This is a genomic window from Rhodanobacter sp. FW101-FHT13A11 (assembly GCF_058790335.1).
The window spans coordinates 57672-115342 of sequence record NZ_JBYTCN010000011.1 but is presented as its reverse complement, the minus strand read 5'-3'; the positions used below and the strand labels follow the sequence as shown (position 1 = coordinate 115342).

40 protein-coding genes and 1 tRNA gene (2 of these 41 cut by a window edge) are annotated in these 57671 nt (G+C 68.5%); 19 read left to right on the top strand and 22 right to left on the bottom strand.

Annotated elements, in window-relative coordinates:
• The 5 genes from AC3WRN_RS13310 to AC3WRN_RS13290 all read right to left on the bottom strand — a co-directional run.
• On the bottom strand, nt 1-2814 hold the 5' portion of the coding sequence (locus AC3WRN_RS13310) for an Eco57I restriction-modification methylase domain-containing protein (RefSeq protein WP_492623340.1). Its footprint begins 1575 nt before the window's first position; the window shows 2814 of its 4389 coding nt (coding positions 1-2814); its start codon is at nt 2812-2814; the stop codon falls past the left edge of the window.
• Nucleotides 2811-5615, bottom strand: a complete 2805-nt coding sequence (locus AC3WRN_RS13305; protein ID WP_492623339.1) for a DUF8741 domain-containing protein — start codon at nt 5613-5615, stop codon at nt 2811-2813. Before AC3WRN_RS13305 ends, AC3WRN_RS13310 begins: the two co-directional genes overlap by 4 nt.
• An 11-nt stretch (nt 5616-5626) precedes the next feature.
• Entirely contained in the window at nt 5627-10894 is a 5268-nt protein-coding gene (locus AC3WRN_RS13300) for a DEAD/DEAH box helicase (protein WP_492623338.1), read from the bottom strand.
• 494 nt (nt 10895-11388) lie between these two features.
• A tRNA-Arg gene (locus AC3WRN_RS13295) sits at nt 11389-11465 on the bottom strand.
• A gap of 167 nt (nt 11466-11632) precedes the next feature.
• Nucleotides 11633-13531 (bottom strand): M61 family metallopeptidase, encoded by a 1899-nt coding sequence (locus AC3WRN_RS13290; protein WP_492623337.1) that lies wholly within the window; start codon nt 13529-13531, stop codon nt 11633-11635.
• A gap of 278 nt (nt 13532-13809) precedes the next feature.
• Between AC3WRN_RS13290 and AC3WRN_RS13285 the strand changes: the two genes are divergently transcribed.
• The gene (locus tag AC3WRN_RS13285; RefSeq protein ID WP_492623336.1) at nt 13810-14883 is read left to right on the top strand and encodes a GGDEF domain-containing protein; all 1074 of its coding nucleotides are present in this window, start codon (nt 13810-13812) and stop codon (nt 14881-14883) included.
• A gap of 13 nt (nt 14884-14896) precedes the next feature.
• On the opposite strand, the gene AC3WRN_RS13280 is transcribed toward AC3WRN_RS13285, so the two are convergent.
• From AC3WRN_RS13280 to AC3WRN_RS13245, 8 genes are all read right to left on the bottom strand, one after another.
• Nucleotides 14897-16405 carry an amino acid permease gene (locus AC3WRN_RS13280; protein WP_492623335.1) on the bottom strand — a complete coding sequence of 503 codons (1509 nt, stop codon included), beginning with the start codon at nt 16403-16405 and terminating at the stop codon, nt 14897-14899.
• 158 nt (nt 16406-16563) lie between these two features.
• Complete coding sequence (locus tag AC3WRN_RS13275) at nt 16564-17850, bottom strand: sterol desaturase family protein (RefSeq protein ID WP_492623334.1); 1287 nt, start codon at nt 17848-17850, stop codon at nt 16564-16566.
• Complete coding sequence (locus tag AC3WRN_RS13270; protein ID WP_492623333.1) at nt 17847-18626, bottom strand: lysoplasmalogenase; 780 nt, start codon at nt 18624-18626, stop codon at nt 17847-17849. Before AC3WRN_RS13270 ends, AC3WRN_RS13275 begins: the two co-directional genes overlap by 4 nt.
• A gap of 55 nt (nt 18627-18681) precedes the next feature.
• Nucleotides 18682-20940, bottom strand: a complete 2259-nt coding sequence (locus tag AC3WRN_RS13265) for a TonB-dependent receptor (RefSeq protein WP_492623332.1) — start codon at nt 20938-20940, stop codon at nt 18682-18684.
• 272 nt (nt 20941-21212) lie between these two features.
• Nucleotides 21213-22259, bottom strand: a complete 1047-nt coding sequence (locus AC3WRN_RS13260; protein ID WP_492623331.1) for a glycerophosphodiester phosphodiesterase — start codon at nt 22257-22259, stop codon at nt 21213-21215.
• 149 nt (nt 22260-22408) lie between these two features.
• Nucleotides 22409-24166: an alkaline phosphatase family protein gene (locus tag AC3WRN_RS13255; RefSeq protein WP_492623330.1), complete on the bottom strand. Its 1758-nt coding sequence runs from the start codon at nt 24164-24166 to the stop codon at nt 22409-22411.
• A gap of 59 nt (nt 24167-24225) precedes the next feature.
• Nucleotides 24226-24489, bottom strand: a complete 264-nt coding sequence (locus AC3WRN_RS13250; protein ID WP_492623329.1) for a hypothetical protein — start codon at nt 24487-24489, stop codon at nt 24226-24228.
• A gap of 146 nt (nt 24490-24635) precedes the next feature.
• Nucleotides 24636-26342 carry a sulfatase-like hydrolase/transferase gene (locus AC3WRN_RS13245; RefSeq protein ID WP_492623328.1) on the bottom strand — a complete coding sequence of 569 codons (1707 nt, stop codon included), beginning with the start codon at nt 26340-26342 and terminating at the stop codon, nt 24636-24638.
• A 229-nt stretch (nt 26343-26571) separates the two neighbouring features.
• Between AC3WRN_RS13245 and AC3WRN_RS13240 the strand changes: the two genes are divergently transcribed.
• The 3 genes from AC3WRN_RS13240 to AC3WRN_RS13230 all read left to right on the top strand — a co-directional run bounded on the left by AC3WRN_RS13240 (nt 26572) and on the right by AC3WRN_RS13230 (nt 31204).
• Nucleotides 26572-28572, top strand: coding sequence for a bifunctional 2',3'-cyclic-nucleotide 2'-phosphodiesterase/3'-nucleotidase (locus AC3WRN_RS13240; RefSeq protein ID WP_492623327.1), 2001 nt, complete (start codon nt 26572-26574; stop codon nt 28570-28572).
• A gap of 600 nt (nt 28573-29172) precedes the next feature.
• The gene (locus AC3WRN_RS13235; RefSeq protein ID WP_492623326.1) at nt 29173-30195 is read left to right on the top strand and encodes a ParA family protein; all 1023 of its coding nucleotides are present in this window, start codon (nt 29173-29175) and stop codon (nt 30193-30195) included.
• Between the two features lie 49 nt (nt 30196-30244).
• Nucleotides 30245-31204, top strand: a complete 960-nt coding sequence (locus tag AC3WRN_RS13230) for a hypothetical protein (protein ID WP_492623325.1) — start codon at nt 30245-30247, stop codon at nt 31202-31204.
• A 168-nt stretch (nt 31205-31372) separates the two neighbouring features.
• Here the strand turns inward: AC3WRN_RS13230 and AC3WRN_RS13225 are convergent, their stop codons facing one another.
• From AC3WRN_RS13225 to AC3WRN_RS13205, 5 genes are read right to left on the bottom strand one after another with little or no spacing between them, the layout of a single operon-like run.
• Nucleotides 31373-32266, bottom strand: coding sequence for a UbiA prenyltransferase family protein (locus AC3WRN_RS13225; protein WP_492623324.1), 894 nt, complete (start codon nt 32264-32266; stop codon nt 31373-31375).
• A 5-nt stretch (nt 32267-32271) separates the two neighbouring features.
• Nucleotides 32272-32982, bottom strand: a complete 711-nt coding sequence (gene ubiG, locus AC3WRN_RS13220; RefSeq protein WP_492623323.1) for a bifunctional 2-polyprenyl-6-hydroxyphenol methylase/3-demethylubiquinol 3-O-methyltransferase UbiG — start codon at nt 32980-32982, stop codon at nt 32272-32274.
• The gene (locus AC3WRN_RS13215) at nt 32960-34111 is read right to left on the bottom strand and encodes a sedoheptulose 7-phosphate cyclase (protein WP_492623322.1); all 1152 of its coding nucleotides are present in this window, start codon (nt 34109-34111) and stop codon (nt 32960-32962) included. The genes ubiG and AC3WRN_RS13215 overlap by 23 nt, the downstream gene beginning before the upstream one ends.
• The gene (locus AC3WRN_RS13210; RefSeq protein WP_492623321.1) at nt 34108-34623 is read right to left on the bottom strand and encodes an S-ribosylhomocysteine lyase; all 516 of its coding nucleotides are present in this window, start codon (nt 34621-34623) and stop codon (nt 34108-34110) included. Before AC3WRN_RS13210 ends, AC3WRN_RS13215 begins: the two co-directional genes overlap by 4 nt.
• Nucleotides 34620-35861, bottom strand: coding sequence for a sugar phosphate isomerase/epimerase family protein (locus AC3WRN_RS13205; RefSeq protein ID WP_492623320.1), 1242 nt, complete (start codon nt 35859-35861; stop codon nt 34620-34622). Before AC3WRN_RS13205 ends, AC3WRN_RS13210 begins: the two co-directional genes overlap by 4 nt.
• Nucleotides 35862-36291: 430 nt before the next feature.
• Here AC3WRN_RS13205 and AC3WRN_RS13200 point away from each other — a divergent pair, with 430 nt between their 5' ends.
• Nucleotides 36292-37521, top strand: a complete 1230-nt coding sequence (locus AC3WRN_RS13200; RefSeq protein WP_492623319.1) for an MFS transporter — start codon at nt 36292-36294, stop codon at nt 37519-37521.
• A 20-nt stretch (nt 37522-37541) separates the two neighbouring features.
• Here the strand turns inward: AC3WRN_RS13200 and AC3WRN_RS13195 are convergent, their stop codons facing one another.
• From AC3WRN_RS13195 to AC3WRN_RS13180, 4 genes are all read right to left on the bottom strand, one after another.
• Complete coding sequence (locus AC3WRN_RS13195; protein ID WP_492623318.1) at nt 37542-37901, bottom strand: DUF1801 domain-containing protein; 360 nt, start codon at nt 37899-37901, stop codon at nt 37542-37544.
• Between the two features lie 19 nt (nt 37902-37920).
• A complete protein-coding gene (locus tag AC3WRN_RS13190) occupies nt 37921-38382 on the bottom strand; it encodes a pyrimidine dimer DNA glycosylase/endonuclease V (RefSeq protein ID WP_492623317.1) in 462 nt (153 codons plus the stop codon).
• Nucleotides 38383-38453: 71 nt separating this feature from the next.
• The gene (locus AC3WRN_RS13185) at nt 38454-39743 is read right to left on the bottom strand and encodes a c-type cytochrome (protein WP_492623316.1); all 1290 of its coding nucleotides are present in this window, start codon (nt 39741-39743) and stop codon (nt 38454-38456) included.
• Nucleotides 39740-40495 carry a c-type cytochrome gene (locus AC3WRN_RS13180; protein WP_492623315.1) on the bottom strand — a complete coding sequence of 252 codons (756 nt, stop codon included), beginning with the start codon at nt 40493-40495 and terminating at the stop codon, nt 39740-39742. The genes AC3WRN_RS13185 and AC3WRN_RS13180 overlap by 4 nt, the downstream gene beginning before the upstream one ends.
• A gap of 401 nt (nt 40496-40896) precedes the next feature.
• Here AC3WRN_RS13180 and AC3WRN_RS13175 point away from each other — a divergent pair, with 401 nt between their 5' ends.
• The 14 genes from AC3WRN_RS13175 to ilvA all read left to right on the top strand — a co-directional run.
• The gene (locus AC3WRN_RS13175; RefSeq protein ID WP_492623314.1) at nt 40897-42048 is read left to right on the top strand and encodes a homoserine dehydrogenase family protein; all 1152 of its coding nucleotides are present in this window, start codon (nt 40897-40899) and stop codon (nt 42046-42048) included.
• Nucleotides 42045-43040, top strand: coding sequence for a homoserine kinase (locus tag AC3WRN_RS13170; protein WP_492623313.1), 996 nt, complete (start codon nt 42045-42047; stop codon nt 43038-43040). Before AC3WRN_RS13175 ends, AC3WRN_RS13170 begins: the two co-directional genes overlap by 4 nt.
• Before the next feature lie 112 nt (nt 43041-43152).
• Entirely contained in the window at nt 43153-44463 is a 1311-nt protein-coding gene (thrC, locus tag AC3WRN_RS13165; RefSeq protein WP_492623312.1) for a threonine synthase, read from the top strand.
• Between the two features lie 224 nt (nt 44464-44687).
• The gene (locus tag AC3WRN_RS13160) at nt 44688-44825 is read left to right on the top strand and encodes a hypothetical protein (protein WP_161487761.1); all 138 of its coding nucleotides are present in this window, start codon (nt 44688-44690) and stop codon (nt 44823-44825) included.
• A gap of 111 nt (nt 44826-44936) precedes the next feature.
• Nucleotides 44937-46592: a 2-isopropylmalate synthase gene (locus AC3WRN_RS13155; protein WP_492623311.1), complete on the top strand. Its 1656-nt coding sequence runs from the start codon at nt 44937-44939 to the stop codon at nt 46590-46592.
• On the top strand, nt 46589-47590 hold the full coding sequence (locus AC3WRN_RS13150) for a branched-chain amino acid transaminase (RefSeq protein WP_492623310.1): 1002 nt from the start codon (nt 46589-46591) through the stop codon (nt 47588-47590). Before AC3WRN_RS13155 ends, AC3WRN_RS13150 begins: the two co-directional genes overlap by 4 nt.
• Nucleotides 47587-48999, top strand: coding sequence for a 3-isopropylmalate dehydratase large subunit (leuC, locus tag AC3WRN_RS13145; protein ID WP_492623309.1), 1413 nt, complete (start codon nt 47587-47589; stop codon nt 48997-48999). The genes AC3WRN_RS13150 and leuC overlap by 4 nt, the downstream gene beginning before the upstream one ends.
• 226 nt (nt 49000-49225) lie before the next feature.
• The gene (gene leuD, locus AC3WRN_RS13140) at nt 49226-49870 is read left to right on the top strand and encodes a 3-isopropylmalate dehydratase small subunit (protein ID WP_492623308.1); all 645 of its coding nucleotides are present in this window, start codon (nt 49226-49228) and stop codon (nt 49868-49870) included.
• On the top strand, nt 49867-50994 hold the full coding sequence (leuB, locus tag AC3WRN_RS13135; protein ID WP_492623307.1) for a 3-isopropylmalate dehydrogenase: 1128 nt from the start codon (nt 49867-49869) through the stop codon (nt 50992-50994). Before leuD ends, leuB begins: the two co-directional genes overlap by 4 nt.
• A 270-nt stretch (nt 50995-51264) precedes the next feature.
• Complete coding sequence (ilvD, locus tag AC3WRN_RS13130; protein WP_492623306.1) at nt 51265-52971, top strand: dihydroxy-acid dehydratase; 1707 nt, start codon at nt 51265-51267, stop codon at nt 52969-52971.
• Nucleotides 52968-53981, top strand: a complete 1014-nt coding sequence (ilvC, locus tag AC3WRN_RS13125) for a ketol-acid reductoisomerase (protein WP_068094453.1) — start codon at nt 52968-52970, stop codon at nt 53979-53981. The genes ilvD and ilvC overlap by 4 nt, the downstream gene beginning before the upstream one ends.
• Nucleotides 53982-54129: 148 nt before the next feature.
• A complete protein-coding gene (gene ilvB / locus AC3WRN_RS13120) occupies nt 54130-55986 on the top strand; it encodes a biosynthetic-type acetolactate synthase large subunit (RefSeq protein WP_492623305.1) in 1857 nt (618 codons plus the stop codon).
• Between the two features lie 56 nt (nt 55987-56042).
• Complete coding sequence (gene ilvN / locus AC3WRN_RS13115) at nt 56043-56291, top strand: acetolactate synthase small subunit (RefSeq protein WP_068094447.1); 249 nt, start codon at nt 56043-56045, stop codon at nt 56289-56291.
• A protein-coding gene (gene ilvA, locus AC3WRN_RS13110; RefSeq protein WP_492623304.1) for a threonine ammonia-lyase, biosynthetic crosses the window boundary here: on the top strand, nt 56288-57671 show its 5' portion. Its footprint extends 170 nt past the window's final position; only the first 1384 of its 1554 coding nucleotides appear in the window; its start codon is at nt 56288-56290; its stop codon lies beyond the right edge, outside the window. The genes ilvN and ilvA overlap by 4 nt, the downstream gene beginning before the upstream one ends.

The following is a 57671-nucleotide window of genomic DNA, read 5'->3' as shown; positions in this document are numbered from 1 at the left end:
CGCAAAAGGCGTATCAGGGTGTACCGCCGGGAAAATGCGCTTTGCGTTGTCGAAGCCCAAGAAGGAAATAAGCCGATTTCCGTTCACTAGTGACTGGAAGAACAGCTTTGTTGAGTCGTCCGTACCAATGCCGGACTGAACAATAAATCCCGCACGACCCGAGCGCGCAACAATTTGTGTCATGGTCTCGGCAAACAGCGCATAAGTGTTCACGTCGCCCACGCCGGTGAGCGGGTAGCGACCGCCGTCCTTGCCATCCACATGCGCGAACACGCTGGCGGCTTCGGTTTCGCGCCGCGCCGCGATGAACTCGGCGTAGAGGCGCTGCTCGGCCTGGGCCTGTATTTCGCTGTGGCCGGTCTCGGGGGCGAGATGCGCGGCGAGCATGCCTTCGGCGAGCCACTGGATGCGCTGGCTGCGTTCGGCCTTGTTCCTTGCCTGCGCTACGTCGGCATGGCGGCTGGCGAAGAACTCTTCTTCCTGCAGCTTGATGCGTTCCCACGGCGGATTGGCCAGCACGCAGGCGAAGCCGCCGGCGGCATGCACCAACGGAAAGGCCAGTGGCCAGTGCAGCACGCGGGCCTCGCCGCAGGCCGCACCGGCGGCCTCGCGTTTTTCGACGTGGCCTGGAGCTGCGTGCTCGCCTAGTAGTTCCAGCACCACGTTGCCGGTAGTGGGCACCGCATGCTGGTTCGCGGCTACCTTGGGTAGCAGGAAGGCGGTCAACCACAGATCCGCAGCGTGGCGCAGCGGGCTGTCGGCCACCGCGTCCGCAAAGGCTTGCCAAGCATGCTGCTTGGCGGCGATCTCGGCGAGGGTGGTGTCGGGCAGCGCTTCGAGCGCCTGCAGCTTGTCCAGTCCGGCCATGCGCAGACCCAGCAAGTCTCGCTGACCGTAGCTTTGCGCTGTGCGCTTACGCGCGATGTCCTTGAGTTCGGCGGCGTTCTGCTTGGCGAGTGCTTTGCACGTGGCTTTGTCGTCACCGGACAACGCCTTGTAGGCATCGCCGGGAATGCCGTGCTCCAGCACGGCGAGGTCGGCCAGGCCCAACAAGGCATCGCCCACTTGCAAGTGGTGATCGAGGAAGCCCAGTGGGCGGTCCGGCGTCATGGCCTCCAGCCATAGCGCCATGCGCGCGAGCTCGATCGCCATGGGGTTGCGATCCACGCCGAAGATCGAATGCGTGATGACGTCGCGGAGGGCGTGGCGGAAGTCCTCGCCGGTAGGCGTGCCCTGCGCACGCCACTGGGCCAGGTGCGTGGCGAGTCGGCGTGCGGCACCAAGCAGGAAGTGGCCGCTGCCGCAGGCCGGATCGCACACGGTAATGGCGAGCAGCGCAGCCTCAGGGTTGGCTGCACTTTGAACGCGCTGGGCGATCACGGGTTCAAGCGCGGAATCCAGCAGTTCCTGCACCAGGGCGTCAGGCGTGTAGTAGCTACCTGTGGTCTTGCGGGCGTTGCCCTTGGCGGCATCGGCATTGGCGAAACCGAAGGCATGGCCGTCGGCACTGATCACGGGCACCAACTCCAGCAGGCTTTCGTAGACGCTGCCCAGTTCTTCCGGCCCCATGTCGCGCCAGTTGATGCGGGCGAGGCTGCTGCCGGTGCCGATCCAGCCGAGCATGAACATCGCTTCGAGCAGGGCATGGTTGCCCAGCTTAGAGGTGTCGAGGTCGGCGCATTGTTCGAGCGCAAACAGGCCACCCAGCGGCGGCAACGCCAATAGCGGTTGGCCTTGGGCGAGACCGGCGAAGACGGGCAATAGGCTTTGCCACTGATCACTGTGGCGATCAAAAGCACGACGACGGCGGGCGCGCTCGCGCAAGCGGCGCAGGCCGTAGCCCTCGGTGTAAAGCTGCACTGCCAGTGGATCGGCACCCGACGGATGCAACTGGCCTCGCTCTTCCACGGTGAGCAGGAAGATCAATCGATACACCAGGCGCAGCAACTGCTGGAAATAACTGTGGGCATCGAGCTCGCCACTGGCCAGGACATCGCGCAGACGCTGGTTGGCCGGTTCGGCCAGAAAGCCCTGGCCCAGCGCGAGCAGGCTGGCTTCGACGCCACGGCGAAGATCGTCACGGGCGCGCGTGCCTTGCTCCTTGCTGGCTTCGCGCCAGGCTTCCAGCGGGCAATGCTGCGGCAGTGCCTCGGGCTTGCCGAAGCGGCTGGCGTGGATCACCAGCCACAACAGGGAGAAGTCGGCGAAGCGATCCTCTCCGAAGATGCGCGCCAGATCCGCCTCGATCCAGGCGGGACGTGTGAGGCTGGCGTTGTCGCGGGCCAGTCGCAACACGCTGCCATTGGTGGCGATGCCCCACAATGCAGCGTCGTCGGCGTTCAGGTATTCCTGCAACAGGCCGAAGGCGCTGCGTTGGCGACCGGCGTCGCCGTAGTGGCGGTCGCGTGCGTCCAAGGGCTGATTCGCGGCCCCGACGACAACTGGCAGGCGGCCACCGCGGGCACTGGCGGTGATGGGATAACGGTGCTCGGCCTGTTCCAAGGGCGACGCATGCGGCGTGAGGTCGGCTGCGCCGAAGACCTCGCGCAGAAGATTCAACGCGAGGCGTTGGGCTAGCGCGTGCGGATCTTCGGCACGACCGTGGGCGGCGGCATAATCGCTCCAGTGTGCCTGGGCGATGCGCCAGTAGCGACCCAGTTCGTCGCGCAGGTTGAGGCCCTTGGGAATGCCGTAGTCGGAGGGTGCCTGCTGCGGCGCCTTGAGTGCGGCGATGGTGCCCAGCCACTCGGGCGGCAACAGGCCGCCTTCGATGGTGATGGCATCAAACTCCAGAGCGGTGGTGCGACGGCTCATGCCGCGCCTCCCGGCATCAGCACGTAGAGGGCAATCACGTCCACCGGCTTGAGTGCGTGCACCTCGTAACGGCCGCGTGCATCGGCGGCTTCGCGCACGCGGCGGTGGTCGGCCAGCAGGCGTTCGGCCTGGGCGTCGGCCACGGCCTCCAAGTCGGCGCGGCGCTCGTCGAGCAGGGCCAGCGCGTTGTACATCTCGCGCTGGCGCACGACATCGGGCAGGTCGCCGGCTGCGGGTGCAGCCAGCCACGCGAGCAGTTGTTCGCCCTGCATCTCAGTAGGAGCGGTGCGCCCCTGCCATGCCACCGGTAGGGATTCTTCCACCAACAGCACGCGGCTCTGTCCGGCGCGGATGGCGGTGATCTGGTGACGCAGGCGCAGCAGCAGCACGGTGGTGATGGTCGCTACCGCCGGGCTACGCCACACGCCGATGCGACCGAGCGTGGCAAGTTGCTGGTTGTCGCGTGCATCGCCGCTGACGGCACGCTCCAGCAACTCGTCGGCCAGGGTGCTCACCAATGGGTGGCTACGGCTGATATAGCGGCAGCGAGGCGCGGGTGGCTGGCTGAAGTCGATGCGCAAGTCGCCCTGGATACCTTCGGCGGCGAGGCGTTCGCGCAGCGTGGGCGGCAAGGCCGAAATCGACGCGATGGCGCCACGTCGCGGCAGCGGAGCAAGTCCCGCGCCGAGGCGGGCCATGGCCTGGGTGGTGAAGCGCCGCACGTCCTCGCTCGCGCCCAGCACTGCTTGCATGCGCTCCCACTCGGGAAGCACGTCGGCCGGGCGCAGGCGGCGCTGGGCGAACACGGTACGGTTGCGCTTGGCCTTGTCGGCAAGATCCGTCCAGCGCAGGTCGAGCGCACGGCTCTCCTCGTACTGATCGAAATCGAAGCTCTGCTGCGGGCCGCCAGCGCGCTCGCTGCGCAGCATCACCGCCTTCATCAATGCCTGGGTGAGCGTGTGGTCGTCGTCGGGGATGGGCACCGGCACGCCGAGTTCCTGGCGGATCTTTTCCGCCTTGCGCAGGATCACCTGCAGCACCGCACCATCCACCGGATTGTTGGCGCCGTAGATCAGGGTGGCTCGCACCCGGGGGCTGGGTTGGCCGAAGCGATCAACGCGGCCTTCGCGCTGCTCATGGCGGGTGGGGTTCCAGGACAGGTCGTAATGCACAACGGCGTCGAAATAATCCTGCAGGTTGACGCCCTCGGAGAGGCAATCGGTGGCAATCAGCAGGCGACGTTCGGTTTCGCCCAGGGCAGCGATGCGACGCTCGCGTTCCTGGGAGGGATATTCGCCAGTGATGACTTCCAGTGCCACACCACGGAACTTGCCTTGTAGATGTTCCTTCAGGTAGTGCGCAGTGGCGATGTAACGGCAGAACACCACCGGGTTGAAGCCATCGTCGATAAGCTGCTTGAGGTGCTTGGTGAGCAGACGCAACTTGGGGTCGTCCGCTTCGCCGGCGAGCGCGCGGGCCTTGGTGAGCAAGACCTGCAGGGCCGGATCGCCGGTATCTGCAGCGGGAGCGAGGTCGTCTTGGTCGAGCTGATCCTCGCTGCCGTCGAACAGGCTGGCCAGCACGCCGTCGTGTGCTTGTTCGACCTGCTCGGTCCGCAGGCGGGTTTGCAGGGCCTGCACGGCGGCGGCAGGACTCGAAGCGACGCAGCGCATCAGCGCCAGGGTGCCCCAGAAGTTCAACCGCTGGCGACGGGCATCGTCGCCGGCACGGGCGGTGACGTCGCGGCAGTAGTCCAGCACGTCCTGGAAGAAGCCGTCCCACTCACCGCTTAGTCGGTAGGTGATTTCGGCGGTGTCGCGTTGTGGAAAGACGCTGCTGTCGCGCCACTCGTCGATGTCCGGGCGACGGCGCTGCACAAAATGCAGGGCGAGCTGTTCGCGCAATTTGTCCTTGGCAGTACCACTGGCCGTAGCAAGCTGGGCAAATTCGGGCTTGAGCAGGGCCAGCAGGCTATAGAAGGCCTCTTGGTCGCCGCTGTGTGGCGTGGCGGTAAGCAGCACCAGGTGCCGCTCGGCATCGGCGGCCAGATCGCGCAACAACTCGAAACGCTGCTGGCGCGCCTGCCCGCTATTCACACAGGTGTGGGCTTCGTCGACGATCACGAACTCCGGGCAAGCGCGGATGAAATCGTGGCGGTGACGGTCGGACTTGATGTAGTCCAGGCTCACCACGGTGATGGCGTGGGCGTGGAAGATGGAATCACCCACCGGCAGGCCACGCTCCAGTCGTGCCGCGCTGGTGGCGGTGACCGCCACGGCCGGAAGGTGGAAGCGTTCATCGAGTTCGCGCAGCCATTGCTCGACAAGATGCGGCGGGCACAGCACGGTCATCCGCTGGATCTCGCCGCGGTCATACAGCTCGCGCGCGATCAAGGCTGCCTCAATGGTCTTGCCGATGCCGACGTCGTCAGCAACCAACAGGCGCACCGGCTCCAGGCGCAGCGCCATCAGCAGCGGCACGAGCTGATAGGTACGCGGCTCCACGGCGATATTGCCGAAGCAGCGAAAGGGGCCGGCGCCGCGCCGCAGCGCCATGCGCAAGGCGTCGGCTAGCAAGGTGGCTTCCTGCTGGCTGCCCTCTTGCTCTGGATCAGGCGAGGGAAAATGTGCCGGGCCAATGTCGGGTTCGAGGCCGGTGTGCACGAGGGCGCTTTCGTCCTGTCCGCCCGAAAGCGGACGCAGCCGGAGCAGTGGTGCCACGCTGCCGGGTTCGACGATCCATTCACGACCGCGGGCGCGAACGAGCGAACCGGGACTGTATTGAGGTGCAGGTGTGTTCATGAAGCCTTGTATCAAAGGCCGAGCAGGCGCGCCAAACGCTGGAATAGCGGCGGCCAGGCAGCGGTATCGGCGGGGAAACGGATGAAGGTGTAGCCGCGGTCTTCCCAAGCGGTTTGCAGTTCGCGCGGGGTGTCGGGCAGACCCACGGCAGCGTACTGATCGGCCCAGTGCAGTACCGCCTGGGCGCCGGCTCCAGCACAAGCCGGCGGCGGCAGCGCAGCGGCATGCTCGGCGCACTGTGCTTGCCACTGTCCAGCCCAGCCGGGTGTAGTTAGCGGTTCAGAAGGGAGCGCGGGCGCCTGTGGTTGCGCTTGCAGTTCAGTCTTTACCTGGGCGAGGCGCCAGAGCAGGCGCAGGGCCGCCGGATCGCGACGATTGATGAGTTCGTGGTCGGGCTGGTTGTAGTAGGACAGCAGGCAGCGGTAGCAGCCGGCAACGCAATGCGCGTCCTCGCGGTCGTGCAGCGCATCGAACGCAGGCATGGGGCCGTCCAGCGGCAGGTCGAAGTGCATCACGCGCAATGCATGCCGGGCCACTTGGGCCAGCGCATCCGGATCGTTGGCCAGACGGGTCAGTACGCCGGCGCCGCCTTCGGTGGCCTCATAGAAGAGCACGCCTTGGCGCTGGCGTCCGTTCGGCAACGGCTCGGCCAGCAACTCTGCTTCTTCTAACTGGTACACCGCTTCGACGCCGCGTTTGAGTGCGTACTGAAGCGTGGCCAGCGTGGTTGACGTGCTTTCGCCCTGAGGCTGCAACATCAAAGCGTTCTTGTTGTCCTGCACGAATGGCACGATGCGTTGCGGCGGGAGTCGCTCGTTGTTGCCCTCGCTGCTACCGTCGTCCGTGTCTTCCTTGACCCACCAGCCGGTGCGCGGGTTGATGAAGAAGCCGAACTGGTTGGGATTCTTGCGCCGCCGCAGCCCTTTGTTGATGCGGGTGATGGTGGCGCCCGGACCGTAACGCAGAGTCAGGATGTCGCCTTCGGCGTCACGGGCCAGCACGGTGCTGGCATCGACCTGACCATGACGGATACCCCACTCGAATACCGTTTGCAGTTCGAAAGCCTGACGCTGGCGCTCCTCATCGTTGGCGGTGATACGCTCGGCCGGTTCGGTGTCGACGTTTTCGATCCGGTACAGACCGTTGACCTGCTCGGCGTCCGCGAGCGACATGCCACAGGAGTGGCAGTCATTCCAGTGGCTGGCGAAATGTGCCGCACCGCAGTGGGCGCAGATGCGCGCAGCTTGGGTCGTGAGCGTGCCTCCGGTGGCGGTATCACTGGCGCCGGACAAAGCAATGCGCACACGAACCACGCGGTAGGCGCGCCCCTCGTGGTAGACAAGGCTGCGAGGGCCGAATTCGGCCAAGGCCAAAAAGCGCGGCCGTTGCAGGAATACGTTGCCGCCGCGTACGTCGGCACGGCCCGGCACGTAGGCCATCAGCGGCAGGCGCGGGAAGTTGTAGCCCGGCAGGAAACCCTCGGTGGCTAGGTAACGGTAAGTGTAGAAATCGCTACTGAGCGAATCCCTGCCGTGCAGCAGCAAGGTGATCTGGTCGTTGGCCTGGCGATCGCGTCGTGCGGCATCATCCCGTTCGCGGCGATCCGTGATGGCCAGATTATTGAGCGTGTCCTGGGCCAACTGTTTCTGCCGCTGGGCCGAACTCAGCAGGTCGCGCCAGCGGTTGAAGGCTGCGTTGAACTCGGCCGGTGCTGCGGCAACTACCTGCTGCGCGTAGGCCGACGCTCCCGTATACCAGGGGGCTTGGTCACCTTCGAGATGGTCGGCCATCGCCTCCAGGATGTGGGTAGCGCGGGTGGTGGCGGATGTCGTTGCTGCGGCGACATGCATGGCTGCGGCCAATTCGCTGCGCACCGGGGCATTCGGCAGACCAGGATCGACGACCTTGGCAATGGAGCTTTCCAACGCTTGCCCGGTGGCAGCCAGCCAGGTGGCCTGCAGGTGGCTGCGGATTAGGGCTTCATTCGCCAGATCCAACAGAGGTGCCCGAACCACACCGTGCACCATGCCGGCCGGATTGCGGAAAAAATACTGGTCATGCGGGCTTCGGGCGGCACAGTACGTCACCACCAGTGCAGCTTGGCCACTGCGTCCGGCGCGTCCGGCGCGCTGCACGTAGTTGGCGGGTGTGGGCGGTACGTTGCGCAGGTAGACGGCATTGAGCGCGGAGATATCCACACCCAACTCCATGGTCGGCGAGCAGAACATCACCGGCAGGAAACGATTGGATTCGCCCAATTGATGGGCATCATCCTTCAGCTCCGTGCCCAACCGTACCTGCTCCGATTCGCCAAAGCGGAAGCGGATTTCGCGTAGCGCACGCAATTCAGCGTCCACTTGGGCAGTGTGCTCGCGCGCTTCGAGCCCGAACAGGGATCGGTCGCGCTGTGCGAGCACATCGGCAACAGCCTGGTACTGGGTGGTGAAAAAGTCATTGGTACGCTTGCCGCCGCCATCGCCGGCAAACAGACGGATGCGCCCGGCATTGAGACGAAAACCCGGCACATTGAACAGGGTGTGCTCATCGCGACGGATGAAGCCCGCTGCCTGGGCCGCGCGGATCATTGCCTCGAACAGCGCCTGGTATTCCTTGCTGTCGAGCGAGCCGGCATGGGCGTCATGCCACAATTGGGAGTCGCGCAGCGCTTTGCCGAGCTGGGTCTGAAGGCCGCCGCGCAGTATCAGTTCCTCGTTCTTGCCGCGCTGATTCTGCAAAGGTGGGGGCCTAAGGAACAGCCAGCGCCACCCCAGAAGCCGTTCCTCGCGGGCAATACCCCATGGGTCACGCAGCAGTCGCAATGCATCATCGCGATGCTGGTGAAGCATTTGTGGATCGAGTGCGGCCGCATCAACTGCCAGCCCCTTGCGCATGTAATCGAACAGTACGCGGAAAGCGTTTTGGCGCACTTCGGGCGAGGCATGGCGCAGCGAAGGTGGCGCATCGGCAAATGCGCTCGCATCGCCGCATAAGGCCGACAGGTCGTGGTACTCGGCGCGCAACAAGCCAAGCTCTTCCAGGTTAGGATTGGTGTAACGCCAACCACGACGTTGGTCATACCAGGCGCGGTAGGCCAATACGAAACGTAGAGCCTCGCGGGCATCAGCCAAATCGCGCCCGATAGCCGCAGGGTCCTGCATCCACTCCCGACGCTGGCTTTCTTCAGGAGCTTCGTCGCGTGCAAGTTCCTGATCGAATCCTAGAGCCGCACGAACCGCCGCACCCAGCGTGCTATCGGAGAGACCTTCGCTTCCTGCCTCGCGTAGTGCGTGATAGGTTGCGCCGCGCAACAAGGTGACGAAGATGAAATCGTTGAAATGGCCTGCTTGTAGGGCCGCGTCCTGGCGGTTGTCGGTGAATCCGAGCAGCTTGCGCTTGTCCGGCTCGATGGTTCCATCTGTATCAGCGTGCATCCAGCGCAATACGCTGGTGGTGAGCAAGGTGGTCGCCGAGCTTCGACCTTCAGCAGACAGCGCTGCCAGTCGGTTGCTGTCCTTGCCCTGCGCGCCATACACGTCGCGGCATTGAGGGCAGAAACGAAACTTGCCAGGTAGGAACCAGTACGCTCGTCCTGAGCCGACGCGCCCGTCCGGTTGTACCAAGATCTGCTCGGCCGCCAAGTGACGGTGTGTGCGCTTCAGACGTAGCTCGCCATTGCGCGCGATTTCGATCCATGGCTCCGGATAGTCCTCGATGCGCCCGTCGAACCCTAGCGCGCCGGGTGAGGTGTCGCCCAGTAGAAAGCCTAGGCGCTCACCTTGTGCATCATCGCCAGCATCGGAATCCTCCGTCTCCCGCGCCCCCTGTTGCGGCATGTCGTCAATGTCGCGGGCGAGCAGCATGTGTCCACCAGCCTCGTGGCGCAGGCGCACCGGGTGGTAATCCTGTCCGCAGGTTCGGCAGAAGTGAGTCGAATAGAGACGCTTGGCTGGGTCGGAGGGAAGGAACTGTTGCCCCTCCAGCTCGACAGGGCGGATTCCATAGGTTTCCAGGGTGGTGTAGACCACGCCCGCGCCGCTGATGAACTGGTGCAGCCGGAAAGCGAAAAAGGCTTTGTCCCCATCCCCTTTTCCGGGTGCTCGTTGGCGCTCCGGAATTGCGGCAGTCAGCAAGAGATCGCGCAACGCCTCGGCCGCCTTCGCTTCGGTGTCACCAGACTCCTGAGCCAAGAGAGTAGTGGCCTGGGCCACTGTCAGTGGCTTGGCTCGCACCCATTTATGCCCTTGATCGCGGGTGATGCCCAAGCGTGTCTCTACCCAGATGGCCAAGGGATGGTCGCGTAATTCGGCGTCGCTTAAATCGTGTCGGATGCCGGCGTCGATCGCAGCTCTCAGTTCGCCCTTTACCGAGTCCGCTGTTTTCGTCGGATTGGTGGCCCGATCTAGATCTTCGGTAACCACGTTGAATTCGGGAATGGTCGTCGCGAACAAGGTGGATGCGACTTGGGCCACCTGGCGGTTCTGGTTCTGTTGGCTGCCGCCGGAAGCCATGGTGGCCGAGGTGCCGATGCACTGTAGGTGCATTGCGGCTGTGCGTTCACGTACGCGACGGACAAGCATGGCTACGTCGGCGCCTTGGCGGCCGCGGTAGGTGTGCAGCTCGTCCAATACCAGAAACTGCAGTCCATCGCAGTTGCGGATGACCTGGGTGTCCAAGTCGGACTGACGTGTCATGAGCATTTCCAGCATCATGAAGTTGGTCAGCAAGATGTCAGGCGGGTTGTTCTTGATCCGCTCGCGCTCCTCCGGTGCCTCCTGCCCGGTATAGCGAGCGAATGTCACCGGGCCATCGTTGCCCAGGAACTTTTGCAGCTCCTCGCGCTGGCTATTGGCCAGTGCGTTCATTGGATAGATCACGATGGCGCGCGTGCGCGGCGTTTTGTCTTTTTCCTTGGCGCGGATCACTGCGTCGACGATAGGAAGGAAGAAACAAAGCGACTTACCCGATCCCGTGCCGGTGGTGACGACGAAGCTCTCTCCCCTTGCACCGAATGCAATGGCCTGCTCTTGGTGGCGGTAGAGGTCAATGGGGAAGCATTGGGCTGTGTGCTGGTGCAACTCTCCAGCCGCTGCAAGCTGGGTCGTCGTGCGGCCACGCAGGTAACGCGGGTTGATCTGGATCAGTGGCTCGGGCCAGTAACGGCCACTCGCGTAGGCGTCATCGACTCCCTGACGCAGGTCGTCAGCCAGAATGGTCGTGAAAGAACGAGCGAACCGGCTGTAGTCCTCAATCAGGTGCTGTCGTAGCGCGAATACGTCCATGGATCCCCCGTGGTCCACCGTTGAGAATGCCTCTTTCAACGCTGCAGTCATAGCCCTTTCAGGTGCCAGGCCATCCTTTGCATGCCAGCAGACCCACTTCCGCGGTTCGCACGTACGCCTCCCATCATCATTTTGATGATGACCTACAGCAACACGCTGGCCCTTGTTGTAAGCGTCGACGGGAGATTGCACAGCCCCACGTGAGCCCAGGCTGCAGGAGTTCCAATTGACTCCTATGAGCTGCCACAAGGCGCAGGCATGCCGCCGATCTTTATGATCCGCAAAGAAATTTCTATGAGATAGCAGCCATTCCGACCACAAGCATCCGCTACAAGATAGAGCGTTGGATGGACTGATGTCCCCAAAACTGTCCAACCTACTCCGTGCGCTTAACGAACAAGCGGCAATTCGTGTCAGAGCCCGAGACGGCATAAAGCGTCAAAAGTGACGCTTTATGGTGATTTGTCCACCGCGTCGGTTCGTTCGCAAAAGGATGGTGCGCCCGGCGGGATTCGAACCCACGACCCCTGCCTTCGGAGGGCAGTACTCTATCCAGCTGAGCTACGGGCGCATGCAAAGCCGCGCGCGGGCTGTGGCCGGAGGCCGGCACCGCGGGGGAGCGCAGTATAGCCGAGTTGCCGCCGGACGGCATGCGCGGCACGGCGCGGGGTGCGGCGCTTCGGCCGTGCCCTCGCTCCGGCGCCTTCTCCCGTCAGGGGAAGGGCGCAAGGCGCGGCCTCAGCGGGCCTTGAGCAGCTCGCCCAAGGTATCGGGCCGGCTGGCGTCGCGGACCAGGTGCGGGTACTTCAGGCCGTCGTGGTAGTCGATGCGCACGGTCTGGTACTGGTCGAAGTTCTTCACCAGCAGCTCGACCGGCTGGTTCTTGTCCTTCGCGGCGGCGGTGACGGCATCCTTCAGCGCGTCGGGATCGTAGTCGCGGCTGTTGACGGCGACCACCGTCATGCCGGGCGAGATGCCGGCCTTGAACGCGGGGCTGTCCCACAGCACGTCGGCGATGCCGCCGTCCTTGCCCACCGAGAGGCCGAGCGAATAGGTGAGGTCGGCGAAATGCCGGCGCGCCTCGATCGCCTTCACCGCGGCGGACGGCTTGTCGGTATAGACCAGCTTCCAGCCGTGCCCCTCGATGCCGCCGGTCAGCGGGCCGTGGCCGTCCAGGCGGCTGCGCAGGTAGCTGGTCCAGTCGAACGGCTGGATGCCGTTGAGCGTCTTCACCACGTCCTCGAAGGTGTAGGTGTTGACGTCCCACTGGCCGTTGTCCATGCCGAAGAATGCCTTGGCGAAATCGTCGATGGCATGCTTGCCCTTGCTGAGGTCGCGCAGCTTGGCATCGACATCGAGCCAGATCATCTGGCCGGCGGAGTAGTAGTCCTCGCTGCCCTGGTAGTTGCGGTACGGCAGCGGCGCGCGCTTGGCGATGATCGGGTCGTTGGTGGTGTCCTGCACGTTGCGCCAACTGGCCAGGCCGGGACGGCCGCGGTCGTAGGTGGCGGCGACGAAGGCGAGCATGTCGTGCGCCTGCTCCTGGTTCCACAGGCCCGAGCGTGCCGCCATCACCTGGCCCCAGAACTGGGTCTGGCCCTCGTAGACCCACAGCAGCGAGTCCTGCATCGGCACGTTGAAGTTCGGCGTGGCGAGGTCGGCGCCGCGGCGGTACTTGCCGTCCCACGAGTGGTTGAACTCGTGCGGCAGCAGGTCGCGGCCCAGCGCGTTCTTGTCCCACTCGGTGAAGTAGCCGGTGCCGGTGCCGTTCTCGCTGGAACGGTGGTGCTCCAGGCCGTTGCCGCTCATCTTGTCGCTGAGCGAGAGCAGGAAGTCGTAGTGGTTGTAGTGATGCGCGCCGTACAGCTTGTACATCTGCTGCACCAGGTTCTGGTGCAGCTTCAGCTGCTGCGGGGTGATCTCCAGGTACTTCGGCGCGTCCGCCACGATGTTGAGGTGCACCGGCGCCTTCGCGCCGGGGTCCAGGTCCACGCGCTTGAAGTACTTGCCGGCGTAGATCGGCGAATCAACCAGGTCGTCGTACGCGATCGGCTTGAAGTGCACGGTGTCGCCGTCGCGCGAGGCCACTTCCAAGGCGCTACCGAACTGCCAGCCGGCGGGGAAGGTCACGCTGGCCTCGGCCATGATGCGCCCGGCGAAGTAGCCGGCCGGATACACCGTGTTGGCGTTCCACTGCAGGTTCAGCATTTCCGGCGTCATCACCACGCGGCCCTGGCGGGTGCTCTGCGGCGACAGGAACTCGAACGACACCTCGACGCTGCTGGCGCCCTCGGGCACCTCGACGTGGAAGGCGTAGACGTCCAGCGTGTCGCGCTTCCACGGCAGGGGCTTGCCGTTCGCGGTCACCACCAGGCCGGCCAGCTTGTCGATCGGACCGCTGGGCGAATGGTTGCCGGGCAGCCACTGCGGATACAGCAGGGTCAACGGCCCCGGCTGCGCCGGAATCACCTCGTGCACGCGGAAGATCCGGCGCGCCACGTCGGTAGCGTCCACTTTGATCTTCAAGGTGCCCTGATACGGCACATCCCGCGGCGCAGGGACATCGGCAAGCGCGGCGAAACTGGCCAGGCCGAGAGCGGCGGCGGCGAGGGCGGAAGCGAGGCGGGTGGCTTTCAATGCGTTCTCCGGGTGGAAAATGGGAGCCTGCCGGACGAACCGGGGGTCCGCGGCGAGAGGCCGCCCAGGCCAGGCAGGCTCGGGGAATCCATGCCCCGAAAGTTGCCGCGACAGGAATCCGAAGCGTCGATGCTAGACCGGCAACGCCGGGCTTCACCTCTGCCGAAGGTCACGAGCATGGCTCGCGCATGAACCCGTTCCAGCCGATGGCCCGGGTCTGGCATCCATCTTGCTCGGCTTGGGTCGAGCCCCCCGGCTCTCCGTCCGACAGAGCCCGCATGCACGCCTTGTTCAAGCACCTCCGGCAAGCCGACGACGCGGAGCAACGCCGCCAGTACAGCCACTATCTGGCGCAGCAGATGGGGCCGATGATCCACGCCCTGATGCTGGTGGGCGCACTGGCCTATCTGGCGGCGGTCACCGCCAGCACCCTGGTGCGCCACTCGCCGTTGCCGCTGTGGCTGCGCCTCGCGCCGCTGGCCCCGCTGCTGCTGGTGGCCGCATCGACCCGGCACGTGCGGCAGCCGCGCCTGCTCAGCGCGCTGACCCTGCTGTGCGTCCTGCTGCTGGAGATCGGCATCAACCTCAACGGCATGGACGACATACACCGGCAGTCCGTGATGCTGCCCGGGCTGCTGCTGCCGGTGGCGTCGTCGGTGATCTGGCTGGGCCGCTGGGATTTCGTCGCCGCCATGCTGCTGTGCGCGCTGGGGCCGCTGCCGATGCTGCTGTTCGGCAGCGCCGACAGCGCGCAGGTCTTCCAGTACCTGGTCTACATGGCGATCGCGATCGCGCTGTCGACGGTGCTGCGCGCGTTCATGGCGCGCACCCTGTTCGAGCAGTTCCGGCTTGAGCGCCAGCTGCGCGAGCAGGCCAACACCGATGGCCTCACCGGCCTGCTGGTGCGCAACCGCTTCCTGGAACTGGCGCGACTCGCGCTGGGCGATATCCGTCGCCGACAGCAGCCGGTGTGCGTGCTTTACCTGGATGCCGACCACTTCAAGCCGCTCAACGACGACCACGGCCACGCCGCGGGGGATGCCGCGCTGATCGCGCTGGCCACGACGATGCGCCGGCAGATGCGCCAGGGCGACCTGATCGGCCGCATCGGCGGCGAGGAGTTCGCGATGCTGCTGCCCGGCCTCGACCTGCAGCAGGCCGGCGCACGCGCCGAGCAGCTGCGCCAGTCGATGCACGAGATCCGGCGCCCGGACGGCCCGTTGACCGTGAGCATCGGCGTGGCCGAATGCGGCGGCCACGCCGACGAAGTCATCGAAACCCTGCTGGCCCGCGCCGACCAGGCGATGCGCCAGGCCAAACGCGACGGCCGCGACCGGGTCGTCAGCGCCTGACCCCGGCCGGAGTTCAGCCTCCGGCCGCCGCCAGCTTGCTGCGGCGGATGCCGTAGGCGAAGTAGATCACGCAGCCCACCGCCATCCAGACGATGAAGCGCTCGTAGGTGATCCACGGCAGGCCGTAGATCAGTGCGACGGAGAACACGATGCCGAGCGGCGCGGTGAACCACACCGCCGGGGTCCTGAAGTTGCGCTGCAGGTCGGGGCGGCGCACGCGCAGCAGCATGATCGAGGCGCAGATGATGATGAAGGCGCTGAGCGTGCCGATGTTGACCAGTTCGGCCACCTCGCCGATCGGCAGCAGGCCGGCCACCAGCGCGGTGAACACGCCGAGGATCAGGGTCGGCCGCGCCGGCGTGCCGAAGCGAGGGCTCACTTTCGCGAACCAGCCCGGCAGCAGGCCGTCGCGGGCCAGCGCGAACCAGATCCGCGCCGCGCCCAGCATGAAGGCGAACAGCACGCTGGTGACGCCGATCACCGCCGCCGCTGCGATGGTGACGCTGAGCCAGTGCAGGCCGATCTGCTCGAACGCGTCGGATACCGAGGCCTCGCCGCCCAGCCTGCTGTAGTGGCTGATGCCGGTCAGCACCAGCGACACCGCGATGTACAGCACCATCGCGATCGCCAGCGACAGCAGCACCGCGCGCGGCAGGTCGCGCTGCGGGTTCCTCGACTCCTCCGCCGCGGTGGTCAGCGTGTCGTAGCCGAACACCGCGAAGAACACCACGCTGGCACCGGTCAGCACGCCCTGCCAGCCGAAGTGGCCGATGCCGGTGGCGGCGTCGACCACCCGCGCCGGCACGAACGGGTGCCAGTTCGCGGTGTCGATGTAGAACACGCCGACCAGCACCACCAGCAGCACGCCGATCACCTTGATCGCCACCACCAGCGTATTGAAGCGCGCGCCCCACTCGGTGCGCACGGTCAGCAGCACGGCGACCGCCAGCGACACCGCGGCGGCGATCACGTTGAAGCGGTGGCCGTCGCTGGGCGCGGCGATCGCCGTCGAACCGTGCAGGCCGAACAGCTGCTGCAGGTAGTACTCCATGGTCTGCGCGCTCATGCTCTGCTGCGCCCACTCCGGCAGGTGCGCGCCGGCCGAGGCCAGCAGCACCTGCACGTAGCCGGACCAGCCGATCGCCACCACCGCCACCACCAGCGCGTATTCCAGCAGCAGGTCCCAGCCGATGATCCAGGCGGCGAACTCGCCCAGCACGGCGTAGCCGTAGGTATAGGCGCTGCCGGTGACCGGGATCAGCCCGGCGAACTCGGCGTAGCACAGCGCGGCGCAGGCGCTGCCGAAGCCGGCGATCAGGAAGCTGATCGCCACCGCGGGGCCGGCGTTCATCGCCGCCTGCTGGCCGGCCAGCACGAAGATGCCGACGCCGATGATGCCCCCGATGCCGATCGCGGTGAGCTGCCACAAGCCCAGCACGCGGCGGAAATCACCACGCGTGCCGGCCTCCGCCTGCAACTGCTCGACCGTCTTGTGGCGCACCAGCCTGTTGAGGAATCCCATCGCCCGCCCCTGAGTAAGCAAACGGCGATCATAGCGAATGCGCGCGCAGGCACTCACCGCGGTGCAGCACGGTCGCCGCCGAAGGTCCACGCGAACCCGACAGGGCGGGCACGACTCGCCACCTTGTCAAGACAAACAGCCGGCGGGCCGTGCCCGCCCTACCGCAGCGGGGCGGTTGCGGGTTCAGCAGGAACGGCGGCCACGCCCGCGCGGGCCGATGACGAACGCAGCCATGGCAGTGCGACTGCACTGAGTCCGAACACCACCGCGATCGCCAGCGCGATCCGGCCGTCCAGATGGACGATGCCGAACCAGCGTCCGCTGAGCAGCGGTACCACGGCGGTGGCCAGCACGCGCACGCCTTCCGCCCATGGCGCCCAGCGCCGGCCTTCCATCAGCGCGCCGGTCACGCACAGGCCAGCCACCAGGTAGACCGCGTAGCCAAGCAGCGCCGGCAGGCTGGCCGTGCCGGCCATGCCGAGGAACTGCGTGGTCATGCCCAGCAGCAGCGCGAACTGCACCAGCACGTAAAGCTTCAACGGCCGCGACAGCGGCGGGTCGAAGCGTTCGCCAGGCATCACGAATGCCGGCTTCGGGTAGCGCGCTGCCACGTCGGCGGGACGCCAGCCCGGCGGCTTGATCCACACCAGCAGCTTGTCGCGCCAGCGCCGCGCGTGCCAGGCGTCCACCGCGGCATGCCAGTACACCTCGGCGTTCGCCCACAGCGGATTCCAGCTGTGCAGCGGCGAACGGGTGCCGTACACCGGCGGGTCGCCGTCGTCCTCCTCCACGAAGGTGCCGAACAGGCGATCCCACACGATCAGGATGCCGCCGTAGTTGCGGTCGAGGTAGCGGTCGTTCACCGCGTGGTGGGCCCGGTGGTTGGACGGCGAGCAGAACACCCGGTCGAACCAGCCGAGCCGGCCGATCTGCTCGGTGTGCACCCAGAACTGGTACAGCAGGTCGATCAGCGCCACCACCACGAACACCTTCAGCGGCACGCCGAGCACGGCCAGCGGCAGGTAGAACAGCCAGCCCAGCAGCACGCCGCTGCCGGTCTGGCGCAACGCGGTGGACAGGTTGTAGCGCTCGCTCTGGTGATGCACCACGTGCGCGGCCCACAGGATGTTCACCCGGTGCCCGCAGCGGTGCAGCCAGTAGTAGCAGAGGTCGTACAGCAGCAGCGCGCCGAGCCACACCAGCAAGTTGTTCTCCGGCAGCGCGAACAACGCTAGGTGCCCGACGCACCAGGCATAGATGCCGATCGTCAGCAGCTTGCCGAACACGCCGACCAGCTGCGAGATCACCCCCAGCCCGATGCTGTTGATCGCATCGTTGGTGGCATACGCCTCGCGCCCGCGCAGCTTCGCCACCAGCAGCTCGATCCCGATCAGCAGAAAGAACACCGGGGTGGCCCAGGTGATGATGAGTTCCTGCGTATTCACTTCGCCGCCCCCGCCTCGCTCGCCGTGTCGACGCGCCGCACCGAGCGCGCGATCCACCACAAGGCCAGATAATACGCCGACAGCACCCACAGGCTGGACCACGGGACCGCACCGTGGAAGCGGTTCCACGCCAGCAGGCTGTCGCTGAGCATGAACGCCAGCGCGCCGAGCGCGGCCAGCCGCGCGGCCGGCGCCTGCACGTCGCCGCGCCGGGCGAACACCCGTGCCCGCCCCAGCGCCTGGCCAGCCATGGCCGCCAGCACCGCCACATAGACGATCACCGGCGCGCGCAGCGGCGCACCGATCGCATCCCACAGCAGGGCCAGGTTCGCCGCGCCGTAACCGAGGCTGGCCAGCAGCAGCCATGGCCGCGCGCCGAAACGGCTGTCGTCGAGGAACGCGGCGATGAAGCACAGGTGGCCGCACAGGAATGCCAGCAGCCCCGGCACGAACAGGTCGCCCGGCAGCATCAGCAATACATCGCCCGCCAGCGAACAGGCAATGCCGGCCAGCACCCGCCGCCGGTAACGCGGCGACACCGCGGGCCGCGCGCGCCACGCCAGCACGAAGATCAGCGCGGTGGCCAGCGGCTTGCCGATCCAGTGCAACCACAGCCAGCCCTGGCCAGCCCCGCCCGTCGCCAGCAGCGCGCCGGCGATGGCCGCAGCCGCCGCGCACGAGGTGGCGAACGCGAGCCGGCGCATGCCGGCGGGCAACAGGGAGCGGGAAGCCGTCGCGACCATGCAGGGCACCGTGGACGATACCCGGCCGATCATAACGAGGGCGCCGCCATCGCGGTGGATGGCGGCACCCGGCGCGACCGGCGACCGGTCAGAAGCGCACGGTGGCGGTCAGCATCGCCGCGCGCGGCGCACCCACTTGCAAGGTGGCGAACTCGCCGGTCGGATCCGTCGCGGTGAAGCCGTTGGAGCCGATCGTGCCGTAGTAGTGCTTGCCGGCGAGGTTGGTGACGTTGAGCGCCAGTTTCAGGTCCTCGGCCACGCCCAGCTTGCCGAAGTCGTACGCCGCGGCGGCGTTGAACAGCCAGTACGACGGCACCGCGGCGTCGTTGACGTAGGTGTAGTAGCGCTTGCCGGTGTAGTTGGCGGAGAGGCGCAGGTCCCACGCGCCCGGCGTCCAGGCGATCTCCGAGGAGAACAGCTGCTTCGGGCTGTCGACCACGGTCTTGCCCCGGGTCGCCACCACGGTGGTGCCGTTGAGGTAGTCGCTGTCGTAGCGCGAACGGTTGTACGACAGCGCGTTGTACCAGCGCAGGTCGCTGGCCGGCTTCAGGATGAAGGTCAACTCGGCGCCGCGGCTGGTCACCGAACCGACGTTCGCATAGGCAGACGGGCAACCCTGGATGCCGGACGAGCACTGCTGGATCGCCAGCAGGCGGTGGTCGAACTTCACGTCGTACAGCGCCAGCGAGCCTTCGAACAGCTCCTCGGCATGGCGCCAGCCGGCCTCGACGGTGCGCGACTGCTCGGGCTTGAGCTTGCCGCTGATCACGTCGAACGCAGCCTGGGTGGTGGCGAACGGCCCGCTCACGCCGGCCTGGAAAGCGGCGATGTTCTGCGCATAGGAGGCGAACAGTTCATCCTGTCCACCCAGCTTGTAGCTGGCGCCGAGCTGCGGCAGCAGCGATTTGTCCGCGGTCAGCTCGCCGTTCGCGTAGCTGCCCACCACGGCGTGCGTGCGGGTGCGCGTCTGCGGGCTCTTGACGCCCACGTCGACGTGCAGCCTGCCGTCGAGCAGGGTGATGCTGTCCTGCAGGTACAGCTGGTGCGTCTCGGTCTCGTAGTGCTGGTAGAACTTGCGGATGTTCGGGTTGTGCAGGAAGTACTGGTCGTCCACCGGGCCGGCGATGAAATAGAAGTTGCGCTGCACCGTGTGGTGGCTGTTCTCGTACCAGAAGCCGCCTTCGAGGTGGTGGTTGCCGAGGTCCCAGCCCAGCGAGGCGATCGAGCCCCAGCGGTCGATGCCGTACTCGGTGGTGCGGATCGAGATCGGCGTCTCCTGCGGCGTGCCGGCGAACGAGGTCTGGTACGGCGTGAACCAGTGCCCCTGGCCGCGGTTGCTGTGGTAGTAGCCGGTGGCCTTCAGGCGCACGCCCTCGGCCAGGCCGAAGTCGCCGAACAGGCCGGCCAGGCTGTCGTCGCGCAGGCCGCGGCCGGCGTAGTACGCATCGTCCAGGTTGTTGACGCCGCCGGTGAAGATGCCCTTCGCCGCGTTCACCGCGCGCTGCCAGTCCGGCGCATAGTTGTCCCAGTTCCAGCCCAGCCGCCGCTGCATGTCCAGCGACAGGTCCTGGTAGTCGGTCTCGTTGCGGCTGGAGGTGTTCAGCAGCGCGGCCAGGTGGTTGTCGCCGAAGTCGTATACCGCCTTGCCGTTGAACTGCTGCTGCTTCTGCGCGCCGTCGCCCTTCCATTTGTCGCTGTCGGCATAGGCGCCGGAGAGGTACATCGCGAAGCCCTGGTGGTCGCCGGTGTCCAGCCGCGCGTAGGTGCGCAGTGCGCTGTCGCTGCCGATGCTCTGCGCCAGCGTCACGCCGTAGTTGCTCGCCGGGTCGGTCGAGTAGAACTGCACGGTGCCGCCGAGGTTGCCGGTGGAGGCGGTGCCCAGCGCGCCGATGCCGGCGGCCAGCTCGGCGCCGCCCAGGTTCTCGGCGATCAGCGCGCGGCTGATGTGCAGGCCGTTGTTGTTGCCGTAGCTCATGTCGCCCAGCGGGATGCCGTCCAGCGTGAAGCCGAGCCGGGTCTGGTTGAAGCCGCGCAGGCTGATGCGGGTGGACCACTCGTAGTTGCCGAACGAATCGGCCGATTCGAAATGCACGCCCGGCAGCTTCGCCAGCACCTTCAGCGGGCTGGAGCCCGGCGGCAGCACCTTCACGTCCTGCACGGTGATGCGCTGGACCTGGCGGGTCTCGCCCTGCCCGATCACCGACACCGACTCCAGCGTGCGGGCCTTGTCGGTGGTGGGCGCCGGCGCATCGTTGTCGGCCGGTGCGGCCAGTACCGCGCCATCCAGCACGGCGAACAGCGCCAGGGCAAGAGCGGTCCTGCGGAAAAAGCGTTTGTTGATGGACATGCGCGTGCATCCTTTGGCGCAGCCGCCCGCGATCGCGGAAAGCCACGACATCAATATGTGGAATGGGATAACGGACGCCCTCAGCGACCGTACGCACAAGCATGGCAGCGTTTTGTGTATGGAGCCTTACAGCCGAATGTCATCTTTTCGGATGGACGTCCGTATGGTCGACGCGAATTCAGCGATGATCGCGTTGTCGACCAGGACCGCGTGACGGCGGCCCACACACGCGCCGGCGCGCCGATATCGGCGCGCGAGCCGGCGGGAAACGTTCAGCGCCCGTCCAGCGCCTTGCGCCCGATCGCCGGATCGTCGGTGAAGAACGCATCGATGCCGGCGTCGAGGTAAGCGCGGATCTCGGCGATCGAGCCGGCCTCGTTGAACGTCTTCGGGTCGCTGCCCTGCCGGAAGTTCTTCGCCTGGAACTGGTTCTCCGGGCGGAATGTGTAGGGGTGCAGCTCCAGCTTCGCCGCGTGCGCGTCGTGCACCAGCGAGGTCGGCCGGCCGAGCGTGCCGTCGCCGGCCAGCGGGATGATCGCGCGGATGTTCGGGCCGATCGCATCGGCGTAGCCGGCGATCTCGCGCAGGCCGGCCGGCGTCGTCATCCCGCCGTAGGTCAGCCGGCCGCCGGCCGCGACCACGTCGTACGGTTGCTGGTCGGCGTCGTCGATCAGCTGCAGCAGGCGGATGTTGCGGTGGTCGCGGCCGAGCTTGCCGCGCAGGTATTTGAGGTTGGCGATCTCGAACGACTGGATCTCCACCGGCGCCGTGCGCGTGTACGCGTGCGCGGCGAGGATCGCCAGCACGCGATCCTCCATCGGCAGACCGGCCTTCTGGAAATACGTGCCGTGCTTGATCTCGGGAATGATGCCGATCACCCGTCCCTGCGTTGCCGACTCGGCGGCGACGAAGTCGATGATCTCGTCCAGCGTGGGGATCTGGAACTGGCCGTCGTAGCGGGTGCCGCGCAACTCCGGCAGGCGTTCGCGCGCGCGCAGCGTCTTCAGCTCGGCGAGGGTGAAGTCCTCGGTGAACCAGCCGGTGACCGGCTGGCCGTCGATGGTTTTGGTGGTCTTGCGCGCGGCGAATTCCGGATGCCGGGCGACATCGGTGGTGCCGCCGATCTCGTTTTCATGGCGCGCCACCGGCACGCCGTCCCGCGTCATCACCAGGTCGGGCTCGATGAAGTCGGCGCCGTCGGCGATCGCCTTGCCGTAGGAGGCCAGCGTGTGCTCCGGCCGCAGCGCGCTGGCGCCGCGGTGGCCGATCACCAGCACCTTGGCGGCCAGCGGCGTCTCGGCTCCCGTGGCGTTGGACATGCCGGCGAATCCGATCAGGAGGACGGCCAAGCATAAGTGTTTCGCGAACGAAGATGACGGCATGGGTGCGGTTCCTGCAGATCGGCGGGATGCCCGGCCTGGCGGCACGGGCAAGGCACCGACTCTGCCGGCCGCATGTGTAACGCTCTTTACAGCGGCGTGGCGGCCGCGGCGGCGCCGAGCTTCAGCCATTGCTGCCAGTTCGGCTGGTCCACCGGCACGCCGTCGGCGTTGCAGCTGCCGAGCCGGCACAATTCGGCGCGCAGCCGCGGCGTGTGCTGCACCATCACGTGGAAGATCACGTTCTGCTCCAGCTCGCCGTGGAACGCCGCGGCGCCGGGGCCGGTGGCGAAGATCGCCACGTCCTCGCCGCCGTGCGTCTCGGCCTTCAGCGGCACGGTCGCTTCCTGCATGTAGTCGGGGTCGGTGGTGTCGACCTTGCGCAGGTCGGGGCGGCCCTTGCTGATCGCGTCGTACTCGCGCGGGTTGTGCGGGTAGCGCTTGCTGCCCTCCGGCTGCCGCTCGCTGGCGCCGGTGTTGCCCGGGCCGTTGGCGAAGCCGAGCGTGGTGTACGGCAAGCCGGTGGCGTCACGCGCCATGCCCGGCGCGCTTTCGTCGTCGAAGCTGTCGGTGTGGCCCACGACCTTGCCCAGGATCGGGTTGCCGCGGCGCGGGTAGCCGGCGAAGGTCATGGTGTGGCTGTGGTCGGCGGTGACCACGATCAGCGTCTCGGCCGGGTCGGTGTGCTGCAGCGCGGCCTGCACCGCGTCGGCGAAGGCGATCGTCTCGTCCAGCGCGCGATACGCGTTGCCGGCGTGCAGCGCATGGTCGATGCGGCCGCCCTCGACCATCAGGAAGAAGCCGTTCGGGTTGCGCTTCAGCACTTCGATCGCGCTGGCCGTCATCTCGGCCAGGCTGGGTTCGCCGGCCTTGTCGTGCGGGCGCTCGTGCTCGTAGTTCATGTGCGAGGGTTCGAACAGGCCGAGCAGGCGCGGCGTGCGCGCAAGGTCCAGCGCCTTCAGCTGCGCCGCGTTCCACACGTACTTGCCGTCCGGGTGCCGGGACGTCCATTCGCCGATCAGGTCGCGGCCGTCGAGGCGCTGGCCCACGCTGGTCGGGTATTCCGGGTCGTCCGCGCCCGCCGGCATGAATTCGGTGCGGCCGCCGCCCATTGCCACGGTGAGGCCGCCGGCGACCGGGAAGTCGATCAGCTGCGCGGCGAAGTCCTTGCAGCCGGCGGCCTTCGCCGCCTCGCTGAGGTCGGCGTCCACCTCCCAGTTGCGCTCGGGCAGGTGGCCATAGGTGGCCGCCGGGGTGGCGTGGGTGATCCGCGTGGTGGTGACCGCGCCAGTGGCCATGCCGGCCGAGGCCGCCAGCTCCAGCGCGGTGACCAGTTCCTGTCCACGGCTGCCGGCGCAGTCCTGCCGCTTCGGCACCTGCGACACGCCGATGTAGCCGGCGCGGGTCTTCACCCCGGTCATGATCGCGGTCATGGTGCCGGCCGAGTCGGGCGTCTGCTGGTCGGTCTCGTAGGTGCGACTCAGCGCGCTGAACGGAAACTTCTCGAAGCTCAGCCGGTAGCTCTCGCCATCCGCGCCGGCGCGTTCGCCGGCCAGCACGTGCGCGGCGGCGATGGTGGGGATGCTCATGCCGTCGCCGAGGAACACGATCACGTTCTTCGCGCGCTGGCCGTTCGCGTTCGCCTGCGCGGAGGCCAGCGCGGCCTGCGCCGCGCCGCTGCGGAACCACCACGACGCCGTTTCGCCCTGCGGCCGCTGGATCGCCGGCACCGCGATCGCGGCCGTCGACGCCGACGGCGCGGACAACGGCTGGCTGGCGCAGGCGCCGAGCAGGGACAAGCAGGCGCCCAGCAGGGCCGGACGGAGGCAGGACAGGGAACGGGACATGCGGATCTTCTTCATGGGGGCGTCGCGTGAACAGCCACGCGAATCGCCCGCGATCCTAATCATGGCATGCGAACTTTCCGTGGCACCGGCGTGACCGGACCCGACACGCCATCGGCGCCGTACATCCTGCGATACGCCTCGCCCAGCTGCGCCTCCGCTCCGCCGTCCCGGTGCGCCTGCTCGAACACCTCGTTGATCTGCCGCTCGGCCGCCTGGAGGTGGCGCAGGAAGCGCCGGGTGCCGTCCGACAGGTCGCTGTCGGCCATCCGCTGTTCCATGCCTGGGTCGGAGGTTTCACCGGATTCGGGCTTGCGCTTGTTCATGCCGGATCGCAAGCAAGACGCCTGCCAGCGTTGTCCGACGCCCGCGGCACGCGGTCCATGGCCGCCGCGACGGCCTGCCCCGCTGCCCGATCGCGGCCGAAACTGCCGCTCCCGGTCGCCCGTGGCGAGAGCGCGTCGCCGCCCGTTCACTGGTAGACGTGCAACCGCCCGATCGTCCACGCGTGGTAGGACGCCAGCAGGCCGGGCACCGCGCAGTCGTCGTAGCGGCCGTCGCAACGGTCGCGCAGCCCGGTCGACGCGGCGAAGTACGCGTCGACCGGCACGCCGGCGGCCTCGAGCACCATGCTGGGCAGGAACGCGATATCGAGCAGCGGGTACTGCGGCAGCGGCGGCCCGGCGAAGTTACTCTTCAGCATGTAATAGGTGAGGTAGTCGCGGTACGGCTGCAGGTCGGCCGGCAACCGCCGCGGCAGGTTGCGGATCAGGCCGTTGAAGGAAGGCTGGTGGTCGCCGAAGTGCAGCAGCACGGTCGGCTGCGGACGGTCGAGGAAGGCGTGCTCCAGAGCGCGCATCGCCGTGTCCGAGGCGTGCAGGCGCGCCAGGTAGGCGTCGAAGTTCAGCGCCGCATCGCGCGACAGCCCGCGCAGCAGGTTGCGGTAGGGCTTGGGCAGCTTCGACATCGGCTGGTGGTCGTGCGGGCCGTGCTGGTTCAGCGTCAGGATCATCACGAATACCGGCTGCTCCGGCGTCTTCACCTTGTCGTAGATGCGTTTCGCCGCCGCGAACATCTGCGCGTCGCTCTCCTCCCACTCCTCCAGGCCCAGCTCGTCGGCGCCGTACAGGTGGTCGAAGCCATAGGCCCGGTATGCGTTGCGCCCGTTGATGAAATCGGCGCCGGTGGGATAGATGCCGATGGTGAGGTAGCCGAGCCGGCGCAGCTGCAGCGCCAGCGCGTCGTGCACGTTCGGCGCCAGCACGTAGGGCGCGTACATGCCGCCGGGGCCGAAGATGTCCTGCGGCATGCCGGTCAGCGCGGCGAACTCGCTGACCCAGGTACCGCCGCCGAAGGTATGCACGCGCAGCATGCCGTGCGCGCGGGTGCGCGCGTCGGGGCGGAACATCGCGGCACGGCACGCCGGCATGCCGCAGGCATCGAAGATCGACGGGTCGAACGTGCTCTCCTCCAACACCTGCACGATGTCCGGGTACGGTGGCGCGCCGCCCGCGCGGCCCGACGCGGTGGCGCCCCAGTCGCTCTCGGCCGTGGCCTCGTCGGCCATCGGCGGCAGCTGCACGCCGGCGTCGTGCAGGTTGACGAAGAAGTTGGTCAGCTGCGCTTCGTCGGACATCTTCTCCCACGCGTTGCGCGAATGGACCTGCGCGAACGGCCCGGTCGGCAACAGGCACAGCCAGAACGCCAGCGCATACAGCGCCGTGCCGCCGACCCGCATGCCGGCGGCATGGCGCGGCCGCAGCGGCGCCAGCACGCGCCAGTCCCAGCGCCATGCCAGGTACAGCAGCGGCAGCAGCGCAACCACGCCGAAGGCCGCGACATACAAGTGCGGATAATGCAGCAGCGTGTCGAGCAGACTGCTGCGCACGTAATAGACGAAGTCCGACGGCATCAGCTGCGAGTCGAGGTAGCGCAGCTTCAGCACCGCCACGGACTTCAGCAGCAGGAACAACCCGCCGCCGACCAGCAGCGCAGTGGCGAAGCGGCCGAAGGCGAACAGCAGCATGCCGAAGATGCACAGCATCAGTCCCGCGATGAAGGCCCGCTGCAGCGGGAGCGGCTCCTGCCAGGCGGTGAACGCCACGCTGAGCGCGAAGAAGGCCAATGCGCACAGCGCCACCGCACCTGTTCGCGCAGCACACAACGGGATTCGAGGCATGGGTCGGAGTCCCCCTGCAGGACCGGATGTCACCTTGGCGTCATCCTACTGACTTGCAACGGCAACGGATCGGACATCGGGGCATGCCGTTCCACTGCCGTTGGGGATCGCACCGGGGTGCAGGCGGCCTCGCCCCGGGCCCGCGGGGAAAGCCTCCGCGGCGCCGGCAACCCGTCATGCCGATCTGCTACCTTCCCGCGACCTGGACCCCGCACTTCACGGAACCCCCATGTCGCCACGCCCGTTCCCGTTCGCCGCCCCGCTGCTCGCCCTCGCTGCCGCCGCCCTGCTCGCCGGCTGCGCCGGGCTGCCCTGGCAGGGCGGGAGGACGCCCGACGGCGCGCGCGCGAGCGTGGCGATCCTGGAGACCACCGACGTGCACGCGAACGTGCTCAGCTACGACTACTACAAGCTGAAGCCGGACGCCTCGCTCGGCTACGAGCGCACCGCCACGCTGATCCGCCGCGCCCGCGCCGAGCTCCCCAACACCTTCCTGTTCGACAGCGGCGACACCATCCAGGGCAGCGTGCTGGCCGACTACCAGGCGCTGGTGAAGCCGGTGGCCTGCGACCAGGAGCTGGCCGTCTACCAGGCGATGGACGCGATGGGCTACGACGGCGGCACCGCCGGCAACCACGAGTTCAACTACGGCCTGCGCTTCCTGTCGCAGGTCACCGGCACCCCGATGAACGTGGATGGCGGCCACAGCGAGCGCTGCGCCGGCCCGCGCTTCCCGCTGGTGCTGGCGAACGTCTACAGCGCGCGCGACGGCAAGCCGATCTTCAGGCCGTGGACGGTGGTGACAAAGCACATCGAGGCGTACACGGCCGACGGCAGCAAGCTCAGCGTGCCGCTGAAAGTCGGCATCATCGGCTTCACCCCGCCGCCGATCCTGGACTGGGACAAGCAGAACCTGGCCGGCAGGGTCACCGTCAGCGGCGTCGTTGAAGCCGCGCGGAAGTACCTGCCCGAACTGCAGGCGCAGCATCCGGACCTGGTGGTGGCGATCCTGCACGGCGGCCTGGACACCGCGCCGTACACCCCGGACATGGAAAACGCCGGCTGGCACCTGGCCGGCGTGCCCGGCATCGACGCGCTGCTGCTTGGCCACTCGCACGCCGAATTTCCCGGCCCGCGCTACGCCGGCCTGAAGGATGTCGACGCCCAGCGCGGCCTGGTGCGCGGCGTGCCGGCGGTGATGGCGGACTTCTTCGGCAAGGACCTGGGCGTGATCCGGCTGGTGCTGGACCGCAAGGACGGCCGCTGGGTGGTCGACCACGAGGAAAGCCACAGCGAGGTGCGGCGTATCTGTCCGCAGAAGAACGACTGCGTGCCGGCCGATCCGGCGATCGCGCCGCTGGTGCGGCAGGCGCACGAGGCGGCGATCGCCCACGTCAACACGCCGATCGGCGAAAGCACGCTGCGCCTGAGCAGCTACTTTGCCGACGAGGGCAACATGACCGCGCTGGCGCCGGTCAACGCCGCCCAGATCGACTACGTGCGCACCGAACTGCCGCGCTCGCATCCCGAGCTGGCCGGCGTGCCGGTGCTGTCCGCCGCCGCCGCGTTCCGTACCGGCTTCGGCGGCCCCGACGACTACACCGACGTCGCCCCCGGCCCGCTCACCCTGCGCAACGCCGCCGACCTGTACTTCTATCCGAACACGCTGGCCGCGGTGAAGGCCGACGGCGCCGGGGTGAAAGCCTGGCTGGAGCAATCCGCCGAACGCTTCAACCGGATCGACCCGGCGAAGAGCGGCGAACAGGCGCTGATCAACAGCCGCTTCACCGGCTACAACTTCGACCAGATCCAGGGTGGCATCCACTACGTCATCGACGTCTCGAAGCCGGTCGGCCAGCGCATCACCACGCTGACCTTCCAGGGCAAGCCGGTCGAGCCGAGCCAGCCGTTCGTCGTGGTCACCAACAACTACCGCGCGAGCGGCGGCGGCCATTTCCCCGGCCTCGACGGCAGCAACATCGTGCTGGCCGCCCCCGACGGCACCCGCGAGATCCTGGCGAAGTGGCTGGAACGCCACCAGCGGATCGGCGCGAAGGAGCTCGAACCGACCTCATGGAAATTCGCGCCGCTGAAGACCTCCGGCCCGGTCGTGTTCACCGACGCCAGCGGCAAGCAGGACGTGGCCCGCGAAGCCGGCCTCGACAACATCCGCCAACTGAAGGACCACGGCGACGGCACCGCCACCTACGCGATCGACCTGTCGCACTGACGCCAGTGCGCGGCGAGAGCGGCGCGCCGCAGCCGGAGCTGTCCGACGCACTTTCCTTTCCCTCGCCGGTGGGCACCTGAAGAGCCAGAGCTTTCGTGCGCCTGCGGCGCCCGAGTCACTTTCTCTTTGCGTGCTCAAAGAGAAAGAGCACCCCGCTTGGCGCTTGCCAGGCATCGGGCAACCGCTCCTGCGTTGCCTCCACTCCGGCATCCATGCCGTCGCCTGCCCTGTCGAAAAAGCATTGCCCTCCTTGGCAACGCCCGCTGCACGGCCTATCGACCCCGCCTCACCGCCGCGCAAGGGACCCGGGTAGAGCTGCGGGCCATCGTGGCCCGCATTACTCAGAAGAGCCAGAGCACCAAAAGGCAGTGCATACAAGAACGCTATTCGCTAACTAAATCTAAAAAAGACTCAATCGAACGGCGCCTGACAATCTGCTACCGGCCCGAAGTAGGCCCACGAAGCACTCAAGAGGGAACCATCAATCCGCGGAGCCTCAATTCGAGCCCACCATCACTCTGGCAAATAAGGACTTGTATACGTCCATTATGGACGATATGATGTCAATATCAGCCAAACAGATGGCTCATGGAGCGAACGATGGACATCAAGTACGCCTACTGGAACAACAAAGGTGGCACAGGAAAGACAAGCCTGTGCTTTCAGTCGATTGTTCGCTACGCCGAGAAACACCCGAAAAAGCGTATCTTGGCGATCGACATGTGCCCGCAGGCCAATCTATCTGAGCTGATGCTTGGAGGGCTGAATAACAAGGGCAGCGAGAAGTTGCTTGAACGGCAGGGCTTGGTACCTCGATGCAGCGTGGGGGGCTACTTTCAGCTCCGTCTGCCTGCACCGTACTCCCCACCTAAATTCAACGCGCACGACTTCATTACGAAGCCGAATAGCTATAACAAGGGTGTACCTGCAAACGTCGATCTCGTGTGCGGCGATCCAATGTTGGAACTCCAAGCGAACGCCGTGAACACGCTTGCCAACAATCAGATCCCCGGAACGAACCCGTGGATAGCGGTTGTCGACTGGCTGAAGGACTTCTTGGATCAGCTTGCCGACGAGTATGACGTGGTCTTCCTCGACTGCAATCCAAGCTTCTCCCTCTACACGCAGATCGCACTTTCCACAGCAGACCGCATCGTGCTCCCCGTGATGGCGGACGATTCCTCCCGTCGAGCAATACAGAACGCATTTTCTCTCGTCTACGGCCTGAAACTGCCCTCGGAAATCTATGCAGCCTACGCATTCGCAACGAAGCTAAAGTATGCCCAGCGCCCCCTTCCGAAAGTTCATCTGATTGTCAAGAACCGACTGACGCAGTACATGGGCGCAGCTTCGGCCTACGCTGCCGTACTGCAAGCCATCGAGAGTGACGTTGGCAAACTTCTGAAGTCGAACCCCGAAATCTTCGCCTTTAAGAAGCTGGAAGCCGGGTTCGTCGAGATTCGCGACTTTCAGACAACTGGCGTGGTGGCTTTCGCAAAGGGGCTCCCGTTTTCGAAGCTTCCCATTGGCAAGCAGACTATCAACGGCCATCGTGTGCAGGTGAAAGAGGACTACCTTCAGAACGCCAAGGTGGCGATGGACGATCTAGTCGCGAAGCTGTAGTCGTGGCTTCCTAGCCGCAGAGCGGACATAGCAATTCAAAGGTGATCCGATGTCCGAGGCATTTCACTACCCGCCAGAACTGTTTGAGCTACTTGTTGAGACCATCGCTCGCCTCATTCGGGCGAAGAAGGGTGTCGTGCTTTTCCTACGCGGCGCCGGCGTTGCCGACGAAGATCTCGCCGAAGTAGAGCGCGCCGTAGCGACAAACGCGGACTCCATCAACAAATTCGAGATCGTTCGCAAGGTGCTCACCAAGGTCAATGGACGCGGCGATAGTGGCTTGCGCCCGCGACGCGAGATCATCAAGCGTGTGGTGGAATTCGAGAGGTTCGAGACCTGTTGGCCCGAAGACCGGCTGAAGGCTAAAGGGCTCGTCGCAAGCGTGCGAGAGGCAGTCAATGCAAAGGACTCTTTCACGCGGATGAAGCAAGAACGAGATGCTGAACGCGAGGCCACACGCGCTCGTGAGCACGCGGAACAGGCAGCAGCAGCCGACAGGCGCTCCGAGATTGAGAAGGTGAATACTCGACTTGCGGCGCTGTTCGGTATGGACGACAAGCCCCATGAGCGCGGCAAGCTGCTTGAAGGTGTTCTAAACGATATGTTCAGTGCCTATGGAATTCTTGTTCGGGAGGACTTCCGCCGAAAAGACCCGGACACATCTATTGTGCTTGAACAGATCGATGGCGTGATCGAGCTCGATGGCGCGGTGCACCTCGTTGAGATGAAATGGCTCAACTCGCCAGTCGGCACCGGTGAGTTTCTTCCCCACCTCAGTCGTTTGTTCCTCCGCGCGAACGCTCGCGGTATCTTCATCTCGTCCTCAGGCTTTACCAAACCCGTGGTCAAGGAATGCGCTGCCGCGCTCGCTCAAAAAACGATGATGCTCTGCTCGTTGCATGAAATCGTCATGCTGTTACAGCGAGGCGATGATCTGATCTCCTTCCTAAAGAAAAAATCACACGCAGCCATTGTTGACAAGAATCCCTTCCTACAGATCCTCTCATAGCCTGTGTGACCAGAAAAGCCTCAATCGCAGACGTGGTATAGGCAACAACATAGTGCATGATCCGTGTCTTGGTAGTGCTATTGCTGCTGCGCGTGCAGTTCGCGCCCCTCATTGACCGTCTACCGTACGACCGGGCAAGAATCCTGCAGCGGTGGCGCGACGGTTGCCTCAGCGGATCAGCACGAACACCGTGACGATCGCCAGCAGCGCCAGCGGATACAGGCTGGCGCGGTCGAACAGGCGCGCGGCTTGGCGGCCGTCCAGCGTGCGTGCGAGCCGGATCGCCGGCGGCAGCAGCAGGCCGGCGCCGGCGGCGAGGATGGCGAGCTGGAACGGCCAGCCGCCCGCCAGTGGCGACATGCGCGGCAGCAGCGCGCTGGCGAGCACGGCCAGGCTCAGGCTGACGGCAACCAGCGCGCCGGCCGTGCGCAGGCCGAAGACCAGCGGAATGGTGCGCGCGCCGATGCGGCGGTCTTCCTCGAGGTCGTTCCAGTCGGCCGGGATGTTCTGGCCGCCGATTTCCCACAGCATCAGCCAGGCCAGCAACCCCAGCAGCCACGGCCACGACGGTGCGGGGATCACCGCGAAGACGGCGGCGATCGGGCCGGCCGACTTGACCAGCCCGCTGACCACGGTGCGCCACCAGGTGACCTTCAGCAGCTTCACGTAAAGCACCTCCAGCGCCGCCGCGGCGAACACGATCAGCAGGATCAGCGGGTTCAGCAGCCAGGTGCCGAGCACGGCCAGCGCGAACCAGAAGCCGAACCATGCCAGCGCGCCCTTCATGCTGATCAGGTTCTGCGCCAGCGGGTAGCGCATGGCGGAAGCCTCGACCGCGTAGCCGGGCTTGATCCCGCCGGCGACCTTTTGCCGGTCGTCCTTCACCCCGATCAGGTCGTTCAGCGCGTAGATGGCCGTATAGCCGGCCAGCGCGGTCAGCAGGCACAGCGCCAGCACCTGCCACGACGGGAAATGCCCCAGCCACAGCAGCGCGACGAAACCGGGCATGGCGATGTCGAGCGCGCCGTGGAGGGAGCGCGACAAGGCGAGAAAACGCTGCATGGGTGTCAGCCCTTCCTGACGAAGCAGGCCATGTAGTTGATGTCTTCGCGGTTCGGCGCAACGCGGAACCGGCGCGCGAGCGGGTTGTACATGAGGCTGTCCACCGCCTTGAACTCGAGCCCCGCGGCGGCGGCCCACGCGCGCATCTCCGCCGGCCGGATCAGCTTGCGGTAGCTGTGGGTGCCGCGCGGCAGCAGGCCCAGGATGTACTCGCCGGCCACGATGGCGAAGGCGAACGCCTTGAACGTGCGGTTGATGGTGGAGAAGAACGCCACGCCGCCCGGCTTGAGCAAGGCGGCGCAGGCGGCGATGACCCGGTCCGGATGCGGCACGTGCTCGAGCATTTCCATGCAGGTGACGGCGTCGAAACTGCCGGCCTCCTCGCGGGCGAGGGTTTCCGCGTCTAGGTAGCGGTAGTCGATGGCGAGCCCGCCGCGTTCGGCATGCTGGCGGGCGATGTCCAGCGACAATCGCGACAGGTCGATGCCGGTCACCCGCGCGCCGGTCCGGGCCAGCGCCTCGGCCAGGATGCCGCCGCCGCAACCCACGTCGACGATGCGCGGCGCGGGCACGCCGATGCGGTCGGTGATGAAGCGCAGGCGCAGCTCGTTGATCGCGTGCAGCTGGCCCATCTTGCCGTGCGGGTCCCACCACAGCTGGGCGATGCGGTTGAAGTGGGCGATTTCCCCGGCATCAACATTCGGCGATTCGGTCATGGCTTGTCGTGGTCCGGTCATGCAAGGTTTGGATGGAAGCTTCGATTTCCGCGCGCGCGATGTCGTTGACGAACACGCATTCGCCGACCGCCGCGGGCAGCGGCACGCGCTGCAGGCCGTTGCGGTGTTCGACGCGGTCCAGCAGCGACTGCCACATGAGTTCGGCGTCGAGCAGGGCGAGGTCGGGGGCGAGGTCGAGATGGTCGACCAGGGCGAAGATCCGCGCGGCCGCGGCCGCGCCGAGCAGGCCGCGGCGCCGCGCGATCGCGGTCGACACCAGGATGTCCAGCAGCACCGCCTCGCCGTGCAGCAGGCTTCCCTCGTGGCGGGTTTCCAGGCCGTAGCTGAAGGTGTGGCCGAAGTCCACCTTGCGCGCCAATTCTTCCTCGTGCAGGTTCGGCGCCAGCTCTTCGAGCATGCCGCCGATGGCGCGGTCGAGGATGTCGCCGCCGCGCGCGTCCTGGAAGGCCGTCGCCAGCGAAGCCGCGCCATGCTGCTCCAGCAGGCGGAACAACGCGGCATCCCTGATCACGGCCAGCTTGACGATTTCGCACAGGCCGTTGCGCAGGTGGCGCGGCGGCAGGCTGCGCAGCAGGCTGCGATCCAGCAGCACCCGGCGCGGCGGCTCGAAGTTGCCCAGGCGATTCTTGCGGCCGTTGAAATTGATCCCGGTCTTGATCCCCACCGCCGCATCGACGTAGCCCATCAGCGTGGTCGGCACCTTGATGTGCGGCACGCCGCGGCGGTAGCTGGCCGCCGCGTAGCCGACCACGTCGGTCAGCACGCCGCCGCCGATGGCGATGACCGGCTCGTCGCGGCGGTGGATGGGAAAGCCGTCCAGTTCGCGCAGCACCGAGAGCCACGCCTCCAGCGTCTTGCCGCCCTCGCCGCCCGGGAGAGTGATGATGCGGGCATCGATCCGGTGGTGGGCGAAATAGGCACGGATGCGCCCGCCATGAAGAGCGTGCACGCAGGCGTCGACCACCACGAAGCGGCGCCCTTCCTGCGTGCGCCCCATCGACAGCAAGGCATCGCTGTGCGGATCGAACACGTCCGCCACGTTGAGCAGGTCGTACTCGATCCGGCGCGTGGCGCTGACCTGCCAGCGCGCGCCCTGCGTGGCGCTCATGCCACGTCCCGCCACGCCGGGCGCCGCGCCAGCACCTCGCGCGCGACGGCTTGCGCGCGCGCCAGGTCGTGGTTGCGCCAGTGGCCGCACTGGTCGATGCGCGCATACGGCACGGCGTCGACCGCGAGCACGCCTTCGAGGATCGTCGCGAACGCGTCTTCGATGACGGCGCGCCGGCCTTCACCGAGCAGGGTGAGGTAGAAGCCGGTCTGGCAACCCATCACGCCGATGCTGACGAGATGCTGCGGCAACAGGCGCTGGAAGCCTTCGAGCAGGAAGTGCTCGATCGAATGCAGTTCGGTACCCGACAGGCAGGCGTCCGCGTTCGGCCGGCGCAGGCGCAAGTCGATGGCGTAGACGATATCGCCCGCCGCGCCCGCATGGGCGCCGCGAAGCTTGACGCTGGGCGCCTTCAGCCGGCGGTGGTCCAGTTCGCCGACGGTATCGCTGCGCCAGCCCAGTGCCTCGAAGTCGATCATGGTGGTTGCTCGGTGGAACGGCCGGGCGTTCATGCCGGCTGCGCGATCGCGGCCAGGTGGCGGTAGCTGTCGTCGAGGGCCTGCTGCCAGCTCTCGACATGGTGGTAGAGCTCGACCGAGCCGAAGCCGTGGAAGCCGTGCTCGTTCAGCGCCCTGAAACTGGCTGCCAGGTCCAGCGTGCCCTCGCCGGGAATCTCGTGGAAATGCACGATGCCGGTGCGCGTGTTGGCGACCATCCGGTCGAACAGTGCAGGGCCTCGCACGCCGCGCAGGTGGGCGACGATCGGCCAGGCCCGTTCGAGCACGTCGAAGCCCAGTCCCGGCACCGAGATCAGGTAGGTGAAGATCTCGTCGTCCAGCGGCGAGGCGCCGGCGTACAGGCTGCCGTAGTCGACCGTACCCGCCGGCCGGTCGATGCCGGCCTGCGCCAGCAAGGCCTCGATGCGCCGGCGCCGCGCCGGGTCGGGCGCGCGGTCGCCGAAGTACAGCGGATGGCGGCGATCCACCAGCAGGTAGTCCGCCGTATCGGGAAAATAGACCAGGGTACTGGCGGCATCCAGGTCGAAGCCCGCCACCGCATCGTCCCGCACGATCCTGAGGTTGCGGCCCTCGCGCGCATCGGAGATGTGCAGGTAGCGGGCGAACGGCGCGGCCTGCGCCAGCGCGCCGAGGTAGTCCGGCTCGGAGCAGTAGGCGTGGCAGATGTCGATGTGCAGCGCGAAACGGCGGGAGCCGACCGCGCGGATCAGCGCCAGCCCCTGCTCCAGGGTCTCGATGTACATGCCCGGCTCGGGCTCGATCAGCAGCGTGATGTCCTCGTCGTCGCGGATCTCGCGCAGGCATTCGCGGATGCTGTCCGCCAGCAGCTCGCCCGGGTCGACCGCCGGCTGGCGCACGTGCTCCTCGCGCAGGAAACCGCTGCCGAAGGTGACCAGCCCGACGCCCAGCCGGCGGGCCACGCGGATGCCGCGCTTGACCAGGTCGATGCGGCGCTGGCGCCCGGCCACGTCCAGCGCCATCAGCGACGGCTCGTGCGGCCGCGACGGGGTGAAGAAGTGCGAGGCGGTGGCCACGCAGGCCGGCACGATCCGCGCCGCCTGCAGATGCCGCCGCACGTCGTCGAGGTCGGCCTCGCTGAGGTTGAAGGGATTGAACTGCTCGCGGTGGAAGGACAGCTCGACGCCTGCGTAGCCGGCCCGGGCCACCGCATCGATGGCCTCCGGAAACGAGAGGTTGGTGAGGCCGAAGGTGCTGTAGCTGAGCTGGATCATGCCCGGGAACCGTGGTGAGCAAGCGATGGTGGAACTCGAGTGCGCCGTCTGCCCGACTCTGCGGCGGCCGCCGACGCGGCATCGGTTCCACCGCGCGGGCAGCCGACGCCGGGTCGGCATCCGCGCAGCGTGCGGGCACGGCGGCGCGCTCGCCATGACTCACGTCAATCCGTGCCGGCCGCCACCTGCGTACGGATGCCGCAGCATGGGGCGCTCGGCCGGTCGTGCCTGCGGGCCCGGGAATCCCGCCGAACCGTTATCATCGGCGGCAGCGCCCCGATACGCGCCGCGGATCCGGCGAGGCGGCCCCGGCGATACTCACCGAGCAGCGAGCCCGACGACTTGCACCTTCGAGCTGTCGCACCAGGCATCCGCCAACGGCCTGCACGGCCGGCGACCCGTTCCCTGATCCCGCGTGGAAGCACCCGGCATGAGCAGCATTGATCCACCGGCCGACCGCGCCCGCACCGTGACGGCGCTGCAGCGTCTCCCGAAAGGCATCTGGGCGCTGGGTTTCGTGTCCCTGTTGATGGACGTCTCCTCGGAGATGATCCACGCGCTGCTGCCGGTGTACCTGGTCGGCACGCTCGGCATCTCGACGCTGGCGGTGGGTTTCATCGAGGGCATCGCCGAGTCGACGGCGGCGATCGTGAAGGTGTTCTCCGGCGCGTTGTCGGACTGGCTGGGCCGGCGCAAGCTGCTGGCCGCGATCGGCTACGGGCTGGCGGCGTTCACCAAGCCGGTGTTCCCGCTGGCGCACACGGTGAGCTGGGTGGTGACGGCGCGCTTCGTGGACCGCATCGGCAAGGGCATCCGCGGCGCGCCGCGCGATGCGCTGATCGCCGACCTGGCGCCGCCGGGCATGAGCGGCGCGGCGTTCGGCCTGCGCCAGTCGCTCGACACGACCGGCGCCTATCTCGGCCCGCTGCTGGCGATCGGGCTGATGTGGCTGACCGGCGACAACATCCCGCTGGTGTTCTGGTTTGCCGTGCTGCCGGCGTTCGGCTCGTTCGCGCTGATCACGTTCGGGGTGCACGACGCGGCGCGCGAACCGGGCACGCACCAGGTGCGCATGCCGCTGTCGCGCGCCGAGCTGTCGCGCCTGCCGGCGGTGTACTGGTGGATCGTGGCGGTCGCCTCGGTGTTCACCCTGGCCCGCTTCAGCGAGGCATTCCTGGTGCTGCGGGCGCAGGAGCTCAAGCTGTCGCTGATGCTGATTCCCGCGGTGCTGGTGCTGATGAACGTGGTCTATTCGCTGGTGGCCTACCCGATCGGCAAGCTCGCCGACCGGCTGGACCGCGACGTCCTGCTGGCCAGCGGATTCGCCGTACTGGTGCTGGCGGATCTCGCGCTGGCGCTGATCGGTGGATTGGCCGGCCTGGTGATCGGCGTGACGCTGTGGGGCCTGCACATGGGCATGACGCAGGGCCTGCTGGCCACCCTGGTGGCCGACGCGGCGCCGGCGTCGCTGCGCGGCACCGCGTTCGGCGTGTTCAACCTGGTGACCGGCGTGGCCCTGCTGCTCGCCAGCGTGCTCGCCGGCGGGCTGTGGGGCGCGATCGGTTCGCAGGCGACCTTCCTGGCCGGCGCCGCCTTCGCCGCCCTGGCGCTGCTCGGCCTGGCCGCGCTGCTCGGTCGACGGCGCATGACCGGCCGCTGAGCGGCACCGCGGTCACCCGCTCAGACCTGGCGCAGCCACTGCCGCACGATCGCCACCAGCGCCGCCTCGCCGGCGGCCAGCTCGGCGGCGCTGCGGAAGCCGACGATCGCGCGGTCCGGTCCCAGCCATTCGAGCAGGCCGCGCGGATCGGCGATCGCCCCGCGCGGCAGCTCGCGCTTCTTCGACCCGAGATGGAGGATCAGCCGCACGGCCTCCTTGCTGCGCAACTGCATGGTGGCGAAGTGCTCCGAGGTACGGAAGCTCGGCGCGTTCCACTTGATCTCCTCGGTGATCGCCATGTCCGCGCCGAGCAGGATCCGCCGCAGCGCGACGATTTCGCGCTTCAGCGGATGCTCCAGCGCGGCGAGGAAGGCTTCCACCGTATGCGTGCCTTGATGCTCAAGGCCCTTGCCTCCGCTGATCGACCTGCGCGGCGGCACGCTCCCACGCGGCCACCGGCCCGGCGCGCAGCCGGAACAGCGGGTGGCAGGCGGGGCGGGCGAGGTCGCGCCATTGCCCATGCCGCAGCGGATCGCGCACGGCGAGCTTGCCGAGCAGGTGGCGCCATTCCAGCTCGAGCTGGCCGCGGTTCAGCGGCAGGGGCGCCACTTCACGCACCGGCCCGTAGCGGCGGCGGTCGAAACGGTAGCCGCGCGCCTGCGCTTCGGCGTGCACCGCCGCGAGGTAGGCGTTGATCGCCAGCCGCGGCGTGGGATGGGCGCGGAAGCGGTCGAGCTGGGGGTGATGCCGGTAGCCGCGCGTTGCACCGCGCAGCACGGCGCGCGCCAGCAAGGCCTCGCGCCACACGGCCACCAGGCCTTGCGCGTCGAGGTAACGAGGGTGCAGCGACCACAGGCGCATGGCAGGGGCCCGCCGCCCGGAAACGCCGGGCATCGTGGCGAGGATGCCACGACGACCGCGCGGATGCGCCTTCAGTCGATCGGCGTGTGCCGGTACTGCCCCACCTGCGCCGGCTGCACGGCGGAGGCCTTGTTCGACCACGACTGGCGGGCGTAGCTGACCACCGCAGCGACGTCGGCGTCGCTCAGCTGCTGCGCGAACGGCGGCATCGAGTACGGCTGCGGGTTGCCGGCGGTGGCCGGGGCGAAGCCGCCGAGCAGCACGCTGCGGATGGCGTTGATGCCGGTCGGCTCGGTGACCGAGATGTTGCCGTCCAGCGGCGGGTAGACCCCTGCCACGCCGCGGCCGTCCCTGCCGTGGCAGTCGGCGCAGCGTTGCGCGTAGAGCGTGCCGCCCAGCTCGTGGCTGGCCGCCGCCTTGAACGGCGCCGCGTCCGCCGCCGGCGTGCGCGGCGGCAGCGCCTGCAGATAGGTCGCCACCGCCCGCAGGTCCGCTTCGGTCATGTGCTGGGTGCTCATGCGCACCACGTCGGCCATCGGCCCGAACGCGGTGCCCTTCGCCGACCGGCCGGTCCCGAGCAGGTCGACGATGTCCTGCGCGCTCCAGCCGGCCAGGCCGCCGCCCGGCTGTGTGCCGAGATCGGGCGCGTACCAGTCCAGCTGCGGAATCCGGCCGCCGGTGAGCTGGCGGTCCTGCGCGATGCCGCCGAGCGAGTCGCGCGCGGCGTGGCATTCGTTGCAGTGGCCCAGGCCCTGCACCAGGTAGGCGCCGCGGTTCCACTGCTCGGATTTCGCCGGATCGGGCTGGTACGCGCCCGGCTTGAAGTACAGCGCGCGCCACGCAAGCAGGCTGCTGCGCACGTTGTAGGGAAAGCCCAGCCCCAACTCGCCGTCCGCGCGGCGCACCGGCGGCAGCGACTTCAGGTAGGCGAAGATCGCCAGCGCGTCGTCGCGGGTCACCTTGGTGAACGAGGTGTAGGAGAACACCGGGTACAGCAGTTCGCCCTGGCGACCCTTGCCTTCATGCAGCGCGCGCCAGAAATCGTCGAAGTTCCACCGGCCGATGCCGGTTTCCGGATCGGGCGTGATGTTCGGCGCCGGCACGTCGCCGAACGGCGTGGCCAGCGAGCGGCCGCCGGCATAGCGCTGGCCGTCACGCGCGGTGTGGCAGGCGGCGCAATCGCCGACCGTGGCCAGGTATTCGCCGCGGGCGATCAGCGCCGGATCGTGCAGCGCAGCGGCATCCGCCTCGCGTTGCGCCGGCGCCGCCGGCCGCGAAACGCCCTGGCCGAAGTACAGCCATCCGGACACCGCCAGCACCAGCAGCCCCGTCACCCACGCCCCACGTCGCCACCACGTCATCGACCCGCTCCGCTCTTGCCCATCACGCACCAGCCCGGCAGCGGTTCGGCCTGCGCACTGGCCGGTGCCGGGTGCATGTCGGCCGGCGGCTCATGGCTGGCCAGCCACGCGGAAACGGCGGTGATGTCCGATTCGCGCATGCGGTTGGCGACCACGCCCATGCAGTAGGGCCCCTCGGCCGCGCGCTGGCGCGTGCGCCACGACACCAGCTGGGTATTGAGGTAGTCGTACGACAGGCCCATCAGGCCCGGCATCATCGGCTCCACGCCGGTGAGCCTGGCGCCGTGGCAGCTGACGCACGACGGCACGCCGCGGGTGGAGTCGCCGCGCATCACCAATTGCTCGCCGCGCCGCAGGGTCTCCACGGGCACCGCCGGCACCTGCAGCTTCCGGTAGGGCACGTCCTGCCGCGCGAAGTAATCGGCGATCTCGCGCAGGTACGCCGGGCTCAGCTGGCGCACCACGTATTCCATCGGTGCGTGCCGGCGCTGGCCGCTCTGGAAATATTCCAGTTGCTGCAGCAGGTAGCCGGCCGGCTTGCCCGCCAGGCGCGGGATCGCCACGCTGTCCGGCGAGCCTTCACCGCGCGCACCGTGGCAACTGGTGCACGCGGCCATGCGCTGCTGCATGGTGTCGGGAACCGGCGCGGCACCGGCCTGGAGCCCGGCGGCCGAGGCCGCACCGCACATGCCCAGCGCGAACAGCACGACGACCGCACGAGGCACGCCGCGCAGGAAAACAGGACAGTTCATCCGTCGATTGTAGGCCCGCGCGCCCCGTTGCCCGGGCGCGGATCGGCCGATCGCGACAACCTGCCGCAGGTCGCCGGCCATCGTCCGACACCATCCGGCGTTCGCGAAAGTTGCAAATGCACCTGTTGACCGCAGTGCAGCAATCCGCTTATGGTCGACGCCATGTCGCCGCTTTCCACACCCGCACGCACGCCTTCCGCACCGGTTCGCACCGGCTGCATGCCGTCGTGCGCGGGCATCGTCGCCGCCATCATTACCACCACGATTACCACCGGTACCACGGGTCCCGGGCGGAGCGTCGTGCGTAGCTGAGTTTTCCCACGCAACGGCCCGCCCTCGACGAGGCGGGCCGGCCCATGCCGACACGCCAGCGAGAACGGGCCTCCACCGGAGAGGCCATCGTGATCACCTGTGCACCCGAGCAAGTCCAGCATTCCCCGTTGCCGCCGCCGTCGATGACCCGCATGGGCACGACCCGGCGGCGCGTGCTGGCGGTCGGCGTGATCGGCCCCGGCCGGGTCGGCAGCGCGCTGCTGGAGCAACTGCGCGCGGCGCAGCCGCGGCTGGCCCGCGACAGCGCGCTGGAGCTGAAACTCTGCGGCGTGGTGGCCAGCAAACGGATGTGGCTGGATTGCGACGACGCCGAACTCAACGCCCGCCACGGCGGCGCGCAGATCTGGCGGCCGAACGACCTGGAGGCGTTCGCCGGGCACGTGCGCGGCAACGACGGCCGCCATGCCTTGCTGATCGACTGCAGCGCCAGCGACGCGGTGGCCGCGCACTACCCGCGCTGGCTCGCCGCCGGCCTGCACGTGGTGACGCCGAACAAGCTGGCCGGCAGCGGCCCGCTGCCGCGCTGGCAGGCGATCCGCGCCGCCTGCGCCAGCGGCGCGCGCTTCCGCTACGAGGCTACCGTGTGCGCCGGCCTGCCGGTGGTGCAGACCCTGCGCGACCTGCTCGACACCGGCGATGAACTGTTCGCGGTGCACGGCATGTTCTCCGGCACGCTGGCCTGGCTGTGCAACCGCCACGACGGGCGCCAGCCGTTCTCCGCGCTGGTGCGCGAGGCGCACGCGCTGGGCTATACCGAACCCGACCCGCGCGACGACCTGTCCGGCCTCGACGTGGCGCGCAAGCTGGTGATCCTGGCGCGCGAGGCGGGCTGGTCGCTGTCGCTGGAGGACGTCGACCTGGAAGGCCTGGTGCCGCCGGCGCTGGCCGCGCTGCCGCTGGAGGCGTTCATGCAGCGGCTCGACGAACTCGACGCGCCGATGGCCGCGAAGCTGGCCGCCGCGCACGCCGAAGGCGGCGTGCTGCGCCACGTGGCGCAACTGGACCGGCACGGCCGCGCCAGCGTGCGGCTGCAGGTGCTGCCGGCCAGCCATGCGTTCGCGCACACCCGGCTCACCGACAACATCGTGCAGTTCAGCACGCGCCGCTACTGCGATAATCCGCTGTCGGTGCAAGGCCCCGGCGCCGGCCCCGAGGTGACCGCCGCCGGCGTGTTCACCGACCTGCTGCGCATCGCCGAGTCGCTCGAGGCGCGCGCATGAATTCCTCCTTGCTGGAACCCGTCATGGCCTCACCGCGCCGCGCCAATCCCCCGCAAGTCGCCCGTGCCTTCGCGCCCGCCAGCGTCGGCAACGTCGGCGTCGGCTTCGACCTGCTCGGCCACAGCGTGGCCGGCGCCGGCGACCGCGCCGAGGTGCGCCGCATCGACGAACCGGTGGTGCGCATCGCGGCGATCCGCGGCTGCGTCACCGACCTGCCCACCGACCCGCGCGCGAACACCGCCGGCACGGCGCTCCTCGCGCTGCGCGAGGCGCTCGGCCTGCCCCACGGTTTCGAGCTGACCCTGCACAAGGGCATCGCGCTGGGCTCGGGCATGGGCGGCTCGGCCGCCTCGTGCGTGGCCGCGCTGGTGGCCGCCAACGCGCTGCTGGCGCAACCGCTGCCGCGCGAGGCGCTGTACGGTTTCGCGCTGGACGGCGAGGCGGTGGCCAGCGGCAGCCGCCACGGCGACAACCTCGGCTCGATGCTGCTGGGCGGCCTGGTGCTGGCCACCCACGAGCGGCTGCTGCGCATCGACGTGCCGGCCGCATGGCACTGCGCGCTGGTGCATCCGCACGTGGTGCTGGAAACGCGGCGGGCGCGCGCGGCGCTGGCCGGCCACTACGCGCTGGGCGAGTTCGTGGCGCAGAGTTCCAACCTCGCCCTGGTGCTGGCCGGCTGCTGGCGCGGCGACGCCTCGCTGGTGCGCGAAGGCCTGAAGGACGTGCTGGTGGAACCGCGCCGCGCGCCGCTGATCCCGCACTTCGCGCGGGTGAAGCAGGCCGCGCTGGACCACCACGCGCTGGGCGCCAGCATCTCCGGCGCCGGCCCCAGCGTGTTCGGCTGGTACGACAACCGCACCGACGCCGAGATGGCCAGCGTGGCGATGCAGGCCGCGTTCGCCGGGGCCGGGCTGGACAGCGATGCGTGGGTGTCGCCGATCGACGGACCCGCCGCCGCGTTGGTCGACTCGCTCGACGAGGTTCTGCCATGAGCGCGCGCCCCGTAGGAGCGCACCCTGTGCGCGATGCCTTTGGCCTCGTCGAAAAGCGCAGCGCTGACGCGCTGATCGCGCACAGGGTGCGCTCCTACAGTTCGAGGCATGCATGAGCGAGCCGATCCGCTACCGCAGCACCCGCAGCGCCGGTCCAACCGTGCCGATCAGCCAGGCGATCGCCGCCGGACTGGCGCCGGACGGCGGCCTGTACGTGCCGGAGCAACTGCCCACGCTCGATCCCGCCGCGTTCGACCCCCACGGCTCGCTGGCCGATACCGCCGCCACCCTGCTGGCGCCGTTCTTCGCTGGCGATGCGCTGGCCGGCGAGCTGGCCGCCATCTGCGCCGAGGCGTTCACCTTCGACACGCCGCTGCGCGCCTTGCCGGCGCATCCGCGCACGGCGACGCTGGAGTTGTTCCACGGCCCCACCTCGGCGTTCAAGGATGTCGGCGCGCGATTCCTCGCCGCCTGCCTGCGCCGGCTGCCGCGCGCCGACGCGCGGCCGCTGACCATCCTGGTCGCCACCTCGGGCGACACCGGCGCCGCGGTGGCCGCCGCGTTCCACCGCCAACCGAACGTGGACGTGGTGATCCTGTATCCGGACGGCCTGGTCTCGCCGCGCCAGGCGCACCAGCTCGGCTGCTTCGGCGACAACGTCCGCACGCTGCGCGTGGCCGGCCGTTTCGACGACTGCCAGCGGATGGTGAAAGCCGCGCTCAACGACGCCGGGCTGCAGGCGCAGCGGCCGCTGTCCTCCGCCAACAGCATCAGCCTCGGCCGGCTGCTGCCGCAGATGAGCTACTACGCGCACGCCGCGCTGGGCTGGTGGCGCGAACAAGGCACGCCGCTGAACTTCATCGTGCCCACCGGCAACCTGGGCAACGCGCTGGCCTGCCTGTGGGTGCGCGAGCTGGGCCTGCCGGTCGGCGAGGTGCGGCTGGCCTGCAACGCGAACGCCACCCTGCCCGAGTTCTTCGCCGGCGCCGACTACGCGCCGCGCGAAGCGGTCGCCACCCTCGCCAACGCGATGGACGTGGGTGCGCCCAGCAACTTCGAGCGGCTGCGCTGGACGTACCCTGACGCAGCCCGGCTGCGCCAGCGGCTGCAGGCGCACAGCGTGGACGACGCCGCCATCCGCCGCACCATCGCCGGGCACGCACGCGAACACGGCGAGGTGTTCTGCCCGCATACCGCCACCGCGATGCACCTGCTCGGCCGGCTGCGCGCGGATGGCGACGCCGCGTCGTGGGCGGTGGTCGCCACCGCCCATCCGGCCAAGTTCGAGAGCGTGGTGGAACCGCTGGCCGGCCATCCGGTCGACGTGCCCCCGGCGCTGGCCGCGATGCTGGCGCGCAGCGCCAGTGCCGAACCTTTGGCCGCCAGCGACGCCGCACTGCGAAGCTGGTTGCTGCCACCGTAGGAGCGCACCCTGTGCGCGAGCTCTTCCGGGCATATAAAAAAGCATCGCGCACAGGGTGCGCTCCTACGCACGGGCTCATGCAAACCATGCCACGGGCCATACGCGCGCGCATCGCGAGATTCATCTGGCCATCTGGACGTCCAAATGCCCGCCGCATGGCTGATTTCGGCCATTTTGAAAAAAGTTGTTGACAGCCGTCGACGAACTGCTTTACGGTCGGTCCCATGTCGCAGCGCAACAGCCACCGCAGCATCGCCAAGGAAAACCGTCTCGTGACGGTTGCCGGCCTGCTGCGGGCTCGCGGCACGCTCATTATTACCCTCGTACTCGTACTCCTTATTACCAACGGAGGTGCGGGCTGAGGGCATGTGTCCAGGTAAATAAGAAAACCTGAAAACACCCGAAGAACCCCGCACCCGGTAACGGATGCGGGGTTTTTTTGTGCCTTCGGCGCCGCCCACAGCGGAGCCATGATGAAAAACCCCGGCCAGCACGACACCCCCGCCAGCGACGACGACGTAGTCGCCGGGCGCGTGCGCATCTTCGACACCAGCCTGCGCGACGGCGAGCAGGCGCCCGGCTTCTCGATGGACCGGCGCGCCAAGCTGCGCATGGCGCGGCAGCTCGAGGTGCTCGGCGTGGACGTGCTCGAGGCCGGTTTCCCGCAGGCCTCGCCGGACGATTTTGCCGCAGTCGCGGAAATCGCCGGGGTGCTGAAAAACACCACGGTGTGCGCGCTGGCGCGCTGCCAGGACGGCGACATCGACAGCGCCGCCCGCGCGCTCGCGGCGGCCCGCCACTCGCGCATCCACCTGTTCCTGTCGACCAGCCCGCTGCACCGCGAGCACAAGCTGGGCATGAGCAGGGCGCAGGTGCTGGACACCGCGGTGCGCGCGATCGAACGCGCCCGCGGGCTGTGCCACGAGGTGGAGTTCTCCGCCGAGGATGCCTTGCGCACCGAGCCCGAATTCCTCGCCGAGGTGTTCAGCGCCGCGGTCGCCGCCGGCGCCAGCACGCTGAACGCGCCGGACACGGTGGGCTACACCACGCCGACCGAGATCGTCGAGCTGTTCGAATACCTGCGCCGCCACGTCGTGGGCGCGGAGCGGGTGATCTTCTCCAGCCACTGCCACGACGACCTCGGCATGGCGGTGGCGAACAGCCTGGCCGCGGTGGGCGCCGGCGCGCGCCAGGTGGAATGCACCATCAACGGCATCGGCGAGCGCGCCGGCAACGCCGCGCTGGAGGAAGTGGTGATGGCGCTGAAGGTGCGCGCGCCGCACTTCGGCGTGGACACCCGCATCGACACCCGCCAGCTGTACCCCACCTCGCGCCTGCTGACCGAGCTGACCGGCCAGGCGGTACCGCGCAACAAGGCGATCGTGGGCGCCAACGCGTTCGCCCACGAGTCGGGCATCCACCAGCACGGCATGCTGAAGCACCGCGGCACCTACGAGATCATGCGGCCGCAGGACGTCGGCATCGCCGAAACCCGCCTGGTGATGGGCAAGCACTCCGGCCGCGCCGCGCTGCGCCAGCGCCTGCAGGCGCTGGGCCACGCGCCGGACGACGCCGCGCTGGACGAGATCTTCGCCCGCTTCAAGACGCTGGCCGACCACGGCCGCGAGTTGCACGACGAGGACCTGGAAGCGCTGGCGCTGGGCCGCGACCCGCACGCCGGCGGCCCGTGGCGCCTGGTGCAGCTGCACGCCAGCTCGCACCTGGGCGGCAGCGCCTCGGCCTCGGTGAAGCTGGCCCACGACGGCGGCCACGAGGTCGGCGAGGCGGCGATCGGCGACGGCCCGGTCGACGCGGTGCTGCGCGCGATCGAGCGCGCCACCGGCACGCCGCTGGCGCTCACCCGCTTCCAGATCGACGCGATGGGCGAAGGCGCCGACGCCCAGGGCCACGCCCAGCTGAGCGCGCGCCACGCCGCGCGCGACTGGCGCGGCCACGGCACCAGCACCGACATCGTCGAGGCCGCCGCGCTGGCCGCGCTGGTCATCGTCAACCGGATCGCGCAGCACTCGCCGCACGAGCAAGCCCCGTCCATTGAAGAGCGCGGTCAGGGAAGGCCGCTTTCCGATCCTCGCGCGCAGGGACGCCCGCACAAGGAGATCACCGCATGAACACCCCATTCCTGTGGCACAACGGCCGCATCAAGCCGTGGGCCGAGGCCAGCGTCCACGTCAGCACGCACGCGCTGCATTACGGTTCGTCCGTGTTCGAGGGCGAGCGCGTGTACGCCACGCCGCGCGGCCCGGCCTACTTCCGCCTCGCCGACCACACCCGCCGCCTGTTCGAGTCGGCGCGCGTGTACGAGATCGAGATCGGCTACAGCGAGGACGAGATCAACGCCGCCTGCCTGGAGCTGATCCGCGCCAACGCGATGCCGTCGGCCTACGTGCGGCCGATCGTGTTCCGCGGCGCCGGCGGCCTGGGCGTGCTGGCGAAGGACGGCGCGCCGGTCGAGGTGGCGATCATGGCGATGGCCTGGGGCGCGTACCTGGGCGAGGCGGCCGAGCGCGGCGCCGACATCTGCGTGTCGTCGTGGCACCGTCCCGCGCCGAACACCATCCCGAGCTGGGCCAAGGCCGGCGGCAACTATCTGTCCAGCCAGCTGATCGGGCTGGAGGCGCGCCGCAACGGCTACGACGAGGGCATCGCACTGGGCCACGGCGGCCTGCTCAGCGAAGGCGCCGGCGAGAACCTGTTCCTGGTGAAGAACGGCCGGCTGCTCACGCCGCCGTCCAGCGCCGGCATCCTGGCCGGGATCACCCGCGACAGCGTGCTCGCGCTGGCCGCCGGCCTCGGCATCGCGGTGGAGGAGCGCGAGCTGCCGCGCGAGGCGCTGTACTCGGCCGACGAGGTGTTCATGACCGGCACCGCCGCCGAGATCACCCCGGTGCGTTCGGTCGACCGCAAGGCGGTCGGCAAGGGCGCGCCCGGCCCGGTCACGCAGCAGCTGCGGCAGGCGTTCTTCGGATTGTTCGATGGCCGTACCGAGGATCGCCACGGCTGGCTGAGTGTTGTCAATGCGGTCGTCCCTGACCGCGAAGATCAAGAACCGGCCATCCATGGCCGGACTCCTCATCAACAGCCGGCTACCACGGAGGTCGCGGCATGACCTCGCGGACCCTGTTCGAGAAGGTCTGGGACGCCCACGTGGTCGCCGCCGAGACCGCCGACACGCCGGCGGTGCTCTACGTCGACCTGCACCTGGTGCACGAAGTCACCTCGCCGCAGGCGTTCAGCGAACTGCGCGAGCGTGGCCTGCGGCTGCGCCGGCCCGACCGCATGCTGGCCACGCTGGATCATTCCACCCCGACCCTGCCGGCCAACGCCGACGGCAGTCGCCCGTACGCGAACGCCGAGGCGCAGGCGCAGGTGGCGCAGCTGGAAAGCAACTGCCGCGAGTTCGGCGTCGAGCTGCACGGCTGGGACAGCGCCGAGCGCGGCATCGTGCACGTGATCGGCCCTGAGCTGGGCGCCACCCAGCCCGGGATGACCATCGTCTGCGGCGACAGTCACACCTCCACCCACGGCGCGTTCGGCGCCCTGGCGTTCGGCATCGGCACCACCGAGGTCGGCCACGTGATGGCCACGCAATGCCTGCTGCAGCGCAAGCCGAGGACCACGGCGATCCACGTGGACGGCCAGCTGCCGCCGGGCGTGGGCGCGAAGGACCTGATCCTGCACATCATCGGCACGATCGGCGTCGATGGCGGCACCGGCCACGTGCTGGAGTACCGCGGCGCGGCGATCGAGGCGCTGTCGATGGACGAGCGCATGACCGTCTGCAACATGTCGATCGAGGCCGGCGCGCGCGCCGGCATGATCGCGCCGGACGAGACCACGTTCGCCTGGCTGGAAGGCCGCCCGCGCGCACCGCAGGGCGCGGCGTGGGACGCGGCGGTGGCGAAGTGGCGCGCGCTGAAGAGCGACGACGGCGCGCGCTACGACCGCGAGGTGCGCATCGACGCCGCCGCGGTAAGGCCCACCGTCACCTACGGCACCCACCCCGGCATGGCGATCGCCATGGACGCGCCGGTGCCGGCGGCGGCGAACACGCAGGAACGCCGCGCGCTCGACTACATGCAGAGCCGCCCCGGCCAGCCGATGCAGGGCACGCCGGTCGACGTGGTGTTCATCGGCAGCTGCACCAACTCGCGCCTGTCCGACCTGCGCGAAGCCGCCCGCGTGCTGCACGGCCGGCGCGTCGCCGACGGCGTGCGCATGCTGGTAGTGCCCGGCTCCGAGGCGGTGCGCCGCGATGCCGAGCGCGAAGGCCTGCATCGCGTGTTCACCGCCGCCGGCGCCGAATGGCGCGTGCCCGGCTGCTCGATGTGCATCGCGATGAACGGCGACCTGGCGCTGCCAGGCCAGCTGGTGGTCTCCACCTCCAACCGCAACTTCGAGGGCCGCCAAGGCAAGGGCGCGCGCACCGTGCTGGCCAGCCCCGCCACCGCCGCGGCATCGGCGATCGCCGGGCGCATTGCCGATCCGCGTGAGTACCTGGCGGAGGTGGCGGCATGAACGCCGACCGATTCGCTGGCCTCCCTCCCCTGCTGGCAGGGGAGGGCCGGGGTGGGGTCGCTCTTGCCTCCCGCTCCAGAGCTTTACCCCCTCCCAACCTCCCCCTGCACGCAGGGGGAGGAGCAAGGCGCGCTTCGTTGCACTTCCCTGCGAGCACCCGCCCCTCACCTCAATCCTCTCCCCACAGGGGAGAGGAGGCCAACGCAAGAAGCGAGGAATGTCATTGATGCGCCCCATCACCCGCCTCCACTCGCGCACCGCCGTGCTGGCCGACGAGAACATCGACACCGACCGCATCATCCCGGCGCGCTTCCTCACCACCACCACCCGCGCAGGGCTGGGCCGGCTGTGCTTCCACGACTGGCGCTACCAGGCCGACGGCAGCGACAACCCGGCCTTCCCGCTGAACCGCCCGGAAGCGCGCGGCTGCTCGATCCTCGTCGCCGGCCGCAACTTCGGCTGCGGCTCCTCGCGCGAGCACGCACCGTGGGCGCTGCTGGACTACGGCATCCAGGCGGTGCTGTGCAGCGAGATCGCGGACATCTTCCGCGGCAACGCGCTGAAGAACGGCCTGCTGGCGATCCAGCTCGAGGAACTGGAACACCGCTGGCTGCTCAAGCACCCCGGCATCGAGCTGGCGATCGACGTGCGCGGCCAGTTCATCGAGCTGCCCGACGGCGGCCGCATCCCGTTCCGGCTGGAACCGTTCGCGCGGCACTGCCTGCTGCACGGCGTCGACCAGCTCGGCTACCTGCTGCAGCAGGCCGATCAAATTGATGCGTTCGTCCGTGAACGCGAACGTCAAGAAGCGGCCATCCATGGCCGCACTCTTCAACAAGACCGGCTTCGATCAAACGGAGTAAACGCATGAAGGCACGCATCGTTACCCTGCCCGGCGATGGCGTCGGCCCCGAGGTCACCGCCGCCGCGGTGGCCGTGTTGAAAACCGTGGCCGCGCGCTACGAGCATGCGTTCACGTTCGACGAGCAGCTGATCGGCGGCGCCGCGATCGACGCCTGCGGCGAGCCGCTGCCGGCCGCTTCGCTGTTGGCCTGCCAGGCTGCCGACGCCGTGTTGCTGGGCGCCGTGGGCGGCCCGAAGTGGTCCGACCCGAACGCGCCGGTGCGGCCCGAGCAGGGGCTGCTGGCGTTGCGCGCCGCGCTGGGCGTGTACGCCAACTTGCGCCCGTTGCAGGTGCATCCGGCGCTGGCCGGCCTGTCGCCGCTGAAGAACGAACGGCTGCGCAACGTCGACGTGCTGTTCGTGCGCGAGCTCACCGGCGGCACCTACTTCGGCGCGAAGACGCGCAGCGCCGACGCCGCCACCGACGAGTGCAGGTACACCGTGACCGAGATCGAGCGCGTGGTGCGCCGCGCGTTCGAGCTGGCGCGCGACCGCCGCCGCCACGTCACCTCGGTGGACAAGGCGAACGTGCTGGAAACCTCGCGGCTGTGGCGCAGCACGGTGCAGCGCATCGCCGCCGACTATCCCGACGTGAAGGTCGAGCACCAGCTGGTCGACTCGATGGCGATGCTGCTGCTGACCCGGCCGAACAGCTACGACGTGGTGGTCACCGAGAACCTGTTCGGCGACATCCTCACCGACGAGGCCGCCGCGCTGGCCGGTTCGCTGGGCCTGCTGCCGTCGGCCTCGCTGGGCCCTTCGACTCCGGCTTCGCCTACGCTCAGGACAGGCTCGATGGGGCTATACGAGCCGATCCACGGCTCGGCGCCGGACATCGCCGGCCAGGGCGTGGCCAACCCGATCGGCGCGATCCTTTCCGCCGCGCTGCTGCTGCGCCATTCGCTGGGCCTGGAGGCCGAAGCGACCGCGGTGGAATCGGCGGTGGAACAAGTATTGCGCTACGGCCCGCACAGCCGCGACATCGGCGGCCAGGCCGGCACCGACGAGGTGCGCGACGCAGTGCTCGATGCAGTCGGCGACCACGCCGACACCGCCGCCGCGTTCTTCTGCGGAGCGCGCGCATGCGGCTGATGCCATCACCCGGTTTCCCAGGCGGCCACACGGATGTGTCCGCGTTTTCTGCTGCCCCCTGCGCGCATGCGACGCGGATGGTCCCTGCACGCCGCGATGGCGCCGACTCCCTGGCCGTCCCGTCGACCTCCCTCGCGCGCAGGGGGCGCTTCTCTTCAACCGGCGGAGTCGGGGTGGCCTCGGGCAGATCCCTCGCCCCCGGCGCACCTCGACCGGTTCGGTCGCGGGCACCCGCCCCTCGTCGGGATTTTGTCCTTCGGAGATTCTTTGATGCGCAGTGACCTGATCAAGAGCGGCCCCGACCGCGCCCCCGCCCGCGCGATGCTGCGCGCCACCGGCCTCGACGACGCGGCCATCGCCAGGCCGCTGGTGGCGGTGGTGCACACCTGGTCGAACGTGAGCCCGTGCAACCTCAATCTGCGCGAGCTGGCGGCCGAGGCGGCGGCCGGCATCCGCGCCGCGGGCGGCACACCGGTCGAGTTCAACACCATCGCGGTCACCGACGGCATCGCGATGGGCACGCCCGGCATGCGTTCGTCGCTGATCAGCCGCGAGGTGATCGCCGACTCGATCGAGCTGGCGGTGGACGGCCACTGCCTCGACGCGATGGTGGTGCTGTGCGGCTGCGACAAGACCATCCCGGCCGCCGCGATGGCGCTGGCGCGGCTGGACATCCCCGGCGTGGCGCTGTACGGCGGCACCATCGCGCACGGCACCCACGACAACCATCCGATCACCATCCAACAGGTGTTTGAGGCGGTCGGCGCGCACGGCGCGGGCAAGATCAGCGACGAGGAACTGACCTCGGTCGAACGCGATGCCTGTCCCGGCGCCGGTGCCTGCGGCGGCCAGTTCACCGCCAACACGATGGCGATGGTGCTCTCCACGCTGGGGCTGTCGCCGCTGGGTTACAACGACATCCCCGCCACCCACCCGGCCAAGGGCGCCGCTGCGTTCCGCTGCGGCGAACTGGTGATGGAATGCCTGCGCGAGAACCGCACGCCACGCGAGCTGATCACGCGCACGTCGATGCGCAATGCCGCGCGCATGGTCGCCGCCACCGCCGGCTCCACCAACGCGGTGCTGCATCTGCTGGCGATCGCCCGCGAAGCCGGCGTCGAATGGACGCTGGAGGATTTCCAGCCGGCCTCGGAACACACCCCGGTGATCGCCGACCTGCTGCCCGGCGGCCGCTACACCGCGGTCGAGCTGTTCGGCGCCGGCGGCAGCGCGCGGGTGGCGCAGGAACTGATTGCCGCCGGCATGCTGGAAGACGCGCCCACCGTCACCGGCCGCACGCTGTTCGAGGAGGTCGCCGCGGCGCCGCGCGCGGAAGCGCAGGACGTGGTGCATCCGGTCACGCAGCCGCTGAAGCCGCGCGGTGGCTACTCGATCCTGTACGGCAACCTCGCGCCGGAAGGCTGCATCCTCAAGCTCGCCGGCAAGGGCGCCAGCCACTTCGAAGGCCGCGCCCGCGTGTTCGAGGGCGAGGAGCAGGCGTTCGCCGCGGTGCAGGCCGGCGACATCGGCAAGGGCAACATCATCGTGATCCGCAACGAAGGCCCCGCCGGCGGCCCCGGCATGCGCGAGATGCTCGGCGTCACCGCCGCGCTGATCGGCCGCGGCCTCGGCGACGACGTGGCGCTGATCACCGACGGCCGCTTCTCCGGCGCCACCCACGGCTTCATGGTCGGCCACATCGCGCCGGAAGCCGCGCGCGGCGGGCCGATCGCGCTGCTGCATGAGGGCGACCGCATCCGCATCGATGCCGACACGCGCGAGATCGCCACCGACGCCGACCTCGCCGGCCGTCGCGCCGGCTGGCAACCGCCGGCACCGAAGGTCAGCCGCGGCGCGCTGGCCAAGTACGCGCTGCTGGTCGGCTCCGCCTCCGACGGCGCCACCACCCATCCGCAAACCGCCACATCCACTCCGATCCGCCATCGCGCCACCACCATCGAAGGAGCCACCGCATGAGCAACGCCACCAACCCCCTCGCCACCTCCCGCATCGCCGTACTCGGCTACGGCAGCCAGGGCCGCGCGCACGCGCTCAACCTGCGCGACTCCGGCCTCGACGTGGTGGTCGGCCTGCGCCCGAACGGCCCGACCTGGCACAAGGCGGTGGCCGACGGCTTCAAGGTCGCCGAGCCGGCCGAAGCGGTGAAGGGCGCCGACCTGGTCGCCGTGCTGACCCCGGACATGGTGCAGCCCACCCTGTACAAGGAAGCGATCGAGCCGAACATCAAGCCCGGCGCCGCGCTGCTGTTCGCGCACGGCTTCAACGTGCACTTCGGCCAGATCAAGCCGCGCGCCGACATCGACGTGATCCTGGTCGCGCCGAAGGGCCCCGGCGCGCTGGTGCGCAGCGAGTACGAGCGCGGCCGCGGCGTGCCGTGCATCTGGGCGGTGCATCAGGACGTCAGCGGCCACGCCGAGGCGAAGACCAAGGGCTACGCCGACGGCATCGGCGGCGGCCGCGCGATGATCATCCAGACCGACTTCAAGGAAGAGACCGAGACCGACCTGTTCGGCGAGCAGGCCGTGCTGTGCGGCGGCGCCAGCGAGCTGGTGCTGAAGGGCTTCGAGACCCTGGTCGAGGCCGGCTACCAGCCGGAGATCGCCTACTACGAGGTGATGCACGAGCTGAAGCTGATCGTCGACCTGTTCTACGAGGGCGGCCTGGCGAAGATGCTGCAGTTCGTCTCCGAGACCGCGCAGTACGGCGACTACGTCAGCGGCCCGCGAGTGGTCGACGCCGGCACCAAGGCGCGCATGAAGGAGGTGCTCACCGACATCCAGGACGGCACCTTCGCGCGCAACTGGATCGCCGAGTACCAGGCCGGCCTGCCGAACTACAAGCGCCTGAAGCAGGCCGACCTCGAGCACCCGATCGAGCGGGTCGGCGCCGCGCTGCGCGCGCGGATGCCGTGGTTGCAGCCGACGGCACCGAAGCCCGCTGCCGCGCCGTTGAAGAAGGCCGGCTGACGCTCCCTGGCTCCTCCCCCTGCAATGCAGGGGGAGGTTGGGAGGGGGTGACGCTTTTGACTTTTTACGGGCAAGAGCAACCCCTCCCCAACCCTCCCCTGCTGCGCAGGGGAGGGAGCACGACACCGAACTTGTGGGGATTTTCTTTGTGAATGCACAAGCACTGAAAGCCGAGACCACCACCGACCGGCATCCGCTGGCCGGTCAGAGCATGAGCGGCGCCGAAGTGATCGTGCAGGTACTCGCCGACGAAGGCGTGGGCGTGCTGTTCGGCTATTCCGGCGGCGCGATCCTGCCGGTGTACGACGCGGTGTTCCGCCACAACGCCGAACACCCGCGCGCCGATGGTGGCGAGGCGATGCCGCTGGTGGTGCCGGCCAACGAGCAGGGCGCCGGCTTCATGGCGGCCGGCTACGCGCGTGCCTCCGGCAAGGTCGGCGTGGCCATCGTCACCTCCGGCCCCGGCGCCACCAACATGGTCACGCCGGTGCGCGACTCGATGGCCGACTCGATCCCGCTGGTGGTGATCTGCGGCCAGGTGGGCACCGCGGCGATCGGCAGCGACGCGTTCCAGGAGGCGCCGGTCAGCAACATCATGGGCGCCTGCGCCAAGCACGTGTTCCTGGTCACCGACGCCAGCCAGCTGGAAGCGACCGTGCGTACCGCGTTCACCCTGGCCCGCAGCGGCCGCCCCGGTCCGGTGGTGGTGGACGTGCCGAAGGACGTGCAGAACGCCACGCTCGCCTGGCACGGCAGCGGCGAACTGCTGCTGGCCGGCTACCGTGCGCGGCTGCGCGCGGTGGAGCAGTCGGCGCTCGGCGATGCCGACTGTGCCGCCTTCTTCGCCGCGCTGATGCGGGCCGAGCGCCCGCTGATCTACGCCGGCGGCGGCGTGATCGCGGCGGGGGCCTCCGCCGCGCTGCGCGCGTTCGTCGACGCGTTCGGGCTGCCGGTCACCACCACCCTGATGGGCCTGGGCGGCTTCGACAGCACCGACCCGCTGGCGCTGCACCTGCTCGGCATGCACGGCACCGCCTACGCGAACTACGCCGTCGACGATTGCGACTTCGTGCTGGCGCTGGGCGCACGCTTCGACGACCGCGTGGCCGGCGTGCCGGACCAGTTCGCGCCGCGGGCGAAGTTCATCGCCCAGGTCGACATCGACCCGGCCGAGATCGGCAAGGTGAAGGCGGTCGACTGGCACCACGTGGGACCGCTGGTGCGCGCATTGGAACGGCTCACCGCCTGGGGCCGCGCGCACGGCCACCAGCCGCGGCTCGCCGCCTGGCATGCGCACGTGGCGAAGCTGAAGCGCGTGCACGCAATGAACTACGACCGCGCCAGCGCGCTGATCCAGCCGTACGCGGTGATCGAGGCGATCAACCGCCACACGCGCGGCAACGCCATCGTCAGCACCGGCGTCGGCCAGCACCAGATGTGGGCGGCGCAGTACTTCGATTTCCGCGCGCCGCGGCACTGGCTCACCTCCGGCTCGATGGGCACGATGGGCTTCGGCCTGCCCGCGGCGATCGGCGCGCAGTTCGCACACCGCGACAAGCTGGTCATCGACATCGACGGCGACGCCAGCATCCGCATGAACCTCGGCGAGCTGGAAACCGTCACCACCTACGAGCTGCCGATCAAGGTGGTGGTGCTGAACAACGTCGGCGACGGCATGGTGCGGCAATGGCAGAAGCTGTACTTCAAGGGCCGTTTCGCGGCATCGGACAAGAGCCTGCACCGCAAGGACTTCGTGCGCGCCGCGCAGGCCGACGGCTTCGCCTGGGCGCAGCGGCTGGAACGCAACGAGGAACTGGAGGCGACCGTCGCCGCCTTCCTCGCCTACCCCGGCCCGGCCTTCCTGGAAGTGATGATCGACCCGGACGCCGGCGTGTACCCGATGGTCGGCCCCGGCACCAGCTACGCGCAGATGATCACCGGCGATTTCATCCCCTCGCGCGCGGCGCCGGCCGCGCCCGGGGACTCGCCTTCCCACATGTTCTGAGCTTTTGGCCTTTCCCTTCTCTCGAAGGGAGAGTGACTCGCTACCGGAGCCCCGCCATGAACCACACCCTGTCCATCCTGCTGCAGAACGAAGCCGGCGCGCTGGTGCGCGTGGCCGGGCTGTTTGCCGCGCGCGGCTACAACATCGACACGCTGACCGTGGCGGCCACGCACGACCCGGCCGTCTCGCGGCTCACCCTGAGCCTGCAGTGCGACGAAGCGGCGCTCGGCCAGATCCTGCAGCAGACGCGCAAGCTGGTCGACGTGCTGCAGGTGGCGCACCCGGCCGCCGCACTCGCGGCATGAACGCCGTCGCACCGCTCGCCGACAACGACCGCGGCGGACTGCTGGCGCAGATCCGCGCCGCGCGCGTCTACGAGGTGGCGCACGTATCGGCGCTGGAACCGGCGCCGCTGCTCGGCGAGCGGCTGGGTCGGCCGGTGCTGCTGAAGCGCGAGGACCAGCAACCGGTGTTCTCGTTCAAGCTGCGCGGCGCGTACAACCGCATGGTGCAGTTGGACGCGGCGCAGCGCGCGCGCGGCGTGGTCGCCGCCTCCGCCGGCAACCATGCCCAGGGCGTGGCGCTGGCCGCAGCGAAACTGGGCATCCGCGCCACCATCGTGATGCCGGTCACCGCGCCGCAGGTGAAGGTGGACGCGGTGCGGCGCTTCGGCGGGGCGATGGTGGACGTCGTGCTGGCCGGCGATTCCTACAGCGACGCGCAGGCCGCCGCCGCGCGGCTGCAGGTCCAGCGCGGCGCGGTGTTCGTGCATCCGTTCGACGACCCGGCGGTGATCGCCGGCCAGGGCACGGTCGCGCTGGAGATCCTGCGCCAGCATACGGGCCCGCTCGAGGCGGTGTTCGTGCCGGTCGGCGGCGGCGGCCTGCTCGCCGGCGTAGCCGCATGCATCAAGGCGCTGCGCCCCGAGGTGCAGGTGATCGGCGTGCAGGCGGCGGATTCGGACGCGATGGCGCGCTCGCTGGAAACCGGCGAGCGCGTGCAGCTTCCCGAGGTCGGCCTGTTCGCCGACGGCACCGCGGTGAAGCAGGTCGGCGCGCTGACCTTCGCGCTGTGCCGGCAGCACGCGGACGCGATGCTGCGGGTGGACGCCGATGCGATCTGCGCGGCGATCCGCGATATCTACCAGGACACCCGCAGCGTGGCGGAACCCTCCGGCGCGCTGGCGCTGGCCGGCCTGAAGCAGTACGTGGCCGCGCACGGCGACGGCACGGGCGCGCTGGTGGCGATCGTCTCCGGCGCCAACATGAATTTCGACCGGCTGCGCTTCGTCGCCGAGCGCGCCGAGGTGGGCGAGCAGCGCGAGGCGGTGTTCGCGGTGACCATCCCGGAGGAACGCGGCAGCTTCCGCCGCTTCTGCGCCGCGCTGGGCCGGCACGACATCACCGAGTTCAACTACCGCATCGGCGACGCCCGCTCCGCGCACATCTTCGTGGGCGTGCGGATCGCCAGCCGCGAGGAGCGCGAGGCACTGGTCGCGGCGTTCCGCGCGCAGGCATTCGACGTGCTCGACCTCACCGACGACGAGCTGGCCAAGCTGCACCTGCGACACATGATCGGCGGCCGTTCGCCGCTGGCGCAGGACGAACGGCTGTACCGCTTCGAATTCCCCGAGCGCCCCGGCGCGCTGACCGACTTCCTCGGCCAGCTGCATCCGGACTGGAACA

Coding starts and splice junctions, on each gene's coding strand:
- AC3WRN_RS13250 (WP_492623329.1), bottom strand. CDS start 24,489: ATGAACAAGCGCAAGCCCGAATCCGGTGAAACCTCCGACCCAGGCATG.
- AC3WRN_RS13210 (WP_492623321.1), bottom strand. CDS start 34,623: ATGAACGCCCGGCCGTTCCACCGAGCAACCACCATGATCGACTTCGAG.
- AC3WRN_RS13215 (WP_492623322.1), bottom strand. CDS start 34,111: ATGAGCGCCACGCAGGGCGCGCGCTGGCAGGTCAGCGCCACGCGCCGG.
- AC3WRN_RS13200 (WP_492623319.1), top strand. CDS start 36,292: ATGAGCAGCATTGATCCACCGGCCGACCGCGCCCGCACCGTGACGGCG.
- AC3WRN_RS13305 (WP_492623339.1), bottom strand. CDS start 5,615: ATGAACACACCTGCACCTCAATACAGTCCCGGTTCGCTCGTTCGCGCC.
- AC3WRN_RS13240 (WP_492623327.1), top strand. CDS start 26,572: ATGTCGCCACGCCCGTTCCCGTTCGCCGCCCCGCTGCTCGCCCTCGCT.
- AC3WRN_RS13230 (WP_492623325.1), top strand. CDS start 30,245: ATGTCCGAGGCATTTCACTACCCGCCAGAACTGTTTGAGCTACTTGTT.
- ubiG (WP_492623323.1), bottom strand. CDS start 32,982: ATGACCGAATCGCCGAATGTTGATGCCGGGGAAATCGCCCACTTCAAC.
- AC3WRN_RS13270 (WP_492623333.1), bottom strand. CDS start 18,626: ATGATCGGCCGGGTATCGTCCACGGTGCCCTGCATGGTCGCGACGGCT.
- ilvN (WP_068094447.1), top strand. CDS start 56,043: ATGAACCACACCCTGTCCATCCTGCTGCAGAACGAAGCCGGCGCGCTG.
- ilvD (WP_492623306.1), top strand. CDS start 51,265: ATGCGCAGTGACCTGATCAAGAGCGGCCCCGACCGCGCCCCCGCCCGC.
- AC3WRN_RS13180 (WP_492623315.1), bottom strand. CDS start 40,495: ATGAACTGTCCTGTTTTCCTGCGCGGCGTGCCTCGTGCGGTCGTCGTG.
- AC3WRN_RS13285 (WP_492623336.1), top strand. CDS start 13,810: ATGCACGCCTTGTTCAAGCACCTCCGGCAAGCCGACGACGCGGAGCAA.
- thrC (WP_492623312.1), top strand. CDS start 43,153: ATGAGCGAGCCGATCCGCTACCGCAGCACCCGCAGCGCCGGTCCAACC.
- AC3WRN_RS13170 (WP_492623313.1), top strand. CDS start 42,045: ATGAATTCCTCCTTGCTGGAACCCGTCATGGCCTCACCGCGCCGCGCC.
- AC3WRN_RS13280 (WP_492623335.1), bottom strand. CDS start 16,405: ATGGGATTCCTCAACAGGCTGGTGCGCCACAAGACGGTCGAGCAGTTG.
- AC3WRN_RS13300 (WP_492623338.1), bottom strand. CDS start 10,894: ATGGACGTATTCGCGCTACGACAGCACCTGATTGAGGACTACAGCCGG.
- AC3WRN_RS13255 (WP_492623330.1), bottom strand. CDS start 24,166: ATGTCCCGTTCCCTGTCCTGCCTCCGTCCGGCCCTGCTGGGCGCCTGC.
- leuC (WP_492623309.1), top strand. CDS start 47,587: ATGACCTCGCGGACCCTGTTCGAGAAGGTCTGGGACGCCCACGTGGTC.
- AC3WRN_RS13185 (WP_492623316.1), bottom strand. CDS start 39,743: ATGACGTGGTGGCGACGTGGGGCGTGGGTGACGGGGCTGCTGGTGCTG.
- AC3WRN_RS13160 (WP_161487761.1), top strand. CDS start 44,688: ATGTCGCAGCGCAACAGCCACCGCAGCATCGCCAAGGAAAACCGTCTC.
- leuD (WP_492623308.1), top strand. CDS start 49,226: ATGCGCCCCATCACCCGCCTCCACTCGCGCACCGCCGTGCTGGCCGAC.
- AC3WRN_RS13265 (WP_492623332.1), bottom strand. CDS start 20,940: ATGTCCATCAACAAACGCTTTTTCCGCAGGACCGCTCTTGCCCTGGCG.
- AC3WRN_RS13190 (WP_492623317.1), bottom strand. CDS start 38,382: ATGCGCCTGTGGTCGCTGCACCCTCGTTACCTCGACGCGCAAGGCCTG.
- AC3WRN_RS13150 (WP_492623310.1), top strand. CDS start 46,589: ATGAACACCCCATTCCTGTGGCACAACGGCCGCATCAAGCCGTGGGCC.
- AC3WRN_RS13225 (WP_492623324.1), bottom strand. CDS start 32,266: ATGCAGCGTTTTCTCGCCTTGTCGCGCTCCCTCCACGGCGCGCTCGAC.
- AC3WRN_RS13245 (WP_492623328.1), bottom strand. CDS start 26,342: ATGCCTCGAATCCCGTTGTGTGCTGCGCGAACAGGTGCGGTGGCGCTG.
- ilvC (WP_068094453.1), top strand. CDS start 52,968: ATGAGCAACGCCACCAACCCCCTCGCCACCTCCCGCATCGCCGTACTC.
- AC3WRN_RS13155 (WP_492623311.1), top strand. CDS start 44,937: ATGAAAAACCCCGGCCAGCACGACACCCCCGCCAGCGACGACGACGTA.
- leuB (WP_492623307.1), top strand. CDS start 49,867: ATGAAGGCACGCATCGTTACCCTGCCCGGCGATGGCGTCGGCCCCGAG.
- AC3WRN_RS13260 (WP_492623331.1), bottom strand. CDS start 22,259: ATGTCCAACGCCACGGGAGCCGAGACGCCGCTGGCCGCCAAGGTGCTG.
- AC3WRN_RS13235 (WP_492623326.1), top strand. CDS start 29,173: ATGGACATCAAGTACGCCTACTGGAACAACAAAGGTGGCACAGGAAAG.
- AC3WRN_RS13205 (WP_492623320.1), bottom strand. CDS start 35,861: ATGATCCAGCTCAGCTACAGCACCTTCGGCCTCACCAACCTCTCGTTT.